The following is a 57671-nucleotide window of genomic DNA, read 5'->3' on the forward strand; positions in this document are numbered from 1 at the left end:
CCTTTCTTCGCTCTTTGGCCGAAGGGCATACGAGATTGACTTTTGAAACCAATTCAGCTGGCTGACTGTGGTGAATAATTCACTGTTAGTAAAATTTATTTAAATAGTTTTCAATGTATTTAAAATACATTCAATTAGGTGAAAATCAATTTATTGTCATAGGTTTGAATAATTATTAGATTAATTGACTCATGGTTAAAATTAAATCTGAGAATTACCTGCTACCATCCTGCTACGATTCATGCATAGCGGAGATTGTTTTTTGCGATCAATCGGAAATGATTCGCTCCACAACGATCCCATTTACGTCACTACATGAGATTAACAAGGAAAAGGAATGATGAATAGGTAATTGATATACAGATATATATGATCAGTCAATTAAATTAAATCATATTTAATATGCCATGACGAGGATGTTAGAGGCAACTTCCTTGGAAATAAACTGCCTACGTTTGTTATCTATTAGCAATTCCATAGAGCCGTCAAAATCTACCTTATCCAATACCAGTACTTTGACACCGATGAAAATACCGGCTTTGTCCAGGTACTTCAAAAAGCTACTGCTGTTGTCGTTTACACCTATGATTTTCCCACTTTGCTCAAACGACAGGTCCAATAGGGGTACTCTTGGATGATCGCTCATTTCGCCGAGCTCGTTGGGAATAGGATCTCCAAAAGGATCAAACTTGGGATAGCCCAGGTACTCGTCCAAACGTTGCATCAAAAGGGGAGAAGACACATGTTCCAATTCGTCGGAGAGCTCGGTGAGTTCATCCCATTGTAATCGTAGTTTTTCCACCAAAAACACCTCCCATAGCTTTCTTCTTCGGGTAATTTCCAAGGCCTTTTTTTTACCGGCAGTGGTGACACTCACGCCTTGGTATTTCACATAGCTGATCATCCCCTTTTTTGCCAATTTCTTCAGCATATCTGTAACGGACGCAGGTTTTGTTTGCAGGAGGGCCGCCAACTCATTCGTGGAAATATCACCATTGCGACCAACCCCAAGGGAGTAAATACCTTTTAAGTAATTTTCTTCAGCAGAAGTTAGATTCATAGGGGTGGTTTTTGTTTTAGACAAAGCTAAAAATAATTTTTAACACTACCTAAAATGCCTGTGGATAACTCCAAAATCGGTGTGGAAATTCAATTAGCCCTACCTAATATTTAATTTAGATATACCTAAAAATAAACATAAGTACTTATTTTACAGTATGTTAAATAGGTGTTTCCTCCTGTATCTATCAAAAAACAGGCATCTGGAAATAATCCAAAACGTGGCTTTACTGGTTTGGGAGAAGTTGTCGAATCACTTGTAGAAATCGGGCTTTTTCGGATTCCCAGGTGACTTCTGTTCCTGGTAGGATGGTATAAAATCGAGTAGTTGAAAGCTTGTCCATGCACTCCGGCAATTGATCCAACCGCTGAAAGTCTACAGATAGTCCGGCTTGGTAGCGGCTCAATGTAGTCTCCCAAAGTTCGTTTGGGGTGATTAATACGGGTATTCCGAGGGCAAGTGCCTCGTATAGCTTGGTGGGCATTTTGTCACAAATACTCGGGATGGGATGGTAGGGCATCAGCCAAACCTGTGCGGATTCCGTTGCTTCCCTAATCGCTTCGACTGGCAGCGGTGTGGAAGAAGTCCTAAGCTGAATTTGAGGACAAGAAGCTTGCAGTATCTGAAGCCTTTCTTGATAGGATTCTAGGGGGCAATGCCCGATCACGGTGAGTCGGTGTATTGGCTCGATTTGGGTAAGGGCCTGAAACCAACGCATGGCGGTTTCCACACCATATACTTCGGTTAGCGTACCCGATATCACAAAATGGATTCCTGCCGATCGGTCCAGGATCACGGATTCTTTTGCTTGTATGGTTCCCTGAAATTTGTTTTCCAATACGGTTCGATTGGTTGTGTTTTTATTCCCTTTCAAATAGCAGGATTCAGCCAACAGGTACCAATCTACACAGTGATCCCCTAAGCGCTCAATGGCTTTTATAATTTCTGCCAGCGGGCGTTGGAACAGCTTGGGTAGGGTTTGGTTGTACAGTATGTTCAGCGCATAGTCTTCTTGTATATCGTACACTGCTTTGAAAGGCTGTATCCATTTTGCAAGACAAAGTGCGGGCAGCAGTTCGTAGGTGGTGATTATTACCAGGGATGGTTTTTGCTTCAAAATGTGCCAAATCAATCGAGGCCCGGCCAAAAACCTTGAAAGGCTGATTCTTTTCCCGTTAAAAAGTGTTTCAAAGGTGATTTCTGGAAAAATTGAAGCTTTTTTTGCGGGGAATCCTAGGATGTATAGGCGGTATTTATTTGTTTCACGCAGTGAAAGGCCAAGCTTGTGCAATATGCGGGGCTCGTCCACGGGTTTGAGTACGGAAGCTAGGATGATCTTTTTGGATTCAGCCATTTTTACCAAGTGGGAGAACAAAAGCATCGGCGCATCAAGTAGGGTATTTTTCCCAAGCTGCTACGCGGATAGTAGTTAACAAACCAAACAAATGTATTTAAAAATTAACGATCAACATAAAAGGTTTATGGATTTGCAAAACATCATCGAAAATGCCTGGGACAATCGGCAATTATTGAACGAAAAAGATGTACAGATTGCCATCAAGACAGTGATTGCTGACTTGGACAACGGTTCTTTGCGGGTGGCACAACCGGAAGCGGATGGATCTTGGAAGGTAAACGATTGGGTTAAGAAGGCGGTTATTTTGTATTTCCCCATACAGAAGATGCATACCATTGAGGTGGGACCTTTTGAATTCCACGATAAGATGGCGCTTAAGACCAATTACGCCAAGCAAGGTGTTCGTGTGGTTCCCCACGCAGTGGCCAGATATGGCTCGTTTCTTGCTAAAGGTGTAGTGATGATGCCTTCTTATGTCAATATCGGAGCTTATGTAGACAGCGGCACCATGGTGGACACCTGGGCTACCGTTGGTTCCTGTGCTCAGATTGGCAAAGACGTTCACCTCAGCGGGGGCGTGGGCATAGGAGGAGTACTGGAGCCCATTCAGGCGGCACCGGTCATCGTAGAAGACGGAGCGTTTATCGGTTCTAGAGCGATCATTGTGGAAGGGGTGAGGATTGGAAAGGAAGCAGTTATCGGAGCGGGGGTAACGCTCACGGCCAGCTCTAAAATTATCGATGTTACGGGTAGCGAAGCCAAGGAATACCGTGGCTATGTGCCGGATCGATCGGTGGTCATTCCTGGATCTCTAACCAAGCACTTTGCTGCCGGCGATTACCAAGTTCCCTGCGCACTGATTATCGGGCAGCGGAAAGCTTCTACTGACCTCAAAACCTCCCTGAACGAAGCGCTCCGGGAAAATAATGTGGCAGTTTAATTTAACTTCGAATGATGCGTTTATCAAAAAGTCTAGTAGTAATTGGTATTTTATTTCTTTTTATGACAGCCTGTGGCGGAAACAGTTCCTCACAGGGAGACATCTATTTTCAAAATGAGCAGTACGAGGAAGCCATCCGGGCTTACGAAAAGTTTTTGGAAACCAAACCAAAAAATGTGAAAGCGCTGTATAATCGCGGACGGGCCTACGAGGAAGTCGGAGACTTGGAGCAGGCAGAGGCTAGTTTCAAGAGAGCGTTGGAGGTGGATACGAAAAACACCCAAATCATGCTTAGCCTTTCGAATTTGTACCACAAAAGGAAAAGCTATGAATTGTCACTCATGTACGCTGACAATGCAGTAGCCGTTTCGGGCGCTCCTTCTACAGCTTACTTCATGAAAGGAAGGGCCATGCATCAGTTGGGTAACGTAAATGAAGCGTTGCGTGAATACAATGCGGCGATTAAGATGAGTCCTGGAAACGGTCAATATTATTATTACCGAGGTATGTTGCACCAGGCCACCGATAAAAAACAGCAAGCCTGTAACGATTTACGAAAAGCCGTTCAATTAAATTTCGAAGGGGCCAACGAAGCCGTGGCCAATTACTGTCAGTAGACAAAATATCCTAAAAAAAGGGGATGGAACCATTTCCATCGCCTTTTTTTAGGTCCTTCCTAGGGGTGGGAGTGTAGGACCAATGTTTTGAACGATGTTCGAATATTTTGAAAATGAGTTAAATCCCCACTTTCTCGGTGATCACACAGCTGATCGGAAGTGATTTCGCCATCACCGTCACAGGTTTTGCAATCCCCAAATTCTACTTTGGACCCCTCACAGCGGGGACAGACAAGTCTACCGGTGGCGTTACAGCGTTCGCAATCGTAGTATTCCACAATGTTAAACACGTTCTTTTTGGTGACCACCCCTTTGCCCGCACAACGGCTGCAGCCCACCACTCCCGCTAAGCGGCACAGCGAGCAGTCCTGCTGCACTTCTTTACTTCCGTTGCAAGTACCACAGGTCTTAAGCCTGTACCCCATTCGGTCGCAGAAATTGCAGGCTTTTATTTCGGATAGAGGTACTTCCAGCTGGGTTTGTAGCTTTTTGGCCTCTTGGTAGTGCTCCCCCTTAAACCCGTTTAGGTCCAGGTATTTTTGCAGGAAATTGGCACTGTTACTGTATTGCTCCAACTCGAAAAGCGTCTTTGCAAAATAATAGGGCATTTCTGGGGGAATAGGTACACTGCTATCCAAAATTTGGCGAAACAGCTCATTGGCCGTTTGGAATTCTTCCCGCTCCATGGCCTGCACCGCTTGATTCATTAGTCTAGAGGTGGTACCCAGGTTTGGGCCTGTCTGCCCATGAAGTAGACTGACAGAGAAGAAGAAAATCAGGAAGCAAAAGGATGTATGTATCGGAATGCGTATGTTCATGGGGATGCGAATTGATGGGGAATTGGTCCCATTCACGGTTATCGAAAGTCGACTTAATGACCCTAAACTATCTACAATGTTAGGATATTACAACAAAGTTGGCTCAGATTTTTTATTTTTCCATGTTAATAGATCTTAACAGCCCGTTATTTGTATTTTTGGCAAATGCGTAGGATAGGAGTGATCGGAGGGGGTGCAGCTGGCTTTTTCGCAGCAATTCACGCCTCAGCGTCCGGAAACAGGGTAACCATTTTTGAAAAATCGACCAAACTGCTCTCCAAGGTGAAAGTGTCTGGGGGTGGTCGCTGCAATGTGACCAATGAGTGCAGGGAAATTTCAAAATTGGTCAGGTTTTATCCAAGAGGAGAGAAATTTCTCCGGAAGGTTTTCTGTAAGTTTTCCGTATCGGACACAATTTCCTGGTTCGAACTGCGCGGTGTACCCCTAAAAACTGAGCCGGACGGGCGTATTTTTCCCGTTTCTGACAGTTCACAATCCGTAATCGACACCCTGATGTTGGAAGCTCAACGCTTCGGTGTGGTAGTGAAAACCAAGACCGGTATAGAGGAAATCCGGCCACATGGTGAAGGCTTCTTCTTGATCTCCGGGTCCGGGCAGGACTACGTGGATCGGGTGATCATCACCAGTGGTGGGCATGCGAAGGCTGCTGCGTATGATTTTATTAAGTCATTGGGCCATAGCATTGTAGATCCGGTTCCTTCTCTGTTTACTTTCAATACTCCTAGAGACCCGGTCCGGTCCCTTATGGGTATTTCCATGCCTTGTGTGCATATCCGGTTGGAAGGCACAAAACTAGCGTATGAAGGCCCACTATTGATTACCCATTGGGGAGTTAGTGGTCCAGCTGTATTGAAATTGTCTGCCTATGGCGCAAAGTGGCTACACGATCAGGTGTATAAGGCCAAGGCTCATATCCGATGGGATGCAGGTTTTGAAGAAGATACGCTTCGATCCGACCTACAAAGCTATCGGGAACGGCATCCCAAGCGAAGAGTAGGGGCTCATTCCCTGTTTCAAATTCCGGCTAGGCTATGGCTTTTTCTCACGCAAAAAGCCGAAATTGACCCCGATCAGCATTGGTATCAAATTTCTAACAAGCAAATCAATAAATTATTGGAAAATCTATTTAGATTTACCATTGAAATTGACGGTAAAACCACTTTTAAAGAAGAATTTGTAACAGCGGGAGGTGTTTCCTTGGAAGAAATTTCCCCAGGTACCATGCAAAGTAAACTGGTTCCGGGAGTATTTTTTGCAGGAGAGGTAATCGATATCGATGGGATTACAGGCGGATTTAATTTTCAGGCCGCGTGGAGTACGGGATTCGTTGCCGGCACTTCTGTTAATCAATAAAATTATGGGACCGGTATTGCGGCATATTGATTATGAGAAGGTAGAAGATATGGTAGAGGGTGACGATGAATTTCGCACTCAGCTTTTTCAAGCCATTTTGGTAGCGGTAAAAGAGCTGCGAGATACCTATTCAAAGGGAATTATCCAAAAAGACCCAGATTTGATCCGGCAAGCCAGGCACAAAATCAAGCCTACGCTATTTCTGTTTGGCTTAGAGGCCATCAACCGGACCCTGAGTGAAGGAAAGCGGCTAATCGCAAGCGATGGATTAGATCAAGACCTCAGTGAACATTTGGATAAGTTCATGCAAAATACCCAGGATTTAATGGAGGAAGTAGAAAACAATCTTTAATGCCCCTAGTACCTTATTCCTCCTATAAAGGGCCACCGGCCTATTATCTCAACGGCCATTTTGAAACCATCATTCCGAGTTTATTTAGAAAGGTTGCTGGTCTTACCTATACCCGGGAACGCATAGATACGGCAGACGGAGATTTTTTAGACCTGGATTGGGCAGGGGTGGGTTCTGATAGGCTGCTCATCGTCTCCCATGGACTGGAAGGAGGGTCTGACCGGCATTACGCTAGGGGTTTGGCCAAGCTTTTTACGGGAGTAGGCCTGGATGTGCTTGTTTGGAATAACCGCTCTTGCAGTGGTGAAATGAATCGAAGACCGGTACTCTACCACCACGGATGTTCTGATGACCTTCGAACTGTAATTGAATACGTACTTTCGCTGAATAGGTATAATGATCTTTTTTTGAGCGGGATAAGCATGGGAGGTGCACAGACATTGAAGTACTTGGGCGAGCAAGGTGTGAATCTTCCACCTACAATCAAGGCAGCAGCTGTTTATTCCACCCCCTGTAATTTGCCAGCCAGTGCCGCGACACTCCGTTACCGGTCAAACCGTTTTTACAAAAATCGATTTTTGCATAAACTGAAGACAAAAGTGCGTCGCAAAGCCCAGCAATTTCCGGACTTGATCGATGTGGAGCTTCTTGACCGGGTCCATGACTTTGACACTTTTGACACCCATTTTACAGCAAAATTACATGGATTCAGTGATGCCGAAGACTTCTACCGTTCCGTCAGTGCCGACAGATGCATGGCTCAGATACAAGTCCCAACACTCATTCTCAATGCCCAAAATGACCCCTTGTTGGAGGGGCCTTGTTATCCAATAGACATAGCAGAACGCCACCCTTACCTGTACTTGGAAATGCCCAAAAGAGGCGGACATACGGGGTTTACCCTTGGTGGAGAGGAGTTTACCTGGGCCGAGCAACGGGTTTGGCAATTTATCGCACATCAAGGCGCTTCAGTGCCAAGTCACTGACCGTGTCACCGATGGAAAGGGAACTTGTGGCCGCTGGCGATGGTGCATTTAACACGTGGATGCTGCCGCTGTTTTCGGTGATCACAAAATCATCGATTAATCCACCCTCCCGATCGCAGGCTTGCGCTCGAACCCCCGCGCCACCTTCTACCAAATCGGAATCTTGTATGTCAGGGATAAGCTCTTGGAGAGCTTGTGTAAAGGCGTATTTCGAGAATGAACGCTTGTATTCCCCCAATCCGGTTTTCCAGTATTTTTTGGCTACTTTTTGGAGTCCAGGCCAGGTTACTGACTCCATAAATTCCTTAAAGTCAAAGTCAGATTTTTTATAGCCTTCCTTTTTAAAGGCAAGTACTGCGTTGGGCCCTGCTTCAACACCACCCTTGGCCATTCGGGTAAAATGTACACCCAAAAACGGGAAATTCGGGTCTGGAACGGGGTAGATAAGGTTTTTAACCAGGTATTCCCGCTCTTTTTTGATCTTGTAGTATTCTCCTCTGAATGGAATGATGCGTAGGTTCAGCGGTGTTTTCTGCTGCATTTCAGCGATTTTATCGGCGTATAGGCCTGCACAGTTGATTAGCAGCTTTGCCGAAAGTGTTCCATGATCGTGAATAATCTCTACCCCGGTAGGTGTTGTCAGTATGTCCTGAACGGCATGGCCCAGCAGCAATTCGCCGCCGAGTTCCTGAAATTTCCGCGCATAAACTTGGGCCACCTTCTTATAATCCACGATGCCGGTCTGTGGAATATGCAAGGCCGCGACCCCTTGGCAATAGGGCTCGTATTCTTTCAGTTCATCCAGAGTGATCGAGCGACTTCCTGTTAATCCGTTTTCCAGACCACGCTGAAGCAAATTGTTCAACAGGGGAATTTGCTCCTTCTTGGTAGCTACCACCACCTTTCCGGTTATCTCAAAAGGAATAGATTCTTCTTCACAAAAGCGGATTAGCTGATGGTACCCGTTGATACAGTTAGTTGCTTTTAAGCTGCCTGGCTTATAGTATAGCCCCGAATGGATCACTCCGCTGTTATTGCCGGTTTGGTGTTTGGCCACTTCTATCTCTTTTTCCAAAACAACCACCGAAACAGAGGGGTTTTTGAGTTTTATTTTTAGCCCGGTGGCTAGGCCGACGATACCGCCTCCAACAATCGCTATGTCGTTTTTCATGTTAACTACAATTTCCGGCTAAAGATAGCCACAAGTATTGAATCAATTTTTTGAACTTGAAAATTTCTTGGCGGGAATTGCTCACCAATCCTCCAAATCGCTGTCCTCCTCAGTTGGCCGCAGGTTGGTCAAGAGCTGATGCATCATGCTGGATAGAGCCACGGGGTATTTTAATTCTCCCATTCGCAGAAACCGGTGGGTTTGGATCAGATTCTCGTAGTTGCAGTCTGGAATGTGCTTTGGAATCTCGTATATTCTCGGATCAGACTTATCAAAAGGTGGTGGAACCTTTGCCCCATAGAAGAAAGGCATGAGGGTTTTGGAGATCGACACGGCAATTATATCTACCCGGTTTTTGGCCAAATACTCAGTCAGTTGCTCATTGATCTCGGTAAAAAACTGCAGGGATTCTGCCAGCCGTACCCGCGAACCTGCGCGGGATTTTCCTTTTGTCTTCAGGTGTTTGATTTGGCTTTTTCCCTGCTTTTTTCGCACCATATATGCCCGGAATACCTTGTGGTGTACCGTTTCATTGTCCTCAAAAAAACCCGTTGCCGCCAGCCCAGATTCGAGCAAGACCATCACGTAATTCAAAACCTGCCCGGAATGCATGGGAGGATTTATTGGGTAAGCTATCTGCAAGGGAAGGCGTAAAAAAAAAGCACTCCCGTTGGTAGCGTACCGAATTTGGTGTTTTTCTAGGTCGTATTCGCCAACAAACTCTTTGCTTTGAATCAGGTGGTACAGTCGGATGACATCTTCTTCAGGTATCAGATGGTGGATCACAGGGTAGTATTTATAGCGATTGGAGACCAAATATATAAAGAGACAGCGCAGGGATTTGAGATTCTTTTATTATTCGTTAACTTTAGATAAATCTAAGTCCAATAGTCAAATGCATAAACCCAAAACCCCATTTAGTCCCGAACAGATGCTGCAGTTTCAGCAGGACGGGTACTTGATTGTGAGAGATTTTTGTTCCAAGGCAGAAGTGGACCGTCTCTACGGCGTAGCCCTAGAGGATGACGCCATGCGCACCAACGCCATGGATTTGAATGATCAAACCGGCAAAAAGACACGTCTCTCCCTGTGGTTTACCCCCGGAAGAGATCCATTTGGTTACCTCGTGCGTACCGAAAAGATGGTACATCGGGTTCACCAATTGATGGGAGGAGACTCTCCCGTGTGCCATTTCCATTCCAAGCTTATGCAAAAGGAACCCAAGGTAGGCGGGGCTTGGGAATGGCATCAAGATTATGGTTACTGGTATAAGAATCAATTTATTTACCCGGATAGGATGATGAGTGTCATGATCGCACTCACCGAGGCCAATCAAGAAAACGGGTGTCTACAGGTGATTAAGGGATCACACCGCATGGGTCGCCTTAACCACGGTTTTACCGGTGAACAGGTGGGGGCTGATATGGTAATGGTTGACAATGCCCTGAAGACCATGGAGTTGGTTTATTGTGAATTACAACCAGGAGATGCTTTGTTTTTCCATAGCAATATGCTGCACCGGTCGGAGGCCAACCTCTCTGACCGCCCGAGGTGGTCTCTGATTGCCTGCTACAATACCCTGGATAATATCGCTTACAGTGAGAAATCTCCCGCATGGAGGATTCCCTTGGAGACAGTCCCTGACGAAGCCGTTACAGAGTGGGACTTTGAATCGCTTTCTAAGGCGGATTTCCTAACCAAAGACCGCGACCCAGCACTGAAAGAAACTGGCTGGGAATCGGATGTTAAGGTAAAATAATCCCGGAACCAGCCTTTTACCATCCGCTGATCTCCATCTGACCATTAAAAATCAATTATAGACACATGAAATCGAGCATGACGTAGCCGTCACACAGTGGGATGATTATTTCCCATGCGAGATTCCATCTGACCTTTGAAAAACAAAAAATAAACAGATGAAAATAGCCATGCTAGGTTCGGGTTTTATTGCCCGATTTTATGCCGATTCTCTGCACGCGCAGCGAAGGGTAGATCATATTCACCACGTTTATTCCCGTACTGACGCCAACGCGGAGCGCTTCGCCACAGACTATGGATTGGCCCATTTTACTGCTGACATGCGGACAGCCATTGAGCACCCCGATACGGATGTTGTGCTAATTGCGCTTCCAAACCACCAGCATCTAGAGGCTGTGTTGGCCTGTGCGGAGGCAAGGAAGCCGGTACTCTGTACCAAGCCCTTGGGCAGAAACGCAGTAGAGGCCAAGGAAATGCTGTTGGCGGTGGAGAAAGCGGGAATATTTGGCGGGTATTTGGAAGACCTGTGCTATACCCCCAAATTTTTGAAAGCACTGAAAAGTGTTCAGGAGGGAAGTCTGGGAAGGATTTTGTGGACCAAGTCTCGGGAGGCCCATCCCGGTCCGCACAGCGATTGGTTTTGGGACAAGGAGAAGTCAGGAGGTGGGGCCATCATCGATCTGGGTTGCCATTGCGTGGAAATAGGAAGGAATTTCATCGGCAAAGATATCAGACCGTTGGAGGTCATGTGCTGGGCCGATACCCAGGTTCATCCCATTGAGGCAGAGGATCATGCAATCGGCCTGGTAAAATATGCGAATGGTGCAATCGGCCAATTTGAAGTTAGCTGGACCTTTCGGGGTGGCATGGATCTCCGGGATGAGGTGATGGGTACTGAGGGAACAGTATGGTTGAATAGCTTCTTAAGAACGGGGTTTGAGATGTTCACTACGGGCAAGGGGAGTGGTTATGTGGCAGAAAAGGCAGAGTCGAATTCGGGCTGGTTATTTCCTGTGGGAGATGAAGCCCATGAGCTAGGGTACCCTCACATGTTTACCGATATGTTTGACGCATTGGAAAAGGGACGTGAACCGCTCGAAACCTTTTACGACGGGTATGTGGTCAATGCGATATTGGACGCAGCTTTTTTGTCGGCCCAATCAAGAAAATGGGAACCGGTAAAATTAGATATATGGCGCGGAGAGGATGGCAATAGGTTAGGTACATCGTACGCAGAACACGACGAAAACCATTACCTGATCAAACGGGAAATTCTTCCAAACGGTGATCAAAAGTTGATTCTCAAGCACAAGTCCACCGGAGAGATCAGCCAAACCGTAACACGAAGTTAATTTCCGTTCAAAACTGATTTTTACAGAAAATAAAATACGCAGCAGCATCATGGCCATAATTTGTCATTTTGCGCCTTCTTTACAGGCATTGGTAGTGCAGGACGCTGTGGTTAACAGCTTTTTTCCTACTTAGGCCTGCATGCTACGTGTAAAATCATTAAACTTGCGCTCCTTTTTATCCAAGGGGATATTCGTATGAACATTATCTGGCGTTTTTGCGCATTAATACTTATCGGAATGCTGACCCTTTTTGCCCAACAGGTCATGGGGCAAAAGATCAACGCCAAGTACCAACTGCCTATAAAAAAATCCTCGTCACCCATTATCGTGGATGGTGTGATGGACGAGCAGGGTTGGGCCGACGCTGAAGTAGCTACCGATTTTTTTATGATCTTGCCGATGGATACCAGCTTTTCACAGGTTAGGACAGACGTGCGTATGACCTACGATGACCAAAACCTGTACATCTTGGTGATTAACTTTCACGCGGTTCCGGGACCTTACTATGTAGAGTCTCTGCGCAGGGACTTTTCTTTTGGGAAGAATGACAATTTTCTCCTTTTTATGGATCCCTTTGATGACCAAACCAACGGTTTCAGTTTTGGGGCAAATGCTGCTGGGGCCCAGTGGGATGGAATTATGTATGAAGGAGGAAAGGTGGACTTAAGCTGGGACAATAAATGGGTTTCCAAAGTCCAAAATTACGACGACAAGTGGATCTGGGAGGCCTCGATACCTTTTAAGTCCATCCGGTACAAAAAAGGCATTACCGAATGGGGGATTAATTTCTCCAGACTAGACTTAAAGACTACGGAAAAATCAAGTTGGGCACCGGTCCCTAGGCAGTTTCCGTCCGCATCTTTGGCTTATACAGGTTCCCTAATGTGGGATCAAGCTCCTCCGGAAGCCGGGGCTAATATATCGGTGATCCCGTATGCCATGGGCGGGTCGATCAATGATTTTGAAAACAATGCGGATCCCAGGTATCAAAACAGGGTAGGTGTGGATGCGAAAATCGCTGTGAGTTCGTCTCTTAATCTCGACTTGACGGTCAATCCCGACTTCTCACAGGTTGAAGTAGACCGTCAGCTGACCAACTTGGACCGGTTTGAACTATTCTTTCCTGAACGAAGGCAGTTTTTTCTTGAGAACGGAGATTTATTTGCCAATTTTGGTTATGAAAACATCCGCCCGTTTTTTTCACGACGGATAGGCTTGGATGCCCCCATACAGTTTGGTGCCAGATTGAGTGGGAAGATCAACAAGGATTGGCGTATCGGTGCCATGAACATGCAAACCGGTGCCGTGGAGGAAACCGGCCTGCCTGCGCAAAATTTCAGCGTAGTATCCCTACAGCGCAGAGTGGCTCAGCGATCCAACATAGGCGTAATCCTGATCAATAAAACGGCATTTGACGTGGCATCTACCACCGAGCCTGTGCAAGCAGATTACACGGACTTTAATCGAAATCTAGGACTAGAATATAACCTGGCTACCTCCAACAACCTGTGGACTGGTAAAGCGATGGTGTTAAAGTCGTTTAGTCCGGGAAACCAGGGTGACGGAATGGTACATGCCGCCAATCTAAGGTATTCCTCCGGTTCCCTTACTGCGGAGTGGCGCCACGAATACGTATCAACGGATTATACCGCAGAAGTAGGCTTTGTACCCCGTGTCGGGTATTACCGAATCAATCCCAATTTGGCGTATTTGTTTTTCCCAAAAAGTAAAAAAATCCTGCGGCACGGACCGGTAGCCAATACGTCCCTATACTATGACATGGACTTGAACCAGACGGATAACATCACCCGGTTCGGGTATACCACGCGTTTTCGAACGCAGGCGGATTTTACCGTTTTTGGGGAATACAATCGGATTTTGTTACAAGCACCGTTTGATCCAACCAATTTTAGCGGAAATACCCTCGATGCCTTTACCGACCACAGCTGGTATAATTTCGGTGCGGAGTTTATCTCCAAACCGCAAAGCTTATTTACCTATGCAGCATCCAGCCAGTATGGAGGTTACTATGCCGAAGGCCAACGCTACAACTTTATGGGCGAAATAGGGTACCGATTTCAACCCTATGTTGGCCTATCACTTTCAGCGAATTACAATAATATACTACTGCCGGAACCTTGGGCAAGAACCTCCTTTTGGCTAGTGGGACCGAGGGCTGATATTACGTTTACCAACACGGTATTTCTCACGGCTTTTGTCCAGTACAACGAGCAAATCAACAACGTCAATCTCAACACGCGGTTCCAATGGAGGTTTAAGCCGGCATCTGACATCTTTTTGGTGTTTACCGATAATTACCTTCCTGCCCCTTTTTACGTAAAAAACAGGTCTGTAGCGCTTAAGTTTACCTACTGGTGGACCATGTAACAGGGTTACCACGGGTCGACCCCCAGTAGTTTTCGTCCCAGTTCTGTTAATTCTGCCTGTGGGTAACGGTTTTTCTCCCAGTTTCTGGGATCTCCGGGAAAAGCATACCCTTCTGGAGTCAGCCGTTCCTGCCAGGATCGGATGCGCCATTCCCTCAGTGCATTGTTGTGGTTTTCGGCAGGCATCATAGAGACATATTGGGCCATACGTACCTTATCTTCGCTGAGGTTAGGTCGTATGCCATGAGGTAGCGTGCTGTTGAAAATCAATAGGTCTCCCGCTTTTAACAAGACTTTGGTGATCTCAAACCCGGCAACATCCGGCATAAAGCGGTCTCTGTCCGCAGGCTGGGTTTCTTTCCAGGAATCGTAGGTTCGATAGAGTTCCGGGATGCATTGAAAGCCACCCACATTTTCGTCCGTTTGATCGTTTAAGGCCACCAGACCCTGCACATTTTGGGGTTTGGTTTCTGGGTCATAGTCCCAGTGAATAAACCCCGGAAAGTCAAATCCCGGCCGCGCTGGCAGGTTTAAATTTGCGCGATCGATGGTAACCCAGAGTTCATCTGTGCCCCAGATATCGCAAAAAGTATCGTAGACTTTTGGATACTGACGGATATCCCACAAAAACTGGTGGTTGTAGATTTCAACCATGCCGCTATTTTTCAGCTCCTTCATTTTCATCTCGGCCCTACTGGGGGCGTACCAGGTATCGGGATTTTCCGGATCTTTTTCTTCAAATTCCCACAGAAGCTTGGCCGTACGTTGGATAAATTCCAAGGGAACTGCATTTCTAAGTACTAGGTATCCGTTGGCAACCCAAAAGTCCCAGTCATCTTCAGTAAGAATTTTAAGCGGCCTGCCGTTGCTGCGGTCACTTAATGTGAATTTACTCGAAGTTGCGGTTGAGGGGTTACCGGGGATGTCCTTGTGATAGTGATTTGCTGCCATGGTTATTGGGTTTGCCTTAAACTATACTACGATAATCTGAAAAATAAGATAGGGCATTTCCGTGAAAAAACCCAATAACCTCTGCATGCTTCGGTGCGTTATTATCGGGTATTATTTCCGTTGATATAAATTAATTATAAATTTACCCTCACATCCCGTAGTTTGACCAGCTAAACCAACGCCAATGAAACTGAAAAATTACCTTATCCAAAGCATCTATTTTTCTGTTTTTTATGTCTTTGTTTCCAATACGGTCATTGCTCAGACTTCCTCAGAGCTATACCATGATCTGCTGAAGTTGAAAGAAACCAAACGGGTACTCTATGTAGCGGCACATCCAGATGACGAAAATACCCGCTTGATCGCTTATATGGCCAACCGGGAGCACGCGGAAATTGCGTATCTATCGCTTACCAGAGGTGACGGTGGTCAAAACCTTATTGGCAAGGAACTGGGTATAGAACTGGGAATGATCCGGACTCAAGAGCTTATTCGGGCCAGAGAAACGGACGGGGGCCGGCAGTTTTTTAGCCGGGCCATAGATTTTGGCTTCAGCAAGCATCCGGACGAAACCTTAAACAATTGGGACCGGGAAACCCTGCTTTCCGATGTAGTTTGGATCATCCGGAAATTTCAGCCTGACATCGTAATCAACCGGTTTAATGACACGCCAGGCACTACCCACGGGCACCATACTACCTCCGCTATTTTGTCTCTGGAAGCGTTTGAAAAGGCAGGAGACCCCAGTGTATTTCCAGACCAGTTGAAATGGGTTCAGCCTTGGCAACCAAAAAGAGTCTTTTGGAATGCCTACAGTTGGGGCGGCCAGTATGAGCCCCAGCAGGGAAAATTATTCCACCGCTTTGAGGTAGGAGAGGTAAACCCACTGTTGGGAACAAGTTATTCTCAAGTCGCGGCAGACAGTAGGACCATGCATAAATCCCAAGGTTTTGGATCCACAGCCCAAGTGGGTGTCAGTGACGATTTCATGGAGCTGGTAATAGGAGAATCCTTTCAAACCAGCCCTTTTGAAGGAGTTAAGAACCGATGGGAGACCGTATCGGGAGGTGCAGCCATAGAGCAGGCATTGGATGCACTAGTGGGAAATTTTGATTTCAGGTACCCTTCGAATAATGTGAAAGCCCTTTTGGCTATAAAAGACAAATTGTCTGCATTGCCATCCGGTGAAATATGGATAGTAGAAAAACAGGAAGCCGTAGATCAGTTGATTTTGGGTTGTCTGGGGTTTAAGGCAGAGTTTTTGGCCAATAAGGAACTCTCATTCCCTACGGACGATGTGGGAGCCAGGTTGGTGGTAAATAATCCTTCGGACCTGAAGCTACAGGTGGAGTCCTTTGAGGCATTGGACCAAAAAATATCATTATCCAAGCCTCTTTCAGCCAACCTCCCCTTGGAAACAACCCTTCCCCTAAAAATTCCAGCGGATTTTCCCATTTCGCAGCCCTATTGGTTGAATGACTTACCAAAGAACAACCTGTTTACCATTCCGGAGCGCACCGAGATCGGTAAGCCCTTCAATGACCCGGCTATTTCTGGTGTGCTGGAAATGAGTCTGGAGGGCCGGAAGATCAACGTACACGTTCCGCTTATTTACAAGTACAACGACCAAGTGGACGGGGAAATCAAGCAACCCTTTACCCTAGTTCCGCAGGCTTCTCTGGATATTTCGAAAGATAACCTTTTCCTTCTCAACGGAGAATCCGACGAACTAAGCGTAGAAGTATCCTTTCAAAAGGAGATATTATCCGGTAAACTGGGTTTTGAGGGATTGAGCGAATCTGAATTTGAGGTGGTGGGAGAAAAAGTAGACGAAGAGAAACGAAGAATAACCTATCAAGTTAGGCTGATGAGCCACGAGGGCCCAGAAAAAAGCACGATTGGAGTGTATTATAGCACCTCTGACGGGCAGGTCTTTCGGCAGGGAAAGAAGCGAATAAGCTACAAGCATATTCCAAACCTCACGTATTTTCCGCCCGCTCAGTTTAATCTGATCCGATTGACTTTAAACATGACCCCTCAGCGAATTGGTTATATACCGGGCGCTGGAGACGACGTACCTGGGGTATTGACCAACCTGGGATATCAAGTGGATTTGCTGGAAAATGGTGGACTTTCTCTGGACAGATTGCGCGCTTACTCCACTATAATTGTCGGTATCCGAGCCTTCAACGTGAATCAGGCTCTGGCAGACAATGTCAGCAATCTTATGGATTATGTGGATCAGGGAGGCAATTTGATTGTCCAATACAACACTTCATCGCCGTTACTGACGCGGAGCTTGGGGCCTTATTCCATCACCCTTTCCAGGGACCGGGTAGCGGTCGAGGATTCTCCAGTCAAGCCGGATTTTCAAGCGCATCGGGTAATGCATCTTCCCAACGCGATTGAGATGAAGGATTTTGAGGGCTGGGTACAGGAGCGAGGTCTGTATTTTGCAGGTGACTGGGACAGCCGTTATGTGACTCCCCTAGAGCTACAGGATCCCGGAGAATCCCCCTCCAAGGGTTCTTTGTTATTGGCTGATTTTGGAGAAGGAACCTTCGCCTATTCCGGGATTTCTTGGTTCCGCCTATTACCTGCGGGCGTGCCCGGGGCCATCAAACTATTTGTCAACCTAATCGAACAAGGCGGTGAAAAATAAAAGCGAGCGAAAACTTTGGACCAGCATATACGCCGGTCAAATGTTGGTTTTGGCAGTCCTGGTTTGGCTGTTTTACCTCCTAACCATCAGCTTTTCATGAGCGCGTTAGACTGGAGCATTTTATTCGGCACGCTGACATTGATAGTCGGTTACGGTGTGTATAAGACCTATGGCCCCTCAACCATGGAACGGTACCTAAAAGGGGGAAATGAAATGAATTGGTGGACCATTGGTCTTTCTATCATGGCAACGCAGGCGTCTGCGATCACCTTTTTAAGTACACCGGGTCAAGCGTATTCAGACGGGATGAGGTTTATCCAATTTTATTTGGGGCTTCCTGCGGCGATGATCATTCTGTCTATCTTCTTTATCCCCGTGTACTATCGGCTAAAGGTTTATACAGCCTACGAATTTTTGGAATCTAGATTTGATCTCAAAACTCGGACTTTAGCCGCTTCCTTATTTTTGATTCAACGGGGGCTTGCAGCCGGCATTACCATTTATGCCCCGGCCATTATCTTATCGACGTTATTGAACTGGAACCTTACCTTCACAAATATATTCATCGGAGTATTGGTAATAGTATATACCGCCTCAGGGGGTACCAAGGCTGTTTCCATTACCCAAAAACAGCAAATGACTGTAATGATGGGAGGGATGATTTTGGCGGGGATTTTGGTGATCTATATGCTGCCAGTCAAATTTACAGATGCGCTGCATGTTGCGGGAAAAATGGACAAACTGAATATCGTAAATTTTGAATTCAATTTGTCCGACCGCTACAATTTTTGGTCTGGCATGACCGGTGCGCTGTTTTTATTTCTTTCGTATTTCGGGACAGACCAGTCTCAGGTACAACGGTATCTAACGGGCAGCACCCTAAAGGAAAGCCGTATGGGATTGATGATGAATGGTTTTCTCAAAGTACCCATGCAGTTCGTAATCCTGTTTATTGGCGTGATGGTTTTTGTGTTCTACCAGTTCTATCAGCCCCCTGTTTTCTTCAACCAAGTGCAGGTAGATAAATTGCAACAGAGCGAGTACTGGGCAGACTACCAGGAACTGGAAAAAAAATACCAAGCTACTTTTGAGCAAAAGAATACTCAAATATTTGAGATGCTGGATGCCGTGAAGGAGGAAGATCCCGGTCAGACGGACTTGCTAAGGAGCCGAATCGCGGAAAACTCGAAAGAACAGGAGGCCATTAGGGGACAGGTAAAGGAATTGATTCTAAAAAATGATCCCTTGGGCGAGACAAACGATACCGATTATGTCTTTATGCGTTTTGTGATGGACTACCTCCCCAAAGGAATCATAGGGTTGCTGTTCGCGGTCATTTTCAGCGCGGCCATGTCGTCTACAGCCTCTGAATTGAATGCATTGGCATCCACCACCACAGTAGATATTTACAAGCGGTCCATGAATAAGCACAGGGCATCGGGACACTATGTGAAATCGTCCAAGTGGTTTACAGTGCTTTGGGGAGTATTTGCGATTACTTTTGCCACCTATGCCACGCTTTTTGAAAACCTGATCCAAGCGGTCAATCTACTAGGTTCGCTGTTTTACGGTACCATTCTTGGCATATTCCTAGTCGCCTTTTTTATGAAATGGGTGAGGGGTCACGCGGTATTTTTGGCAGCCCTTATCACGGAGGGAATCATCTTGCTTATTCATTTTAACAACGGCGGTGTATTGCTGGGTATTCCCATAAACATCGGTTACCTGTGGTACAACGCCATCGGAAGTATCCTGATGTTGGTGATTGCTGCGTTTCTTCAGCTATTTATGCCTCGAAAGCATAGTAAAAAAACAAGGCTTCCCTGAACGAGACAGGGAAGCCAAAGGGATGTAAAAAGAGGCTGTTTCAAATCCTGAATCAGCCTCTTTGTGATTATTTGATGGATTTGATCAACCGCTCGTTAAGTCCTACATAATCGGGATTATTTTCTTTTCTGGCCATATCCATGCTGGTTTGGGCGGATTTCAATGCAGCCTCATTCAGTCCCAGTTTCTGCTCTATCTTGGCTTTTAGATGAATAGTCCAGTATTTGGGATCGGCTTCAACTGACTTGGTAACCCATTCCAGCGCTTTTTGGAGGTCTTTGTTGGTATTAAAGTAATAGGTTGCGGCCTGAAAATACACCCCGGGATTACTTGGTGTGTTATTAATCACCTGCTCTTCGATCTGTTTCATTACAATGGGATCCACTTCGGTTTCGATGCGGAACGCAGCACCGGATTTTTCCCATCGTAGGCTGACAGTGCTACCTGAGTCCGTAATGTCCCCAAATTCCACTTGAAAGGTTTCTACACTTTTCTTAGACTTCAAAGCCGGAACTTGCACTCTGAAGACATCGTCTTTTGAGTCATAGCCAATCGCACCCCACAACGAAGTGTTTTTATAAAAAATCAGCGTCCAAGTTGATTTACCCGGGATGCTATATAGTGCGTATTTGCCTGCGGGGAGAGGCTTACCTTCTATCGTCACATCCGTCGAAAACTCAAAGGTAGTCGCTGCATTTGCCCCGGTACGCCAAACTTCACCGTAGGGCACCAACTCGCCAAAGATCTTTCGTCCGCGAACACTTGGCCTGCTATATTCCAAAGATATTTGGGTAAGACCCACCAATTGACTAACTTTTGCCGGTGGACTAGCCTGAGGCATTTGTATTTGGGCATTTGCACCAAATGCAGTCATGATAAAAGCTGCTGCCAGTAAAATAAAATATTTTGTATTCATATGGTATATTAATTATATTGGTTTCGACTTAATCCCTTGGTCCTCGTTTTCATGTACGAACGCCTTGCTGTATTACACCTGTAAAGCGACAAATTTATATAAAAAGAAAGCAGGAACCATTAAAATCAATTGAGAAGTTCGGTATAACTTTGGGGGGGAGATTTTTGGGATAACCAGCTTTTGGATTTGTTCGAATTTTGACAACGATTAAACATTGATTCTTTAAATGAGCATAGCGATAATTGCGCCATACAAAAAAGACATACCGGTTTGGAAAGACACCTTCCATAAATTAGCGCCCACCATTCCGTTGGAAGTGTATCCGGAAATTGAAAATCCAGAGGAGGTAGAAACAGTGGTGGTTTGGCAGCATCCACATGGAATTTTGAGGGATTATCCTAACCTAAAGCTGATTTGCTCGATGGGGTCAGGGGTAGATCACATAGTGGCAGATCCAAAGCTGCCTTCCGGTGTGCCTGTAACACGAATTGTAGACCCTCGACTCACGTATAGCATGACCAACTACGTGATCATGGGCATTCTGAATTACCATAGACAGTTCACCCGATACCAACGGGATAAGCTCGATAAAACATGGGATATGAGCAGTCCGGAGATTGATATAGCGGTAGGAGTGTTGGGAACCGGTCAGTTGGGAGGAGATGTGCTCGACAAGCTGGCAGCAATCGGTATACCAGCCTACGGTTACGGCAATAGCCCAAAAGAAGGATTTAGGCATCCCTACTACCACGGAGATGCCTTGGATAAGTTTTTAGAAAAAGTAAACGTCGTTGTATGTCTATTGCCACTTACTGAAAAAACTGAAGGGTTTCTCAACAAAGAGCTTTTCGCCCGGTTTAAACCAGGCACTTACCTGATAAATGTAGCTAGGGGCAAACACTTGATCGAAGAAGACCTTGTCCTTGCCCTATCAAAAGGTTGGATTTCCGGTGCGCTATTGGATGTTTTTGTCCAGGAGCCATTGCCGAAAGAACATCCCTTTTGGGACCACCCTCAGATCATGATTACACCACATATTGCCTGTATTACCATGTACGAAGCGGCAGTGCCCCAAATTTTGGAAAACCACCGCAGGCAACTGGCGAATGAACCCCTTTCCAACGAAATTGACCTATCACAAGGATATTAAACAAACCTTGCTTAAACCTATGAGACCTTTTACCATTCTTTGCCCTACCGATTTTTCTGAATGCTCCCTAAACGCCATCGAATATGCTTCCCGGTTGGGTGAGCACTACCAGGCGGTATTGGTCCTTTTTCATGTCCCTAACCGTGAGGATTATAAAAAATTGACCAGCCCGGGAGAGTCGGCCGATATGCATCGATTTGCCACCACTAAACTTAACAGCCTGTCTGAAACTGTGAAAGCAGAAAGTCTCAAAAATGGACTCAAAGACTGTCAAACGGTAATCGTAGAAGGAAAAACGGTCCAAACGATATTAGAATTCGCAGATACCCATGCTGTGGATCTAATCGTGATGGGAACTGAAGGCGTAAATGACTTCAAACAAAATTATATAGGCACCAAAACCAGTAAAGTGGTAGAACAGGCGGGACAGGACGTGTTCATTATTCCCAGAAAGGTATATTTCAAGCATCCGCGTAAACTGGTATTTGCCACCGATTACATGGAAGAGGACAAATTGGCCATTCAAAAAGTGGTTGAAATGGCCCGTTTTTTTGATAGTGAAGTGGATATCGTACACGTGGGGACCAAAATCCGAACGATAGATAAGGCTTTACACCAGACCATGATCAATGAAATTAGCCCTTTTATCAAATATGAAAAGACCAACTTTATTTTGAAAGCCTACAGGGATGATCCGGGGTTGGGCTTAGAGAGCTATTTGATCTCCGCTAAAGGCGATGTACTCTTTACATTGAGTAAGAAGAAATCTTGGTTTGAATCGTTGTTTACCAAGAACCTTTCCCGCAAAATGTCTTATTTCATCAACAAGCCTTTATATGTCATCAAGACCGTTTAAGTCCGTTTTTGAGAAAATGCCAAAATTCCCGGCGGGCCGCTGATTGAGATAGAAGCGCCTTGATCGTATCCCAAATGTATCCCCCGGTCAAGGATCTAGATATGCGTACATCGTCGGTTTTCTCCGGCGCAGTAATGGGGATTTCTCGGCTACCGGTTTTGTCTTCGCGCTGTTGGGATTGGGGTTGCTTTGGTTTGTATCCGATCAATTCATCCGCTTTTTCAAAGCTCTTTTTTGATCGGGATTTGTAACCCAGCCTTTCCTCGACCATACCTTTGTTATTCAATGATATAGCGTCCTCTGGGTCAAGCTCCAGGGCTATTTCATAGTCCGCCAAAGCACCGTGAAGATCACCGATTCTGTCTTTGAGAAAAGCTCTACTAGCGTAGCGGTAGGGATTTTTGGGTTCAAGATTCTGTGCCCTGTCTAGCTCTGAAATAGCTTCTTCGTTGCGGCTCATCAGGTGAAGTACGACTGCCCTGTCACTGATAAGGTCGCAGTCAAACGGGTCACTGGTCAGCAACCTGTCAAAATCAGCAAGCGAATCCTGAAACCTACCCATTCGGGAATACACCCGAGCACGGTAGATCAGTCCGGCAGCATCGTCGGGATTGGACACCAAATGCAGTTCAAAAACCCGCAGAGCTTCTTCAAATTTTCCTTCCTTATAATGGGCTATTCCCTGTTCTATCATGCTCACGTTGCTACTGTGTTAATGGATATGTACGTTATAGATACAAATTTCGATCAAGATTTGTTCATGTGCGGATAAGGACTTGCAAAATATCAACCAATCGCCAATTTTAGCTATCTTTGACGGTAGATAACCTCATTCATGGCTAGTACTCCGGAAACTGTTTTAAAGGATCTAAAAAATGGCAAATTTTCTCCTGTGTATTTTATTCAAGGAGAGGAGCCCTACTTCATAGACAAGATCACCCATTATATTGAGAATCACGCAATACCGCCACAGGACCGTGGGTTTAATCAGGTGGTTATGTATGGGAAAGACGTGACGATGAGCACGGTAATCAACCATGCTAAGCGCTTCCCCATGATGGCCGAGAGGCAGGCAGTGATCGTAAAAGAAGCGCAGCACATCGATGGTTTGGGAAGAGAAGAAGGGGACAATCTTCTCATCAGTTACCTAAAGAACCCGCTCCCCAGCACGATATTGGTTTTTGCACACAAGCATAAGACAGTGGATGGGCGAAAAGCTCTTGGAAAGGAACTGGACAAACATGCGGTGCTCGTAAAGTCAAGTAAGATTGCCGAATACAAGATTTCTCCCTATATCGAGGCTTACATCAAAGAGAAAAATTTCAGCATCGACCCCAAAGCATTGCAGGTCTTGGCGGAATCTATCGGTAGTAATCTGGAGGTATTGACAAATGAGATCGACAAAATGTTGATAAATTTTTCGGAACCGGTGAAGATCACCAATGACCATATTCAAAAATACATAGGGATCAGTAAAGAATACAACATATTTGAATTAACCAATGCGCTCAGTTTTAGAAATGTGGTCAAGGCAAATTCCATTATTTATTACTTCAGCCAAAACCCTAAATCAAACCCTCTGATTCCGATTATTACGGTACTGTATACCCATTTTAACCGCATATTACTTGTTTATGGCAACAAGAGTCTCGGCGAAAAGGAATTGGCCGGCATCTTGAAAGTAAACCCCTATTTTATAAAAGAATACCTTACTGCAGCAAAAAATTATTCATTAGGCAAGATTATTGATATCATCGCATATTTGAAAGAAGCGGATTTACGTTCAAAGGGTGTTGATAGCAACAACCTAGATCATTCCCAAATTTTAAAAGAATTGGTATTCAAAATTCTGCACTAGGCGCAACAGCATTTATGAAGATTAGATTGATCGTTTTTTTTGTCGTGATCTTCCATTGGAAGGGAACGGCACAGTCCACCCTATACCAAAGGAGCACGGAAAAACTATTCCACGATGCCTTGGAATTGTATCAAAAGGATCAATTCGCTGCATCAAAGATTGCCTTCACCAGGCTCTTGGCGATGGACCTGTCGGAATCCAAACAAGTAGCTTCTAGCTATTATTTGGCCTCTTCCGCTCTCAAATCCGAGAACCCCGATGGTCCCTCCATGTTGGAGACCTTTATCGTAAACCATCCCAACGAGCCACTGGGAAATGAAGCGGCGATAGAGTTAGGAAATCACTTTTTTCTGGCGAGGAATTACCCAAAGGCTATCGAAGCCTATCGCCGGATCGACGCTGATTTTCTCTACGGAGAAAAAAAAGCAGAGGTGCTGTTTAAGACAGGGTATGCTTTTTTTATGTTGAAAAACTACCGGGAATCCATTCAATATCTAGAGGAAGCCAAGCGATACCGGAGTGATTATTTAGCGGACGCCTACTATTATGCTGGATATGCATACATGGAACAAAAGCAGGATGAGCAGGCAATTCGGGATTTTAAAGAAGCTGAGAAAGCCCGTGCGTATTCCGGAAAGGTACCGTACATGCTGGCATCTATTTATTACAAGAGACAACAGTATGATGAGTTGATAGCCTACGCGCCGGGTATCTTGGACCGGCAGGGATTGGAAAAGAAGGAGGGCATTCAGTTATTACTGGCAGAGGCCTATTTTGAAAGGAGAAACCACGAGCAAGCAGCCCAAAACTACGCGGCTTTCACCGCGGCAAACAAGGGACGATTAACCCGGGAGCAGCAATACAAAGCCGGCGTTTCCCATTACCATGTCGGGAGGTATGCGGAGGCAAGCAATTATTTCAAAGAAGTGGCATTGGGCAATGACAGGCTAGGGCAGGTCTCCAGCTATTACCTGGGCCACGCTTATATCAAGCTAAATAATCCCCAATTTGCGTCCAATAGCTTTAGTGCGGCCTTCAAAGCGGATTTTGATCCTCAGATCAAAGAAGAGGCGCTTTTTAATTACGCCAAAGTAAACCTGGAGCGTGGAAGCTTTCAGGATGCCGTAAATGCACTGGATACCTATTTGGAGCAATACCGAAACGGACCACATGCTCGGGAGGCGGAAAACTTGCTTAGCGATGCGCTGATTAATACCAACAATTACCTCCGGGCAATCGAGCACATGGATAAGATGCCCAATAAGTCTGAAAGAATCAAAGCGGCTTACCAAAAAGTGGCCTTTTACCAAGCTATGGTGTATTACAGGGATGGAAAGTATGGCAGCGCACTACAGATGCTGAACAAATCCCAAACCTATCCAATCGATAAAAACCTGGCTGTTCAAACCCAGTTTTGGAAAGGAGAGACACATGCCGCCAATAACAAGCTTGACGAAGCAATCAAAGCCTACGAAGCAGTGATTTCCATGCGGCCCAACGCCCGAGATCCCAGTCTCATCAAAACCCATTACGGATTGGGTTATGCCTATTTCAATACCCAGCGCTATTCCCAAGCAGAAGGTCAATTCAAAGCCTACACAGACAAACTGAGAAACAGCCGAGACCGAGAAAACTACGATGACGCCCTGATCCGATTGGGCGATGTATACTATGTGCAGAAGAAGTTTCGGGATGCCTTGGATACCTTCAATCGTGCAATTCGCGAAAATAATCCCTACACCGATTATGCTTACTTCCGTGTAGGTGTGATTCACAACTTTGAAAACCGAAATAATGAAGCCATCGAACAATTAAATCGGGTAATCAGCGGTTTTCCTACGAGCCGTTATTTCGAAGATGCTTTGTTTCAGCGCGCTCAGATAAACATGGAGATGACCCGGTACGAAGATGCTCGGGCCGGTTTTTCTGAATTAATTAGCAATCGGGCAAACAGCCCTTTTATTCCCTATGCCCTCGAAGGTCGGGCGGTGGCCAATTACTCCATCCGAGACTACGAAGGGGCGATCAGAGATTATAAAGCCATCTTGGATAACCACCCAAATGCAGCAAATGTCGAATCCGCTTTGGTGGGATTGCAGGAAAGCCTTACGCTTCAGGGAAGGGCCGGTGAGTTTTCCACTTACCTGGCAAATTACAAGCGAACCAACCCTGGCAGTAGCTCCTTACAAACCTTGGAATTTGAAACTGCCAAAAATCTGTTTTTCAATCAGTCCTACAGCGAAGCTATCCGTTCGTTTGAGAACTTTATCCGGAGTTATCCAAATGTGACACAGGTACCTGAAGCGCAGTTTTTTATCGGTGATTCCTATTTTAGGCTAGGAGACAAAAACAAGGCATTGGAATATTTTTACCTCGTTGAAAAGACACAAGAAGTGTCGCTCAAAAATAGGGCGATACAACGGATAGGGACCCTGGAGTTTGAGAAGGGAAACTACACCGAAGCAATTCGTTTTCTGCGAGTTAGTGTTCGAAATGCCCGTACTAAGTTAGATGAATATGAATCCTTGAACAGCCTGATGGATGCTTTCTACCGGACCAAGCAGTACGATTCGGCAACCGTATACGCCAACCGGATCATTGGGCTAGGAGATATCACCATCGATGCCACCCCAAAAGCCCTGCTGGTAAAGGGAAAATCACAGTTGGAGAAGGGGCAGGTAAACGATGCCAGAAACACCTTCAAAGAGCTGTATTCCACCTTTAAAACGGTGCAGGGAGCGGAAGCTTTGTATTTAATGGCACTTTCATTCCACGATGCAAATATGTTCGCCGCTTCAAACGATTTGATTTTTGATGAATCACAACCATTCGGTCCGTACGACTTTTGGTATGGCAAGCAGTTTATTCTGCTCGCGAAAAACTACTTGAAGTTAAACGAAACCTTTCAAGCGAAAGCGACTTTGGAGTCTATCGTGGAAAATTCGCCCAACGATCAGGTTAAAGAAGAGGCACGCCAATTATTAAGAACGATCAACTGATTATGAACCGACCAATAAAAACTCTTTTTATCGTAGCGATCGCCTTTGCTTCCCCATGGTACGTGGGCGCACAGGAAACTGGCCGGGGTTCCGAGAGGGGCGAGATACGCGATACGGAATTTATCATCCGTAAGGATAGAGTATTGACATTGCCGACTCAAAACCGTGTAAACGAGCGTCCGCCTTCTTTGCCTTCCGTGAGTAGTCAGGGAAACTATACCTACGCGGTGAAAGATTTCTTCTTAGATATGACACCGGTAGCATTGGACATCCAACCCTTTGCACGGAATTTTCCAAAGCCCTCAGTTGAGTCATACCATAGTTTTACCAGGCTGGGCTATGGAAATTACCGGTCGCCATTGGCAGAGATTCATATCAATAACCTGTCTAACGAGGAGCGTAACTATGGTATCAAACTAAAGCATCAGGGTTTTTACCGAGGTCCTGTAGATGGTTCCTTCTCTGCGGAAGATCATACCGAAGTGAAGGTGAATGGGTCTCTTTTTCGTGACGATATGGAAATTTTCGGAGATTTTGGCTATGACCGAGACAAATACCATTTTTACGGATACACAGAAGGCGCCATTTGGAGTGCTGCCCCATTTGATTTAGGCCAAGTCCTGCATACGGCCTACGGAAGCGTGGGTGTAAAAAAAATCGAGCAACTGGACGTATTCAATTACCATGCTACGCTAAATCTACGGCTATTTAACGACAATTACCTGGCACGCGAACACGAAGCCAATGTGCAGGCGTTGATAGGCTTTCGGGCCAACGAAAACTTACACGGCGGCATAAATACCCAGTTGTTTTTCACCTCTCCATCCGACGAAGGATATACCGATATCAACCGAAACTACTTTAAATTGCAACCTTTTGCAGTGTACCAAAACGCAGGTGTAAAGATCAAGGTAGGAGCCAATGTGATCCACGAAAACGACATCGTTCCCAATAAGACAAAGGATTTTCATGTATATCCTTTGGCCAATGTGTCCTATCATCCGGTTCCAATGTTTGGAGTATATGCCTCTTACGAGGGGGATGTATTGCGGAAAACTTACTATGATTTTGTCCAAGAAAACCCTTTTTTGGGTCCCAGCGCCCAGTTAAGGAACACCATCCAAAATTACGAGGTAGACCTGGGAGTCTCCGGAAATGTATTGGGAGAATTGCATTACAAGGCTGGTGTTAAATACGGAAATTTCTCCAACATGCATTTTTTTGGGAACAATGCCAGTGACAGTACGCGCTTTCAATTGATCTACGACGACATCAGTAGGGTGCTGAATTATCACATAGGAGCCAATTGGAATTACGAAGGAATCTATCAAGTAGATGGTGAAATCAATTATTACCAATATACCCTAACAGATATCAGCAGTCCGTGGCATCGCCCGGAATGGGAGGTGAAAATACACAATACCCTCCAACCGGATTCCAAATGGACAATACAGTTAAATGCCCACCTAATGGGTGGTATATCGGCCATAAACCTAGCATCCGATCTAAATACCACCTTGAAGCCGATTTTGGATCTACAGGCAAAGATAGACTACCGCGTTACTCCCCGGTTTTCGGTATTTGCTATTGGCAACAACCTGTTAAATCAGTCGAATCAACGGTTCTGGAACTATCCTGTTCGGGGAATCCAAGGAATAGGTGGTGTAACGATGAAATTCTAATGTTATTCGAAGGGAACGTTGTTGGGATAATTTAGGGTCATAATTGGCTATTTGACCGATTTACCTTAGTTTAGTATATTCAAACAGCTTACTATTTTTGATATGTCTGATAAAGAGCCTTCTAATAACAAAAACACCTCGCCCGAAGACGATGATTTCGGTTTGCCAGAGGGAAGTTTTTCACCGCTGGCAGAGGATGACATCACTAAGAATGAGGAGGAAAACGAAGTTGTTGCCCCCATTCCTGTGCCTATGGGTGATTCACCGGAGGAAGCTTCGGTAGAGACCTCGGTTCAAGAGCCACAAAATGAAAAATCCTCCAGTTCGGGATGGGTAGTGATCTTGCTGTTGTTATTGCTGGTGACTGCATCGGGTATTGGGTTTTATTTGGGTTGGTTTGCGCCGTCCGATGGAGGTCAGGTAGCGCAGGATCAGGGAAAAACAGACGAGAGTACCGAGCAACCGGCGATTTCGGAAGCACCATCGGAAGTACCTGAATTACCGTCTGAATCCGAAATACCGACAGAAGAATTAAAGTTGACAGAAATTACATCGAAAGGCGACTCTCCACGTTATTTTGTGGTGGTGGGTAGTTTTATTGACGACGACCTCGCCAAAGATTATTCCAAAAAATTAAACACAGACGGATTTAAAACCTATTTGATACACCCTTATGGAGATATTGACTTTTACCGGTTAGCGGTGGATGAACACCCCGGCGTAGCGGAAGCCTTGACGGTCATGGAACGGATACAGGCGGATTTTGAAGAAAATTTATGGGTTTTGAAATATTAATATGACATTCTTGCAAACACTCTCTACCGACAACCAACTGGTGGTCGATACACTTACACAACTTGATAATACCAGCTCTAACATAGGACTGATTGATCTAATGATCAAAGGGGGATACATGATGATTCCTCTCTACCTGCTGTTCGTATTGGCAGTCTACATTTTCGTGGAGAGGGTGATTACCCTGAAAAAAGCCTCGAAAACTCCGAAAGGTCTGATGGACCAGGTAAAGATGATGGTTCAAAGCGGGAACGTACAGCAGGCAAAAATGATTTGCCAAGGAGAGAGCACTCCAGTGGCCCAGATGATTATCAAGGGCTTGGAACGTATCGGCAGCCCGCTAAAGAATATCGAAGTGGCGATTGAAAATGTAGGAAAGATTGAAATCTATAAGCTGGAAAAGAATCTGGGGCTACTGGCCACTGTTTCCGGAGCGGCTCCCATGATCGGGTTTTTGGGCACGGTAGCCGGTATGATCCGGGCGTTTATCGGTGTGGCACAGGAAGAGGGGATGGTATCGCCAAAGTTGCTCTCCACGGGTATCTATGAAGCGATGATCACCACTGCCACCGGGCTGGTAGTTGGGATTTTGGCGTATTTGGGATATAACTACTTAGTATCACAGGTGTCCAAGCTGATCCATAATATGGAATATTCCAGCATTGAGTTTATTGACATGCTTCAGGAAAAGAAATAAGCGCCATGGCATTACAATCCAAGAACAAGATCGAATCAGCGTTTAGTATGTCCTCTATGACGGACATTATCTTCTTGCTGTTGATTTTCTTTATGCTCACTTCTTCCTTTATCACTCCTTCCGGTTTGCCGGTTAATTTGCCTTCCAGTGAGACCTCCGACATCGTGATGCAGGAAGTCACCGTTAGTGTGACAAAGGACCTTCGTTTTTCAGTAAACGATAAAAGGGTTACCCGGGAAGAAATTAAACGAGAGCTTGAAGCGTTATTGAGAGAGAAAAAGGGGCACGTTGTGCTCCACATAGATAAGGAAGTTCCTGTAGAATATCTGGTTGAAATCGGAGGAATTGCGGCCACCCTGGAGGCAAATGTCTCTATAGCTACAAAACCATTTAAATAATTGATGAACGCTTGGGAAACAGATCGGGAAGATGCGAATAACCGCAGAAAGGCTATGATCATCACGTTCATAGTTAATTTGTTGGTGATTACCGCATTGTATTTCATCGTCGTTTGGCGCCAGCCCGTGCCACCGATTCCTCAATTCGGATTGGAATTGAATTTGGGTTTTACGGATACCGGGTCTGGTAACGTGCAAACTACTGCACCGCCTGCCGAAACGAGGGAACAGGTGACTGAGGCACCGGCACCGGGCGAACAGGCACAGCAGGTGACCCAGGCCGCCGTTCCGAAGGCTGCTCCCGAAACCTCGGTAGCCAGACCGGCACCTGCTCAATCCCAACGGCAGGTGGAAACCCAATCAAGGGTAGAAAGCCCCTTAAAGGGTGCAGAAACTACTGCCGAAGCGGTAAAGGAAAGCGCAAAGCCGACTCAGACTCCTCCAGCTACTGCCCCATCCACCGCGGAAGCTCCCAAAACCGAGACCAAGGCAGCCGAAAAACCGACGGTAGACCCACGTGCAATTTTTGGAGCGGGAGGTACCACTGGCACCGGCAATCAGCCCAGTTCCGGTAGCAGCCAAGGAAGCTCAAACCGCCCTGGTGACGAGGGGAATCCCCAAGGCACCGTAGATGGACGGTCTATCCTACAATCTGGCAGAGGAAATGCTGGCGACGGGGCAGGGTACAACTTGGACCTGGCTGGATGGGATTTCGCATCGAAGCCAAACATTCAAGACCGGGTTTCCACCAGAAATGGCCGAATTGTTTTCAGAATCACCGTGGATCAAGATGGCAGAATACAGCAAGCTATCCCGCTGGAATACAACGTTTCTAACGAGGTGTTGAGTTATTACAGGACTGTAGTTAATCAACTTTCTTTCAAACGGCAAAGTGGAAACCCAACCGCTGATTTTTCTACCGGTAGAATCACCTTTATCATCAAAGTCGACTAAAACAAGTGCATGAATTATCAGGAGACTTTGGACTACCTGTTCAATGCTTTGCCCATGTTTCAACGCATTGGTGCGGCAGCCTTTAAAAAAGATCTTGGACCGACGATTGCCTTGTGCGAATATCTGGGTAATCCTCAACATGCATTCAAAAGTATCCATGTAGCCGGCACCAACGGCAAAGGCAGTACCTCTCATGCATTGGCATCGATACTCCAGGAACAGGGATACAAGGTAGGCTTATACACCTCACCTCATTTGAAATCCTTTACAGAACGTATCAGGGTAAACGGTCAGCCCATTGCTGAGCATGCCGTGGTTCACTTTGTCGCCCAAAACAAGGATTTTATAGATCGGATAAAACCAAGTTTTTTTGAGATGACGGTAGCGCTTGCTTTTGACTACTTCGCACGTGAAAAGGTTGATGTAGCGGTGGTTGAAGTGGGTATGGGTGGTAGGCTGGATAGTACCAACGTGCTGATGCCCATGCTTTGCATTATCACCAATATAGGTATGGACCACATGCAGTTTCTGGGAAATACGCTGCCGGAAATTGCAGCAGAAAAAGCAGGGATCATCAAGCCCGGCATACCTGTGATTGTAGGTACTACACAAGTTGAAACGGAGCCGGTCTTTCGGAAGAAAGCGTCGGAAGCGCATGCCCCGATTTATTTTGCCGATCAGGAAATAAAGGTTTACCCAGGAGTGCTATCCCCAGAGGGAAATCAAAGGTCTTACACGGTGGAGTTACCTTCCGAACGATTTGAAATTCAATTTGGGCTAGCGGGGGACTATCAAGTGTGGAATTTACCGGCCATTCTGTTGGCCAGTAAGGTATTACCCCAGTTGGGACTACCGGTTTCATCCAAAGCGCTTCATCAGGGCCTTATTCACCTAGTGGTAAATACGGGGTTGAAAGGTCGCTGGCAGCGTCTGTCTATGAAACCTTTAACCATTTGTGATACAGGACATAATGAAGATGCTTTTAAAGCGATTGTTCAGCAATTAAAGCAAATTCCGCACCGACATCTTTGGATGGTTCTAGGTGTGGTGAAGGACAAAGACGTTGGATCGGTGCTCGCTCTATTACCAACGGATGCAAGCTACATCTTTTGTCAGGCTGCCATTCCTAGGGCCATGCCGGCACAGGACTTGGCCGATCAGGCAGGCAAGATCGGATTGGAGGGCGTGGTGGTGGAGGATGTCAACGAAGCGTTGAATTACACACGTCAGCAGGCGAGCGAAGAAGATTTGATTTTTGTGGGAGGCAGTACCTTTGTGGTTGCTGAAATAGTCAATTTATAGTTATGGGAAGAAATAAGTTAGAGCGGTTTCGCCAAAATGAAGAAAATACAAACGTGGTACAACCCGGAAAAGCGATCTATGAAAAGATCAAAGGAGGTTGGCAGGCATTTTTTGGGAACGAACAACCTATAACCGTAGAACTTGCTTGTGGCAGGGGAGAGTTTACAGTTGGGCTGGGAAGAAGTTATAAAGCGAGAAATTTTATCGGGGTGGATATCAAAGGCTCCCGAATATGGAAAGGCAGTACCATGGCGATAGCGGAAAACCTCCCAAACGTTGCATTTCTGCGGGCACAAATTGAGCAGCTAAATCAATTTTTTTCAGAGGGAGAAATCGCCGAGCTTTGGATAACCTTTCCCGACCCCCGACCAAAGGACCGGGATGAAAAACGTCGGCTTACTTCGCCCAGGTTTTTGGATATGTATGAACCTCTGCTGGAAAAAGGCGGTTTGGTCCATTTTAAGACAGACAATACCGGTCTTTATCAATACACCAAGGAAATCCTTGCGGCACGACCGAATGTGAAGATCCTGAAAGATACCGATGATTTCTATTCGTCCACCTGGAGAGACGAGCACTTGGGCATCCAAACCCGGTATGAGAAAATGTTCTCAGAAAAAGGCGAAACCATCAAGTACATTTGCTTCAAGTGCTTATAGCTCAAAATCCGTGAATTTGGCTACTCCATTTCCAGCACTTCTAAAATATCCGCCAATTCATCAAAGTCTTTCAGACCAGGTTTGATTTCATCGCCCCCGCGCAGCGAAATCCCTGTTACCTTCGTTTGCTGCACTACCCGCTCCACATTGGTTTTATCGAGGCCAAAACCCAAGATCAACGCACAGTTTGTCGCCAACTCGGAGATTAGGTTTAGATCTTCATCTGTCAAGCTGATTGACTGGTCGCTCTCCAGTAGAAGTTGTATCTCGTGTTCCGACAGTTGATGGGACAAGCCTACTAATGCCTGTAGGTCTGAGGCACTGGAAATATTTTTCTTTAAGATCAGTTGGTAGCCGCTGTTTTGTAGCATGGGCAGGAATACCTCTTGGGTTACCTGGATAAAAGAGAAGCCAGGGTAATCAGACAGCGTTTGCAACACCTTTTCTGGGTGGTAGGAGTCAAACTCTGCAACATACGCTGGTCCAGAAAGCCAGTTTGTAATCTCCGTGTACTGTCCAGGGCTCACAAAATCAGCCTGATGGGCCTCTAGACAAAAGCCCATTAAGTCTACGTACATACCTGCGCAATACCTTGCGTCACTCAAATTGTTTACCGTGCTTATCTTTACAAAAGTTTTTAGCGCCATTTTAAGATATATTGTGTAACTTTTCTCAATTTGTCAAAGATAGTTGAATTGACTAACAAATCATTTAATGTATCTCCAAGAAATGACCCTAGAAGCATACCCTAGCGATGTTGTGCGTAACACAAGGTGTACTGGCGTTCAGATTGGGAACAGCGATGCGAGCAAGTAAACTTAGAAGAAGCAGATGAATACGTGGACGAAATGGACTTTTTTATTGGGCATTGCTTTTTATTTGGCATCCTGTGATTGGGTAGACCGTGAACAACCCGCGTCTGTTCTTCCCAGATATTCCCCGCTGCAAGTGGGCAGGTTTTGGGTGTATGAGGTGGATGAACGCGTTTATTTTGGTGAAAATGATTTTGAAGATACCCGTTATTATTACCGGGACCAAATCACAGAAGAATTCCTCAACGAGCAGGGCCAAGTTGCTTTCAGAGTGATACGGCAAAAGTCCCTGGATCGTCAGGTTTGGGAAAATGAACAGGCCTACGGACTTCGGCTAGCAGAAAATCGGCTAATACGCCTTATGGACAATATACAGGAAATCAGGTTGGTGTACCCTATTCAACTGCTGAAAGAGTGGGATTCAAATGCATTTAATACCCGGTCGACCGAAATTTTCACCATTGAACGGGTTGGTAGCTACGCACTGGGAGAGCGGGTTTTTCCTGCTGCGGTCGTAGTCCGGCACATGGAAGACGATGATTTAATCACTTTTCGGGACAACCGCTATGAGGTGTATGCGGAAAACCTGGGAATGGTAGAGAAGTATTCAGAGGTTTTTTCTTATTGCTCACGCAGCGACTGCCTGGGACAACAAATTATTCAAAGTGGCCGTTTTATACATTTGAAACTAATGACCCATGGGATTCTCTAGCAACGCATTTTTTTTTCTATTAGGCACTCTTTTTCTACTTCAGGAAGTGGAAGCACAGGACCGGTACGCGATCCATTTCAAGTACAAACCGACGGAAATCCATAGCTTGGAGCGGCCATTCGAGCTGATGACAGCAGAGGCGCTTGCTCGCAGGGAGCGGGAGGCAATCTCTGTTGACAGTACTGATCTTCCGGTTTCTCCAAAGTACATAGCTGATATTGAGCTTTTTGTGCGTAAAATCCTCTATCATACACATTGGTTAAATGCCTCGGTAGTAGTGGCGGAAGAGGCCTCTATTGCGGAGATCCGCTCATTGCCATTTGTCTCCGAAGTGGTATTAGTTGGGAGAGGTTCTGGTCCGAAAACTGCTGAAAGCGGAAAGAAGGCGGCGTCCGATCCCTTTCGGCTGCGCATCCAAAAGAAACAATCACAGCCCTACGATTTTCAGAACGAACTCTTGGGGATACCTCAGATGCATTTGGAAGGATATACCGGTACCGGGGTAAGGATAGCCGTATTTGATGCTGGGTTCCAAAATGTGGATGTCATTCCGGCATTTAAACATTTGTTTGATGAGGGGAAAATCATAGGCACCAGAGACTTTGTCATTCCGGGGTCGTCGGAGGTATTTAAAGATGATACCCATGGTACAGGAGCACTTTCACTCATTGCATCTAATCACGAACGGTTACTAGCAGGGGCATACGACGCGTCGTTTATTTTATGTATCACGGAGGATGTTGCTTCCGAATTCAGGATAGAAGAGTATAATTGGGTCAAAGCAGCGGAATATGCCGATAGTTTGGGGGTGGATATTATCAATAGTTCCTTAGGATACAATCAGTTTGACGATGTGGACATGAATTACGGGAAGGATGATATGGATGGTAATACCGCCACCATTAGTATAGGCGCTTCTATAGCTGCCCAAAAGGGGATCCTGGTGGTAACCAGTAACGGAAACGAGGGAAACCTTAGCTGGCGTACCATTACAGCTCCAGCCGATGCAGCAGATGTACTGGCAGTTGGCGCGATATCAAATAGTTTGGAAAAAGCGAGCTTCAGTTCTGTAGGTCCTACCGCAGATGGAAGGGTTAAGCCTGATTTGGTCGCCTATGGCACAGGGGTAAGCCTTTGGCGCTACGTCTCTGGGCCCAGCTTTTCCAGCGGGACTTCCTTTTCGGCACCCCAGATCGCTGCATTGGCTGCCGGGCTTTGGCAGGCAAATCCTACGCTGCGTATGGTGGAGATTAAAGAAAAACTGCTTCTAAGCGGGCACCTTTCGGACGATCCCAATATGGAATTGGGGTATGGTATTCCAAATTTCGAACGGGCCATGTACGGAATAGAACTAGAAAATGAAGAGATTTTAGCCAAGCGAAAGATCAGCCTGTACCCCAACCCCTTGGACGGAGACCGACTTTTTGCCAAAAACGTTCCTACCAGTACCTGTTGCGTGCGCCTGATGTCGAGCTCAGGAAATCTCGTCAATCAATGGATCTTGGCATCAAACGAAGCCCAGCGACCTATGGAGTTTGATATTGGAAATGTGATGCCCGGCTTTTACATAGTTGAATTTCAGTCAACTAACTGGTCTGAGCGATTTAAGTTGCTGAAAAGGTAAGGATTTGGCCGGCAATTTCACGTTTTTTGCTCTATGATGCATGTGCATCTTTCGTTAAAAACATAAAACTGTCTTTGCCTAAACCCCAAAAGCTATGAGACCTTTTATTGCTCCCTCTGTATTGGCATCCGACTTTGCGAATCTACAGCAAGAAATAGAGATGATCAATAAATCCGATGCTTCCTATATTCACGTGGATGTGATGGACGGTGTCTTTGTACCGAATATTTCATTGGGCCTTCCCGTAGTGGAAGCCATAAAACGGCATGCTGAGAAGCCGTTGGATGTCCATTTGATGATCATCGACCCAGATAAATATTTAAAGCGGTTCAAAGAAGCTGGTGCATCCCACATCACGGTTCACTACGAAGCCTGCAATCACCTACACCGTACATTGCATGAGATTCGAAGCCTCGATTGCAAAGCCGGTGTGGCACTTAATCCCCATACACCGGTTGAGTTGCTCAAAGATATCATTCACGACGTGGATTTGGTATGCCTGATGTCAGTGAATCCAGGGTTTGGAGGGCAAACATTTATCGAACATACCTACACCAAAATAGAGAATCTGAAAAAGCTTATTGTTCAGACGGGTTCTAAGGCACAGATTGAGATAGACGGGGGGGTAAGTATGGCGAATGCAGCCGCGTTAGTGGAAGCAGGTGCCGATATCTTGGTAGCCGGGAATTTTATATTCACTTCTAAAAATCCAATCGAAACCGTTAATAAACTAAAAAATATTAAGTAAATTCAATATGGAGGATTAAAAATCAACTTTTGGCGTATTTCTTGATGTTTAATTTGTGATAGTAACGGAAAAATCCGAAATTAGTAATCACGTTTAATTAAAAAGGATAGATATATGAAAAAATTACGGTTCTTAGCCCTCCTGTTCGTAGGTTTCATGAGTTTCAGTGCTTTCGCCCAAGACGAGGCGGAGGAAATAACGGAAGAAGAATTGATGAGATTTGCCGTGATGGAAGACTCTGTGATGGCATTTTTCGAGCAGAAAAACGACGAGTTGATTGATCTCATCCGTAACAACGATGTAATTGACGGTGCCGGGAGGTACAATGAGATCAAAGCAGCCTGGGATGATGAGGACAAATTAGCGGAAATTGAAATCACTGACGAAGAGAAAACCGCTTATGAGGAGATTTTGGCGTTTATGAGCTCGGTACAGGATGAGGTTCGTGAGTTTAAGATATACCTGATCAAAAACGACGAGGTGTTGGGTGTAGCTACCTTCAATAAGGTAAATAAAGCCATGAAAGAAAATCCCGAGATAAAAGAAAAAGTAGATACACTTCAGGCTGAACTCAAAGAAAAACGATCTAGTGAGGAAGACGGCGTAAGTGCCGATAGTTGAGATATAGGTATTCAAAAAAGAAACAAAAAAACCCTCTTTTGCAGAGGGTTTTTTTGTTTATATTCGTTACCTAAATAGAAGCTTAAAGCAATCAATTCAGGCTGGGTGAGATATACCTGAAACAGGGAGTTCGTATGGGAAGAAGGAAGAGCAATATTCAATGGATTGTAGTATTTCTGGCAATATGGTTTGTGCTGCCGGTTGCTGCACAAGATGATGATATTTTCGGTATCGAACGAAAGCTTAAAAGTAGAACCAGAAAAAGTGAAAGTGAATTGGGCAACGTCTTTCGAAATGTTATAGGAGGCGTTTCTTTTGAGATTGGCGGGGGTGCTGGCTATCATTCCAATACGATGCGGTTTGGCAGTGAAGAACCGAGCGCTTATCCCATTACCTCAGTAATTACCGAATCTGTCACGGATATCAATCCGGAAGATACATTGGGATTTCGGGGCGGTAATTTCGCTTTCCCCTTTCAGTTGGGCGTCAAGCTAAATTTGTTTGACTTGTTGGAAATCGGTGGGGGATATGGGCGTGAATGGGGAAATATGGATGCATTGCGTCTACAGGACTATCGATTCAATTTTGAAAGCAACACGTATACGTTTGACAAGCTATACGGTTCCGTTGGATTGATACTCTACGATGCGGGAAAACGGCGTTCTTTTTTGAATTACCGTTACCGTAAATACTCTGGATCTAACCATTACATGCAATCTGAGCGCCGCTTGCGTATGCAGCAGGATTATCCATGGCGATTCTTGGTGGATGCAGAATTTGGACAGCTTTTTATAAGGCAGCCCTACGACAGCAGACTGAGTATAGACAAGCCCTTTTATTCAATAGGTTTTAGAATTGAGAAGGAGTTTTCCGAGTACACGAAAATGTTCTTTCGTCCGGCAATCACATTTCGGGAGTTTAGCTATGATCAAGGGTTGGAAAACCTCGAGTTACAGCAGATCAATCAACAATTATTTACCATTCAGGCCGGTGTGGCATTGCGTTTGCCTGCTACCAAACGTTGCAAGGTTCCCGGATGCGGTGTGGTCATGAAGCACCTGCACAACGGTGTGGAATACCGGGGCAGCTCCATATGGAATATGCAGCACCGCAAAGTGGGCCAATGGTAGCGGTTCAGGTTGTATGACCTAGCGGTTTCTTAAAAAGAAACTAATTTAACTGTATGAATATAAATTAAATACCATGGTTTTTTCTTTTAGGTAAAATTATATTTTTCAAAAACCGTCAGTTTTACGTATATTGCCATTTATTATTGAGAATAATTTTGAACATGGCTCAAGGAGAAAACGAGAACATCATACCAATCAATATTGAGGAGGAAATGCGCGGAGCGTACATCGATTATTCGATGTCGGTCATTGTTTCCCGAGCCCTCCCAGATGTCCGAGATGGCTTAAAACCAGTACATAGGCGGATACTTTTTGGAATGCAGGAACTGGGAGTTTCCCACAACAAGCCCTACAAAAAATCCGCTAGAATTGTCGGGGAAGTCCTAGGTAAGTATCACCCACATGGTGACTCGGCTGTGTACGAAACGCTCGTACGGATGGCGCAACCATGGTCCCTCAGGTACCCATTGGTAGACCCTCAGGGTAACTTTGGCTCGATAGACGGGGACAATGCAGCGGCGATGAGGTATACTGAAGCCCGCTTACGCCGTATCGCGGAAGAGCTGCTCATTGATATCAACAAAGAAACCGTAGACTTTCAGCTAAACTTTGACGATAGTTTAAAGGAACCGGTGGTACTCCCGGCCAAAATTCCCGCATTGCTGCTAAATGGAGCTTCTGGAATTGCAGTAGGTATGGCGACCAATATGGCACCCCATAACCTCACCGAGGTGATAAACGGGATCATCGCTTACGTGGATAATCGGGATATTACGGTCGCAGAACTAATGCAGCACATCACGGCCCCTGACTTCCCTACCGGTGGCATCATCTATGGATACAACGGTGTGAAGGCAGCGTTCGAAACCGGCAGAGGACGGATTATCGTAAGGGGTAAAGCCAATGTAGAACAGAAGGACAACGGCAAGGAGATGATCATCATTACCGAGATCCCCTACATGGTCAATAAAGCTGGGATGGTTGAAAAAACTGCCCAACTAATCAATGAGAAAAAATTAGACGGTATTTCGGCCATTCGGGATGAATCGGATAGGCAAGGAATGCGGATTGTATATGAACTGAAAAAGGATGCAGTACCCAATGTGGTATTGAACAACCTGTACAAGCATACCCAACTTCAGACTTCCTTCAGTGTAAACAATGTAGCGCTAGTGAAAGGCAGGCCCTACACGCTCAACCTGAAGGATCTCATAGTGCACTATGTAAACCACCGGCACGAGGTGGTCATTAGGCGTACGGAGTATGAGTTGAAGGAAGCCGAGAAACGGGCGCATATTCTGGAAGGATATCTGATCGCGTTAGACCATTTGGATGAGGTGATTACCCTAATTCGGAATTCCAGAGATCCTGAAACAGCCCGAAACGGATTGATGGAGCGGTTTTCTCTCTCCGAAATACAGGCAAGGGCGATATTGGACATGCGTCTTCACCGACTTACCGGCATGGAGCGGGAGAAAATCCAGAAGGAATACGATGAGCTGATCATGCTTATTGAGGACCTGAAAGATATCCTAGCCAACGAGGATCGAAGAATGGAGATCATCAAAACTGAGTTGGCAGAAATGAGGGACCGGTATGGGGACGAGCGTAGAACTGCCATCGAACACAACGCTGAGGACTTCAACTACGAGGACATGATACCCAATGAAGAGGTGGTCATCACGGTAAGCCATCAGGGGTATATCAAACGCACTGTACTGACAGAATACAAAACGCAAAGTAGGGGAGGGGTAGGTTCTAAAGGAGTATCCACAAAAGAGGATGACTTCACCGAATACCTATTTACAGCAATGACCCACAACTACCTGCTGATCTTTACCGATATGGGTAAGTTGTTCTGGCTGAAGACGTATGGGATTCCCGAAGGAGGAAAAACCTCCAAAGGAAGGCCTATTCAAAACCTTATAAATATAGAAAGTGATGATAAAATCCGCTCTATCATCCAGGTCTCTGACTTGAATGATGCAGATTATATCAACAATAACTATATTGTGATGATAACCAAAAACGGAATCATCAAAAAAACGACCTTGGAGCAATACTCCAGGCCACGGACCAACGGCATCATCGCACTGAACATCCGGGAAGAAGATCAACTGGTGAATGTAGAGCTTACGACCGGAGATTCACACATCGTGATTGCGTCCAGTTCGGGGCGGGCGGTACACTTTCACGAGTCTAATGTGCGACCCATGGGACGAACAGCTACTGGGGTAAAAGCAATCAATTTAGAGGGAGGAAACTACCAGGTAATTGGCATGGTTTGTGTATCCAGAGAGGATGCGACGCTACTTGTTGTTTCCGAAAAGGGATATGGTAAACGCTCCTTCCTATCGGAATATAGAATCACCAACCGAGGAGGAAAAGGTGTGAAGGCGATGAATGTGACCGATAAGACAGGTGGGTTGGTTGCCATCAAGGAAGTGATGGACACCGATGATCTGATGATTATCAACAAGTCGGGCATTGCGATCCGCACCCCGGTTTCCGGTGTACGAGTGATGGGCCGGGCAACCCAGGGAGTGAGGTTGATTCGCTTGAACGACAATGATGAGATTTCATCTATCGAAAAGATCGAAAACATAATGGCAAATCAGCAGGACGGGGATGTGGAACCAGAAAATCCACCCACCGGTGAGGCCTCCCCAGAAGCTACCGAATAAATGAATCAATATCCTTTAAATAGTTAGTTAACCTTAAGAACCAATCGAATTAGATTAAAAACTGCAAACATGAAAAAGTTAATTTTATCATTAGCTTTGGTTGGAATAGCCACTACGCTAGCATTTGGCCAAAAGAAAGTCGTCAAATCCGCTGAAAGAAACATGAAGCGGGGCAACCTGGAGGATGCTTACACGGAAGTCCAATCAGCGCTACAGGATCCCGAAACCGGTGATCTGTCAACCACTTACCTGTTGAAAGGTAAGATTGAGACGATGTTATTTGAAGCGGATTCTTCGAATACTATGCAGACCTTGGACTATGGTCAATCTGCAAAAGAGAGCTTCATGACTACCTTTGAAAAAGAAGGGATGGATTCCACGTCCAAAGTATCGAAGGACTTGTTTAAAGAAGTACTTCCGGATATGCCGGAAAACTTCCAAGGGCAAGGGATCTACAGGCTGAAAAATGCGTCTTTCAACAAGGCAATTGATCGGTACGAGGATGACGATATGGAGATGGCGTTCGAGTTTTTCGCACTTGCGGCAGATTTGGATCCAAAAGACACGTCCATTGTATTTAACGCGGGATACACCGGTAACATGGTGGGAGAGGCCCAACGAGCGAAAAAATACTTTACGTCGTTGCTGGATATTAAGGATTATAACAAGCTAAATGCGTACTACTTCCTTATTCAAATTGCATCTGCCGAAGACAATGATCCTCAAGAGGCATACCGATTGGTATCGCAGGCAAGAGAGACTTATCCAGATGACAAAGGACTGGCAGAATTCGAAATTCAATTACTGCTTCAATTGGATAAGATGGACGAAGCGATGACTTCAATCGAATCTGCCTTGAAGAATGACCCGGAAAACACAGCGATCCTCTTAAGATACGGGTACCTGAAAGAGAAGTCCGGAGATATCGACGGCGCTTTGACTGAGTATAAAAAGACGGTAGCTGTTGATCCTGAGTTCTTTGAAGGAAACTATTATGCCGGTGCCCTATACTTGGAGAAAGCCAGAAACATCATCACGGAAGTAAACAACCTTTCTGACGATGAGTGGGAAGAGAAATCTCCCATCATGGTAAAAGAAGCGGATGATCTTTATGCAGATGCACTCCCTTACTTTACCCGCGCTTCGGAGATGAGACCGGACAACACGGATATCATGGAAATTCTATATCAGATCCATACCCGGTTGAGAAACGAGGCGAAAATTGAAGAGTATAATAAGAAGTTGAGCGATCTGCTCGGTCCTGATTGGATGGAGAGATAAATGCGAATTGCACTCAGATAAAGAAAGGCCCTTGGGAAATTGTTCTCAAGGGCCTTTTTGTTGTAACTCCTCATGTTCTGACGAAAAGGTGCCAACTCGCCGAGGCGCAAGTGTTCTAACGCAATTCTAACGGAAAGCTATCAAGATCTATATCCCATGCCATGGGAAGAAAATATAGGATCAGTAGAAGAATTACAGCAATGGAGACCAAGTTCATCCAAAAACCGGTGCGAATCATGGCTGGTATGGTTAGATATCCCGATCCAAAAACTACTGCATTCGGGGGCGTGGCCACCGGAAGCATAAATGCACAGCTTGCAGCTAAGGTAGCTCCAACCATGAGACCATACGGGTGCACGTTCATGGCTAATGCCACTGCAGATAGAATGGGCAGCAACATGGAAGCTGTCGCCACATTGGAAGTGATTTCCGTCAGGAAGTTGACTGCAGCAACTATTAGTAGTAGGAACAACCAAAAACTTACATCCTGTAGCAAGACAAACTGTTTTCCTATCCACTGTGCCAATCCGGTCTGCTGAAAACCGATGGCTAGTGCCAATCCACCACCAAAAAGGATCAGTATGCCCCAAGGGATCTTTTCTGCTACCTTCCAATTCAACAATCGCTGATCCTTTGGGCCACCCGACGGTAGTACGAAAAGCAACAGAACACCGATAAGAGCTATCAGGGTATCATCCAAAACTGGAATTAGCTTCTGCAACAAAAAAGATCGACTGATCCAGGCCACAGAAACGGCCATGAAAACGTATAAAACACGCTTTTCCTCGCGGGTGATGCTACCCAGTGCCTTTAGCTGCTGTAAGATTTCCTCTTTGCCACCGGTGGTGTGTCGGGCTAGAGAAAGATCAAATGCCACGTTGACCAAAAAATACCAGCAAACGATAAGTAGGACGATGGCTACGGGTAGTCCGACCATCATCCACTCACTGAACCCTATTTCGACACCATAGGTTTGCTTAATCACTCCGACCAGGATGATGTTGGTAGGTGTTCCGATGATTGTTGCCATTCCCCCTATACTGGCCGAATAAGCAATCCCCAGCATCAAGGCGCGGCCAACAGTTGTCTCCGTATAGTTGGGGTCCATCAATTGGCTTCCCATTTGGGTAATGACGGCTATGGCTATGGGCAGCATCATGAGTGAGGTAGCTGTATTTGAAATCCACATGGAAAGAAATCCTGTTGCCAGCATAAAACCAAAAATGATGCGCTTCATATCTGTGCCCATAAAGGCGATAATAGTAAGTGCTATCCGTTTGTGCAGATTCCAACGCTCTATGGTCACTGCGATCATAAAGCCACCCATGTATAAGAGTACCATCGGATCCGAATAGGCTACCGAGGTCTCTTTAATACCTAGAATTCCGGTCACCGGAAATAACACGAGGGGCAGTAGGGCAGTAGCAGCGATGGGAATGGCTTCGGTGATCCACCAAACAGCAATCCAGGCAGTTACGGCGATCAGTGAGACTCCCTCGGCAGAAAGATCGGTTGGTTTTACAAACAATAGAATTGCAAAGAAAAGGAGAGGCCCTACTAAAAGCCCGATTTGAGATATTTTCATGATGGTTTAAAAAATAAGGTTAATTACTTTTATTGAAAAATCAAAGACAAAGGTTACGGAACTTTTCAGTGCCAACCACATAATTTGCTTTGGAAAAGACTGGATTTTATTCTACTATTGACATTGATCTAACCAGTAACAGCTAATTTCAGGTAAGTACAGGATAGTATTACCCTGAAAATGTCGCTAATTGAGAAGATTAATTTTAGGCGGACAAAATAGCGTCTAACTACTTACCGTCGAATTATAATAAGTTAATTATCTAACACCGCAACACACCAACAGATGAAATCGAGCTTGACGTAGCCGTCACACACTGGGATGCCCCGATAGCTATCGGGGCAACCATGCGACCTGCCTGCCGCAGGCAGAGATTCCATCTGACCAATAAAAAACAATTAAAAACACATGAAAACACGAAATAACCTGGCCAGGGGATTGGCTTTTCTGCTCCTCGCTGCCTTGATGTTCAGTTGTGGTCCGGAAGAGGAAACCTTGGATCTCAGAAAGGGTCAGCACATTATGTTGATCGGTAACAACTTGGGATCCAGAATGATGGACTATGGGCTTTTTGAAACCGAAATGCATGTGCGCTATCCTGACTCACTTTTGTATATCCGAAATATGTGCGATCCTGGAGACACACCTGGATTTAGAGCTCACTCGGGTAGAAATACACCATGGGCATTTCCCGGGGCTGAAAAATTTCAGACTGAGCTAGCGACACCTTCCGGGAGTGAAGGCCACTTGGAATATCCCGACGAATGGCTGACAAACCACAAAGCGGATGTGATAGTGGGCTTCTTTGGCTATAACGAGAGCTTTGGTGGCTTGGATGCGCTGGAAATGTGGAAGGAAGAATTACAGGCATTTATCGATCATACCAAAGGGCAGAGTTATAACGGAAGCCTTCCTCCTCAGTTGGCCTTGGTCTCTCCGATCGCTTTTGAAGATCTGTCAGCCATGTACGACCTGCCAAACGGTGTAACGGAAAACGCGAATATAAAGCTGTATACGGATGCCATGAAAGAAGTGGCAGAGAGAAATCAGGTATTCTTTGTAGATGCCTTCGAGCCCTCCAAGAAATGGTATGACTCCAGCAAAGAGCCGTTGACGATAGACGGGTTTCAATTGAATGAGGAAGGCTATAAAAAGTTTTCTGTTTTCTTAGCAGATAAGCTTTTTGGTAAAAATAAAGCGAGGGCAGAGAAGCACCGGGCAGCCATACACCAGGCCGTGATGGAAAAAAACTGGATGTGGCATAACGACTACAAAATACCCAACGGGGTACACGTCTTTGGTCGTAGATACAATCCATTTGGTCCAGATAACTATCCCTACGAGTTGGAGAAGATTCGGCAGATGACGGCCAACAGGGACCAAGCCATTTGGTCTGCGAATAAAGGTGAAAAGTTTGATCTAGTGGCCGCAGACGCCGGCACCCGCGAATTGCCTGAAATTGAAACCAATTATAATCCCGAGCGCAACGGTAACCTGGAATACCTGTATGGTCAGGATGCCCTAGATCAAATCCACGTGCCCGAAGGGTACAAGTTGGAGTTGTTCGCTTCCGAGGTGGAATTTCCCGATCTGGCAAACCCCGTTCAGATGACCTTTGACAACAAAGGTAGACTTTGGGTAGCCGTCATGCCCAGCTATCCCCATTACAAGCCCGGAGATCCAAAGCCAAACGATAAGATTCTAATCTTGGAAGATACGAACGGAGATGGGAAAGCAGACAAACAAACGGTTTTTGCCGACGGCCTACACCTTCCCATTGGGCTGGAAATCGCTCCTGAGGGAGTCTATGTGTCTCAAGGAATCAACCTGATTATTCTGAAGGACCTCGACGGCGATGACCGTGCCGACACCAAGGAAATTTTACTGAGCGGTTTTGACGACCACGATACCCACCACAACATCAGCGCCTTTGTAGCAGACCCCTCTGGGGCGATCTACATGGGTGAGGGGGTGTTTTTGCATACCAATGTGGAAACGGCCTATGGCCCTGTACGTGCTACGAATGGAGGCTTTTACCGCTATAACCCAGCCAGAAAGCATTTGGAGCGCACAGCTCAATTGCCTATACCAAATCCCTGGGGGATTGCATTTGATGATTGGGGCCAAAATTTCTTTGCCGAAACCTCCGGTCCGGATGTGCGTTGGATGATGCCGGGTTCGGTAAAACCACGCTATGGGGTGGCCACCCACAAAGGGTTTAACCTGATCGAAGATGCCCATCGGGTAAGGCCTACCTCAGGACTTGAATTTGTATCCAGCCGTCATTTTCCAGATGAGCATCAGGGAGATTTGCTAATCAATAACACCATTGGTTTCTTGGGAATGAAACAACATGCTATCGAAGACGACGGTACCGGCTACCACAGCCGTCACCGATTGGATTTGGTAAAAAGCGATGATCGTAATTTCCGGCCAGTAGATATGGAATTCGCACCAGATGGATCATTGTATTTCATCGACTGGCACAATATCCTTGTGGGCCACATGCAGCACAACGCAAGGGATCCACTAAGGGACCACGTGCACGGGAGGGTTTACCGCATTACGTACCCATCCCGTCCATTGGTAACACCTCCCAAAATCCACGGGGCCTCCATAGATGAATTGCTGGAAAACCTAAAATTACCTGAATTTAGGGCGCGCTATCGCACGAGGTCCGAACTAAGGGGCCGAAATGCCAATGAGGTAACCGCCAAGATAAAGACATGGGTTAGCAACCTGGACAAAAACGATCCGAAGTACGACCATTATGTATTGGAGGCGCTTTGGGTATCCTGGGGGCTCAACAAGGTGGATCAAGATCTACTCAAGCAAATGCTAAACTCGAAGGACTTCCGAGCACGTGCAGCTGCCGCCAGAATCCTAAGGTACACCGGACACCAAGTACCGGATCAAATCGAGCTATTAAAGCAGGCAGCGGCAGACGAACATGGAAGAGTTCGTTTGGAAGCAATCGTGGCTGCTTCTTGGTTAGATAAAGACAGCGGCCTGGAGATCCTGCAGGTAGCTAACGAACACCCAAAAGACGACTGGATGATCAAAGCATTTGAGACATCGTTGGCGCATTTAAACGGGTTCTCGGTCAGTGAGGTGACTATTAGTGCCAGTGGCAGCATAGAATTTAAGAGTAAGACACCGGACACGCCGGCCGAAGCACCCAAAGCAGTAAACAATCTTTCGGGAGCAGAAATGGCACTATACGAAAAAGGAAAAGTGATTTATGGTAAAGAGGGCTTTTGCATCACCTGCCATCAAGAAGATGGCAAAGGACTGGCAGCTTCCGGATTTCCTCCGCTGGCAGGTACGCGTTGGGTGACCGGCAGTGAAGAGCGTCTGATAAAAATCATCCTAAACGGTTTGATGGGACCCATAGAGGTATTGGGCAAATCCTACCCGGGTCAGGTACCTATGACGCCGTATGGTGGCATGTTGAACGACGAAGACATCGCATCGGTAGCCACCTATGTGAGGAACTCGTTTGGAAACAATGCTACGCCCATTTCCCCCGCCAAAGTGAAAGAGGTCCGTGAAGCGACCAAAGGAAAATCGGGCTTCTATTCGCCCACAGAGTTGCTGCAACAGCATCCTTTGGAGAACAAAAACACCCAAACGGCCAGTCGTTAGAAGGGTTTAGATTTACTAAAAAATGCAAAGAGCTGCTTCATGGATGAGGCAGCTCTTTGTGGTTTATACTATCTGAGTGATCTATCGGCTTGCTTCCGGGTACTCGTCAATCACTTTACCTTGCTCATTAATCATTAGGAAATGCTGGTGTGGGCCGTGCAGGGTGACAATAATCGCAGAATTCTCTTGTGCTGACTTCTGGAGGTACCAAACCTCTTCCGGTGTTTTGGGATTTCGTTTGGAAACACCCCAAGAACCGTCACCAATATATACGATGCCATTCGGATCCACCTGGTCACCACGGATTGGGAAGGTTCGCTTATAGGTATGGTCATCATTTTCTAGGGCAACCCGAACCCCATACTGCTCGAATAGGGGGACCCAATTGCGTAGCACTTCTTCCGACCAAAATTGGTTTCGCTTGCCTCCCGGCTGTACCCTCGACGAGGGGTAGGCAGGTTTGTGGTACACGGGTAGGAGATGGGGGACATGTGTTCTATTGGCCAATACCTGCTTTAGCCAAGCGGTCTGTGTACCGCTGATCAGATTGCTGTGCGAACTGTCCAGGATAATCAAGGAAAGGTAATTGCCAAAGTCCAACACGCCATAGCCTGGCTGTCCGGGAAAGGCAAACAACCGGTAAAAAAAGGGGCCTTTGGCCAAGCGCGACTCGTCGGTAGCTTCCTCCATGAGACCTTGCCTAACCTTGGCAATGAATCCGGGCATGCCAGATTCTTTGTTGTCAATCTGAGACTCCGATCCGGGGTAGTGATGGTCTAGCACATCGTGGTTGCCGATTCCTACCAAAATGGGAACCACCCGGCCTTCCGAGCTTATTAGGTCCGTTTTGACACGGTCAAACCACCTGTGCCACAGCTCCACATTTTCCGCGAGTCCGTTTGCATAGGCCAAATCCCCACCCCAGACAATAAAATCCAAGTCATAGCGTATGACAGCCTGGTTCATTTGCCGAAACATATCTCCGTGGGAGGTATCGCCTCCCGCCGCAAACCGAACCGGCTGGAAATTATGCAATGGCAAGGTGCGGAAGGAGTATATGCGATCGTAACCCTTGAACCTAAATTCATAGGTGGAGTAGGGGGTCAATTGATCCAGTTCGACCCTATGGATGGTACGGTCGCTATGTGGGAATGGAAACTGCATACCAGTGGCGTCCTCCCACTCACCTCCGAGCGGTCTGACCTGAAGCAGGGATTCGCTTGGTTCAGAAGGGTCGGTATGCCAGTCAATCGTGATGGTCGTACAGGGATCTTGCTGCCAGGTCAGGAAAATCCCCTTGGGCTCGTTCTGAGCTGCAGAAACCAGGAAAAGAAGGAACAGCAGTAGATGGGTAAGCAAAAGGCGTCTATAAACCATTTGGAAGGAAGCTATCATAAGGGAAAAGAATTGGTCTTACAAGTATACCCAATAATCGCCGGAATGGCCTATTTGGGGGAATAATTAGATGTGAGATGTTAGACGTTAGATGTTAGACATAAGACGTTAGACATAAGACATAAGACGTTAGACATAAGATTTAAGATTAACGGTATTAACGATTCCACATCCTTTCCAAAACCATGAATCCGATTCGATCCTACCATGATAAACGCAACCCAATATATCGCCGAAGGCATATATCACGAAGTATATATCGCGAAGCATATATCCTTTAAATATCGCCGAAGGCATATTTAAAGAAGTGTATATCGAGAAGCATTCGCCCCCCCATATAATACAAAGGGTAGAGGTGCGATTATACTACGCTGCTTTTTGCGGGATGGGTGGGAATATCCTTTCCATCAAGACCACGTAAGGAACCGACAAAAGTACGGAAATCATGAAATAGGGGAGGTTGAAAGTTGGCCAGTTTAGATTTAAAATCAGGTAAAAGATGGTAAAGAACAATAGAAAACCTAAAAACAACTTCAGCGAAAAACGGGTGGTTGTGCCCATTTGAATAAATGGGTAACATATCGACACGACTAGAGGAGTCGCAAAAAGGATAAGTTTATCTCCGAGTAGACTGGTTAAATCCGAGTGGAATGTAATAACGGCAGCAATTAATATAAAATTTAGGCCTAGTTTACAAAATAGGTTTTTTTTCATAATCTAATATTTTTAGTCGAGAAGCCTATATTTTGTCAATATAAGCTCGCTCGACAACACTCTATTTATTAATCAGCGACTATTTGACGCTGGACCATTACCTTTTGATAGGTGTCCTCTACCTGGCGATCTACCGAATTTAGGAAACCTGCATACACTCTCCCAAACCATTTCCAAACCGAGCCTCCGCCATATATCTTTACGCATTCGATCTTACTTAGCTCCTTCATATCTAACTTCGTTAAAACCTGTATTGAAATCATTTTTTACTGAGGTCCATCCTTCTGTGATTAATTCAACTGCAGCAGTTGACGCTAAGGTTATCGTAATCCATTTAGTACCAGCCCATATAATAGGCCAAACTCCGCCAACAATCTCCTGCATTTCCTCAGAGTTTAATTCTCTAAATTTGTCCATAATATAATTAATTTTTCCTGTTTTCCCAACCTTTGCCGGGCATTGGGTTTTCCCAATCTCAATCATTCCAATCTCGTTGGCTATCATAGAGAATTGCTGACCGATCATGGTTTAAAATAACCGTTTTTCCGTCTAAAAAATTAGACGCTCGCAACAATTTTCCACCTTTCCGGCAAATATTTTTCTCGATTCTTCCAACCCTAATATATGAATGGAAACGCCAATCGAAATGCCATCACAATTCTCAAAAACAAACGAATTGATCCGCTTAGAATACCGGATTTTTGCACCTTCATCTTTTAGTTCGTCCAGCATTAAATACAACTTGGCACGACTTACCCCAAGTCTACTCGCCAATTCATCTGGACTTCCGGTGCGCTCTTCTTTAATTAGCTTGCTTAGTAGCTGAAATCGCTCGATTTGTTTGATAAATTCCATAGTTTTTGGTTATTATTGGTTTACAGGTCTATGATAGATAATATAGCTATTCTATGGAAAAAACTTTATCAATGAAGAACAAACTGTTTTCGAACCATATCATGGTACTTTCCTCCTTTTGCGAGTAACTCGGAATGCGTACCTTCTTCGATGAGTTTACCCTTATCCAGGACATAAAGCCTGTCAAAATCCTGCACTGTGGCTAAACGGTGGGTTATGAAAATCACCGTCTTACCCTCTTTTGCTAACACTCGGACGGTTTGCTGAACAAATTGCTCGGAACTTGGATCCAATGAGGCGGTTGCTTCGTCGAGAATCAGGACTTCAGGATCCCGATATAGCGCCCTAGCAATGGCAATCCGCTGCTTTTGACCTCCCGAAAGTGAAGCCCCGTTTTCGCCCAGATAGGTGCCAAAGCCATTAGGAAGATTTTCAATAAAATCCATCATGCCGAGTTTATTACAGATGTGAACAATCTTTTGTATGTCAGGTTGGTAATCCCCTAAGGCAATGTTTTCCAGTACATTGCCGGCAAATAGGTCAATACGCTGTGGCACGACAGAGACGATTTGTCTTAAACTGGCGTTAGCGATAAACTTGATATCGTATTCACCGATGTAAATATTGCCTGATTGCAAGGGATAGAGATTTTGCAGAAGTGATACCAGCGTGCTTTTCCCTGAGCCACTTTCACCTATCACTCCAGACACCTTTCCTTTCGGGAAAACCAAATCCAAATCCTCAAAGACGTTGGCTCTCGAGCCATATCGAAAATTCACACCCTTGAAGCGAATGTCTCCTACTTGTTCTTTTTTGATTGGGAAGGTATCTTCCCCAGTTTCAACGTCCAAGTCCATGATTTCAAATAGTCTATCCGCAGCTATTAAAGCGTTTTGGATAGTTTTGTTCATTCCTATTAAGCCGGAAACAGGTCCAGTCAAATAGCCCGTAAGTGCATAAAACGACATTAACTCCCCGGGCGTGATTTCGTTTTTTAATACATACCCTGCACCAACCCATAGTAAAACAATCGTAAACACTCTTGAAATGGTTTCTGAGGAAGTCCCAGAAAAGATGTTATTCAGTCCTGATTGATATACCGTTTTGAGTAGGGAAACAAATCGTATTTCTGTCTTTATATTGGCATGGTCTTCAGCCCCAAAACGCTTTATAGTTCCCGCTGCAGTGATAGATTCAACAAGTTGGGACTCCAGCTCGGCAGATTCTTCCATCAATCTGCGCTCTATTTTCTTATTTAATCTGTTTGTGATCAAATATAGGACGGCATAAAAGGGTATGACCAGCAACATGACCAAGGCCAATTTCCAATAGAATGTAAACATCAACGCGAATGAGAAAACGACAATGAACAGGTTGACCAAGAATCCTATAGAGACATCGTTGATGAACGCCCTGATTTTTACGGCATCGTTAATTCGGGAAATAATTTCCCCCACGCGCATGGTATCAAAAAATCTCTGGGGAAGGCTGAGCAAGTGTTTATAGTAACCTAAGATCAAGCGAGCATCTATTCGCTGGCCTACTTTGATGACAAACAGCGTTTGAAAGACCCCAATAACAATCTGGATTATAAGCAAAACAATCATTGTGACCGAAAGGAGATTAAGCAAATTCACATTTCTTCCTATAAAAACATGGTCGATGATCTTTTGTACGTAAATAGAAGTGGATAGACCTAAAACAGTATAAATAATGGCTCCAATGAGTGACTGAAACATTACCCGTCGATGGGGACTTACCAAAAACCAAAACCTATTCCAAGTGCTCACTTTTTGGTTGATAGCTCTGAATTCATCGTTGGGCATCAGTAAAACCAAAACACCCGTCCACATTTCCTTGAAGGAATCGGAGCTCACTTTGTGTAGTTGGCCATCTCCAGGATCCATGTATTCGACTGTCCTGTCAGACACCTTATACAATACCACGTAATGATGCAAAACCTTATTTACAATCACGTGTGCTATCACCGGCATAGGAACTTGAATGAGTGCATCAAAGTCGCCCCTTACACCCTTAGCGGAAAAGCCCATTTTAGTTGCCGCTTCGATCAAGCCAAGGATGTTTGTTCCCTTTTGGTCTGTGGAAGCCATTTGCCTTATTCTTGCGACCGGCATCTCCAGTTTGAAATGCGCAGCAACCGAGGCCAAACACGCTGCACCGCAATCGGTTATATCTCTTTGCTTTATCTTGATTCCCATGATGAAAAGAGTTTAGATGGCAATTGAACTTGCGGATTTATCCAATTATTGACTTTGTCATAAAGTAGCTGAAATAGGGACCTTCTTGCGATGACAAACCGAGCGTTGAAAGTCATTCCTTTTTTTATGTATCCTGATTGGCCACTGGGAAGCGTTAAGTAAGGGGCGTCCAGTAAACAAGTGACCAAATACCCAGCTTCTCGTTCATTTAAAACGGTGAGGTCGTCCGCGATATCAATTACTTTCCCTTTCGCAACTCCCCATTGGTTATAGTTGTAGGCATCTATTTGAAAACTGACTTCCTGTTCCGTATCAATAAAAGCAATGTCGATGGGTGAAATATATGTGACAGCAATAATCGTTGTGTCAGGAGAGATCTCAGCTAATTTTTGCTGGGGATGAACAAAATCACCTTCGTTTAAATTTTGGACATTGATGAGTGTTCCATTGGTACCCGCTATGATTTTAAACTGATCCATCTGTTCGGTTAACACTTCCAGTTGACTTTTTAGGCGGATACTCTCGTTCTGGTAATTGACTAAGTCCTGCCCCCATAAATTTACCTGGTGCTTTTCAAGCATTGCGAGTTGTGTCAATGCCTGTTTGTATTGCACCTCTACATTGTCAAATTCAGCAAAAGCAACAGACTCACTCTCGAACAAGATCTTCGCACGCTCATAATCACGAGTTAATTTCTCCAGCGTTGCTGTCTGATTGGAAACTTTGGCTTCAAATTCTAGAAAGGATGCTTGATAGAATTTGGATTTTAGGTCTAGTAGGGGAGTGCTGGTCTCATTTTTATGTGAAAGTAAAAGACTACGCAAATCGGACATAAAATCGTCGATCAGATTTAACCTTTCCTTAATACCTTTGATTTCGAGTTGTACCTGTTCACTTCTCACAACCGCGAGGATATCACCTTTACGGACCTTTTGGTTTTCATAAACATTCCATTTCTCCAATCGTCCGGCAACAGAACTGGTCAAGGTGTTTCGTTGAAGCGCTGATTGAAGGGTACCTCTCGACAGTACTGCAACATCCACAAAAATAAATGGCAACGCTACCATCATCGATATAAATGTGCCTAAAAGGATTAAATAGATAATATTAGACTTGACGCTAATTCTAGATTCGTATACCTCGATAGAATGGTTAACGACTGTTGCGGGAAAAATCTTTTGATAGCTCATAGGTTAGCTGCTTTATAAAACCTAACTAAGACATCGCATCAAAGTATTATTCTGTAAAATTATCCCTCCCCACTGAAAAAAAATTTCAGTGGGCGAAAAATATGCTTATTTTGAATCGGAGTTGGGTCTGATTTTTACGAGGAGTGAGATTCGTCAGAGTAGGCTGTGGCTGATCCATACTTTAATTGGTAAGCATGGAATGGCTCCTCATTTCTTTGCTTTACATCGCCTTCAAAGATTATCCAGGCTCCCAGTAGGTAGTATAGAATGTCTCCGATATCAAAGGTTCCGATTATTTCTGGGTAGAACAAAGAAAGAATTTCCTGGACCACGAAAATGGTAATAGCTCCCTTAGCATTTTGTAACGCTTCGGTTTTTCCCTTAAATGGTGGGGTCACAAGGGTGTATACTAACCATATTGAAAAGCTGCTACCTTTATGGATATTCCGGTGATGCTGACCCCCCAATCCAGCCATACTGACCCCCTCTGGATTTGAGGTTTTTGGAACTTAGTAGCCTGACAAAGTTACATATTTTTTCTTCTTCTGCTTTCTCCCCTCAATTCTATCCGGTGGGAGGTGTGAATCAACCTGTCAAGGATGGCATCGGCAATGGTTTCTTCCCCGATTACCTCATACCAACTTGCCACGGGAAGCTGACTGGCGATCACCGTCGATTTTCTCCCATGGCGGTCTTCTATCAACTCCAGCAGATCGAGCCGGTGTTGTTGTTCCATGTGGGTCAGTCCAAAGTCATCCAGGATCAACAGGTCTGTTTTGCCTAATTTGTCCAACAGTTTGATGATCGAACCGTCGGCCCGGCTCATTTTCGTTTTCAGCAGCAGCTTTTGGAGGTTGTAATAGGCTACGCTGTATCCCTGCCCGCAGGCCTGGTTTCCAAGTGCCGATACCAAAAAGCTTTTGCCGCATCCCGTAGCCCCGGTGACCAGTACCGATTCTCCCTCACGGATGTAATTGCCCCGTGCAAGTTGCGTGATCACCGTCTTGTCCATACCCCGGCTGCTCTCGGTCTGCAGTTCCTCGACGGAGGCTTGGTACCGGAATCCGGCACCTTTCCGCAGGCGTTCAAAACGGCGGTGGGTACGCTCCTCCTGCTCAGACTGCAGCAGCATCTCCAATCCTTCGGATAGGTTCAGCTCCAGGTGCTTTCTGGTCTCTGTTAGGGTCTGCCAGCATTGGTCCATGCCATGCAGGCGCAATTGGCCGAGTTGTGTTTTGATGTCCATAGTTTATGGTTTAAAGTTGATGTTGAGTTGTTTTTCGTAGTAATCCTTACCCCTGACGTTGCCATGCCCGGGAAGCGGTTTTTGTGGATCCGCGGATTGCTGGTCCACCATGTTGTTGTCCAGGACGTTGCGGACGAAACGGTAGGAATAGTATTTGTATTCCAGGGCTATTTTGCATGCTTTGTCGGCTTTCTCAGCACCTATTTTGCGGTAGATGTCCAGTAACCCGTCACAGTTGCCGTAGAGCTGCTCCGGGTGGCGGTCCCGGGTAAACAGCTTACCGATAAGTTCATGCAGGATGGGAGAGACTCCTTTGGCTTTGTCGAGGTAATATCCGGGGCTGCGTTTCAGGTAATGTTGGTGATGTGAGCACAGGTGGTTGGCCACGGTGGTATAACCGCCCTCCCGGCTGTCCCTGGCATGTGCGCCTATCTGGTTACCCTGATGGTAGATCCGTACCATCGAGCGGGAGTAGATAACTTTGACTGTTTCCCCGATATACCGGTAGGGGACGCTGTAGTAGTGGCTGTCCTCGGAGAGCTTTATATGGTTGTTTTGCCGTACTTTATATTCCTTATAAAACTTGATCTCAAAGCTTTCCTTGGGCAGTGGGGCCAACAGGGGCTTTTCGTCGGCAAGAAAGCGTTCTTCCCTACTGAAGGGTTTTTCCTGCATCCGGGTCTGGTTGTGCCGGAGCATCTTTTCGGCAACCGCCTCATTGAGTGCGTGCAGGCTGAAAAACTGCTGGTTGCGCAACCGGGCATAGACGCGGGAGTAGATGATTTTTACCTGGTTTTCGACCAGTGCCTTGTCCTTTGGCCTTGCCACGCGGGCGGGCAACACGTTGGTGCCGTAGTGGTTGGCAAGATCCTCCAGTGCCTGGTTAATACTTGGCTCATAACGGTCGGTTTTGACTATTGCCGACTTGAGATTGTCCGGTACGAGCAGGGCGGGAACTCCCCCCAGAAACTCAAGACAGCAGATCAGCGCATGGATAAAATCGGCTATCTTCTGCGACGGCACGGCCAACGCGAAGCCGTAATCCGAATAGGGCAGGCAGGCGACGAATACCTGGCACCCGATCACTTCCCCGCTGCTCCTGTCGATGTAGGAGAGCGTCTTGCCCGCATAATCGATGAACAGCTTGTCGGCGGGTTCGTGATGCAGGACCATCGATGGCTTTCCGGCACGGATATGCTGGTAAAGGTGGTGGCAGAACTGGCTCCGTCCGTATCCGTTGGGCTGTTCCTTATGGTATTCTTCCCAAAGCAGCTGTTTGGTGACGCCGGTTTTGTCCAGCTCCCGGGCATAGTAGTCCAGTTTGTCCTTGAG

48 protein-coding genes (1 of these 48 running past the window's edge) are annotated in these 57671 nt (G+C 45.7%); 29 read left to right on the forward strand and 19 right to left on the reverse strand.

Going from position 1 to position 57671, the window contains the following annotated elements; translation table 11 throughout:
• Positions 1-397 precede the first annotated feature (397 nt).
• Both JJU34_RS05120 and JJU34_RS05125 read right to left on the reverse strand, forming a co-directional pair.
• Positions 398-1060: a metal-dependent transcriptional regulator gene (locus tag JJU34_RS05120; protein ID WP_228691255.1), complete on the reverse strand. Its 663-nt coding sequence runs from the start codon at positions 1058-1060 to the stop codon at positions 398-400.
• A 226-nt stretch (positions 1061-1286) separates the two neighbouring features.
• Positions 1287-2414, reverse strand: a complete 1128-nt coding sequence (locus JJU34_RS05125; RefSeq protein ID WP_228691256.1) for a glycosyltransferase — start codon at positions 2412-2414, stop codon at positions 1287-1289.
• 127 nt (positions 2415-2541) lie between these two features.
• On the opposite strand from JJU34_RS05125, the gene JJU34_RS05130 reads away from it, so the two are divergent.
• Together JJU34_RS05130 and JJU34_RS05135 are read left to right on the forward strand one after the other, a co-directional pair.
• Entirely contained in the window at positions 2542-3357 is an 816-nt protein-coding gene (locus tag JJU34_RS05130; protein WP_228691257.1) for a 2,3,4,5-tetrahydropyridine-2,6-dicarboxylate N-succinyltransferase, read from the forward strand.
• 11 nt (positions 3358-3368) lie between these two features.
• Positions 3369-3974, forward strand: a complete 606-nt coding sequence (locus JJU34_RS05135) for a tetratricopeptide repeat protein (protein ID WP_366512674.1) — start codon at positions 3369-3371, stop codon at positions 3972-3974.
• Positions 3975-4033: 59 nt separating this feature from the next.
• Here JJU34_RS05135 and JJU34_RS05140 read toward each other — a convergent pair whose 3' ends face one another.
• Positions 4034-4792, reverse strand: coding sequence for a molecular chaperone DnaJ (locus JJU34_RS05140; protein WP_228691258.1), 759 nt, complete (start codon positions 4790-4792; stop codon positions 4034-4036).
• A 165-nt stretch (positions 4793-4957) separates the two neighbouring features.
• On the opposite strand from JJU34_RS05140, the gene JJU34_RS05145 reads away from it, so the two are divergent.
• From JJU34_RS05145 to JJU34_RS05155, 3 genes are read left to right on the forward strand one after another with little or no spacing between them, the layout of a single operon-like run.
• Positions 4958-6166 (forward strand): NAD(P)/FAD-dependent oxidoreductase, encoded by a 1209-nt coding sequence (locus JJU34_RS05145; RefSeq protein WP_228691259.1) that lies wholly within the window; start codon positions 4958-4960, stop codon positions 6164-6166.
• Positions 6167-6170: 4 nt separating this feature from the next.
• Positions 6171-6518, forward strand: a complete 348-nt coding sequence (locus JJU34_RS05150) for a hypothetical protein (protein ID WP_228691260.1) — start codon at positions 6171-6173, stop codon at positions 6516-6518.
• Complete coding sequence (locus JJU34_RS05155) at positions 6518-7504, forward strand: alpha/beta hydrolase (RefSeq protein WP_228691261.1); 987 nt, start codon at positions 6518-6520, stop codon at positions 7502-7504. Before JJU34_RS05150 ends, JJU34_RS05155 begins: the two co-directional genes overlap by 1 nt.
• Here the strand turns inward: JJU34_RS05155 and lhgO are convergent.
• Both lhgO and JJU34_RS05165 read right to left on the reverse strand, forming a co-directional pair.
• Positions 7467-8675, reverse strand: a complete 1209-nt coding sequence (gene lhgO, locus JJU34_RS05160) for an L-2-hydroxyglutarate oxidase (RefSeq protein WP_228691262.1) — start codon at positions 8673-8675, stop codon at positions 7467-7469. The two genes, JJU34_RS05155 and lhgO, sit on opposite strands and share 38 nt — an antisense overlap.
• A gap of 81 nt (positions 8676-8756) precedes the next feature.
• Positions 8757-9461 (reverse strand): hypothetical protein, encoded by a 705-nt coding sequence (locus tag JJU34_RS05165; RefSeq protein ID WP_228691263.1) that lies wholly within the window; start codon positions 9459-9461, stop codon positions 8757-8759.
• Between the two features lie 109 nt (positions 9462-9570).
• Here JJU34_RS05165 and JJU34_RS05170 point away from each other — a divergent pair, with 109 nt between their 5' ends.
• The 3 genes from JJU34_RS05170 to JJU34_RS05180 all read left to right on the forward strand — a co-directional run bounded on the left by JJU34_RS05170 (position 9571) and on the right by JJU34_RS05180 (position 14173).
• Positions 9571-10434 carry a phytanoyl-CoA dioxygenase family protein gene (locus JJU34_RS05170; RefSeq protein ID WP_228691264.1) on the forward strand — a complete coding sequence of 288 codons (864 nt, stop codon included), beginning with the start codon at positions 9571-9573 and terminating at the stop codon, positions 10432-10434.
• A 157-nt stretch (positions 10435-10591) separates the two neighbouring features.
• On the forward strand, positions 10592-11785 hold the full coding sequence (locus JJU34_RS05175; RefSeq protein WP_228691265.1) for a Gfo/Idh/MocA family oxidoreductase: 1194 nt from the start codon (positions 10592-10594) through the stop codon (positions 11783-11785).
• Between the two features lie 195 nt (positions 11786-11980).
• Positions 11981-14173: a DUF5916 domain-containing protein gene (locus tag JJU34_RS05180; protein WP_228691266.1), complete on the forward strand. Its 2193-nt coding sequence runs from the start codon at positions 11981-11983 to the stop codon at positions 14171-14173.
• A gap of 5 nt (positions 14174-14178) precedes the next feature.
• On the opposite strand, the gene JJU34_RS05185 is transcribed toward JJU34_RS05180, so the two are convergent.
• Entirely contained in the window at positions 14179-15123 is a 945-nt protein-coding gene (locus JJU34_RS05185; protein WP_228691267.1) for a phytanoyl-CoA dioxygenase family protein, read from the reverse strand.
• A gap of 184 nt (positions 15124-15307) precedes the next feature.
• Here JJU34_RS05185 and JJU34_RS05190 point away from each other — a divergent pair, with 184 nt between their 5' ends.
• A complete protein-coding gene (locus tag JJU34_RS05190) occupies positions 15308-17785 on the forward strand; it encodes a PIG-L family deacetylase (RefSeq protein WP_228691268.1) in 2478 nt (825 codons plus the stop codon).
• A 96-nt stretch (positions 17786-17881) separates the two neighbouring features.
• The gene (locus tag JJU34_RS05195) at positions 17882-19612 is read left to right on the forward strand and encodes a sodium:solute symporter (protein WP_228691269.1); all 1731 of its coding nucleotides are present in this window, start codon (positions 17882-17884) and stop codon (positions 19610-19612) included.
• A 67-nt stretch (positions 19613-19679) separates the two neighbouring features.
• On the opposite strand, the gene JJU34_RS05200 is transcribed toward JJU34_RS05195, so the two are convergent.
• Positions 19680-20528: a DUF2911 domain-containing protein gene (locus JJU34_RS05200; protein WP_228691270.1), complete on the reverse strand. Its 849-nt coding sequence runs from the start codon at positions 20526-20528 to the stop codon at positions 19680-19682.
• A gap of 226 nt (positions 20529-20754) precedes the next feature.
• On the opposite strand from JJU34_RS05200, the gene JJU34_RS05205 reads away from it, so the two are divergent.
• Both JJU34_RS05205 and JJU34_RS05210 read left to right on the forward strand, forming a co-directional pair.
• Entirely contained in the window at positions 20755-21678 is a 924-nt protein-coding gene (locus JJU34_RS05205) for a glyoxylate/hydroxypyruvate reductase A (RefSeq protein WP_228691271.1), read from the forward strand.
• A 19-nt stretch (positions 21679-21697) separates the two neighbouring features.
• On the forward strand, positions 21698-22534 hold the full coding sequence (locus JJU34_RS05210; protein WP_228691272.1) for a universal stress protein: 837 nt from the start codon (positions 21698-21700) through the stop codon (positions 22532-22534).
• Here JJU34_RS05210 and JJU34_RS05215 read toward each other — a convergent pair.
• Entirely contained in the window at positions 22521-23228 is a 708-nt protein-coding gene (locus JJU34_RS05215) for a tetratricopeptide repeat protein (RefSeq protein ID WP_228691302.1), read from the reverse strand. The two genes, JJU34_RS05210 and JJU34_RS05215, sit on opposite strands and share 14 nt — an antisense overlap.
• A 141-nt stretch (positions 23229-23369) precedes the next feature.
• On the opposite strand from JJU34_RS05215, the gene holA reads away from it, so the two are divergent.
• The 9 genes from holA (at position 23370) to trmB (ending at position 33878) form a co-directional block, all read left to right on the forward strand.
• Positions 23370-24392, forward strand: coding sequence for a DNA polymerase III subunit delta (gene holA, locus JJU34_RS05220; protein WP_228691273.1), 1023 nt, complete (start codon positions 23370-23372; stop codon positions 24390-24392).
• Between the two features lie 14 nt (positions 24393-24406).
• The gene (locus JJU34_RS05225; RefSeq protein WP_228691274.1) at positions 24407-27391 is read left to right on the forward strand and encodes a tetratricopeptide repeat protein; all 2985 of its coding nucleotides are present in this window, start codon (positions 24407-24409) and stop codon (positions 27389-27391) included.
• A 2-nt stretch (positions 27392-27393) separates the two neighbouring features.
• Positions 27394-29073 carry a TonB-dependent receptor gene (locus JJU34_RS05230; protein ID WP_228691275.1) on the forward strand — a complete coding sequence of 560 codons (1680 nt, stop codon included), beginning with the start codon at positions 27394-27396 and terminating at the stop codon, positions 29071-29073.
• Positions 29074-29175: 102 nt separating this feature from the next.
• Positions 29176-29868, forward strand: a complete 693-nt coding sequence (locus JJU34_RS05235) for an SPOR domain-containing protein (RefSeq protein WP_228691276.1) — start codon at positions 29176-29178, stop codon at positions 29866-29868.
• 1 nt (position 29869) lies between these two features.
• Positions 29870-30565 carry a MotA/TolQ/ExbB proton channel family protein gene (locus JJU34_RS05240; protein WP_228691277.1) on the forward strand — a complete coding sequence of 232 codons (696 nt, stop codon included), beginning with the start codon at positions 29870-29872 and terminating at the stop codon, positions 30563-30565.
• 5 nt (positions 30566-30570) lie between these two features.
• Positions 30571-30963 (forward strand): biopolymer transporter ExbD, encoded by a 393-nt coding sequence (locus JJU34_RS05245; protein WP_228691278.1) that lies wholly within the window; start codon positions 30571-30573, stop codon positions 30961-30963.
• A 3-nt stretch (positions 30964-30966) separates the two neighbouring features.
• Positions 30967-31917 (forward strand): energy transducer TonB, encoded by a 951-nt coding sequence (locus JJU34_RS05250; protein WP_228691279.1) that lies wholly within the window; start codon positions 30967-30969, stop codon positions 31915-31917.
• Between the two features lie 9 nt (positions 31918-31926).
• Entirely contained in the window at positions 31927-33219 is a 1293-nt protein-coding gene (locus JJU34_RS05255) for a folylpolyglutamate synthase/dihydrofolate synthase family protein (protein WP_228691280.1), read from the forward strand.
• Between the two features lie 2 nt (positions 33220-33221).
• Positions 33222-33878, forward strand: a complete 657-nt coding sequence (gene trmB, locus JJU34_RS05260; protein ID WP_228691281.1) for a tRNA (guanosine(46)-N7)-methyltransferase TrmB — start codon at positions 33222-33224, stop codon at positions 33876-33878.
• A gap of 20 nt (positions 33879-33898) precedes the next feature.
• Here the strand turns inward: trmB and JJU34_RS05265 are convergent, their stop codons facing one another.
• A complete protein-coding gene (locus JJU34_RS05265) occupies positions 33899-34525 on the reverse strand; it encodes a phosphoribosylanthranilate isomerase (protein ID WP_228691282.1) in 627 nt (208 codons plus the stop codon).
• A 184-nt stretch (positions 34526-34709) separates the two neighbouring features.
• Here JJU34_RS05265 and JJU34_RS05270 point away from each other — a divergent pair, with 184 nt between their 5' ends.
• From JJU34_RS05270 to JJU34_RS05300, 7 genes are all read left to right on the forward strand, one after another.
• Complete coding sequence (locus tag JJU34_RS05270; protein WP_228691283.1) at positions 34710-35402, forward strand: hypothetical protein; 693 nt, start codon at positions 34710-34712, stop codon at positions 35400-35402.
• Entirely contained in the window at positions 35389-37026 is a 1638-nt protein-coding gene (locus JJU34_RS05275; protein WP_228691284.1) for a S8 family serine peptidase, read from the forward strand. The genes JJU34_RS05270 and JJU34_RS05275 overlap by 14 nt, the downstream gene beginning before the upstream one ends.
• A gap of 94 nt (positions 37027-37120) precedes the next feature.
• Positions 37121-37774 carry a ribulose-phosphate 3-epimerase gene (gene rpe / locus JJU34_RS05280; RefSeq protein WP_228691285.1) on the forward strand — a complete coding sequence of 218 codons (654 nt, stop codon included), beginning with the start codon at positions 37121-37123 and terminating at the stop codon, positions 37772-37774.
• Between the two features lie 114 nt (positions 37775-37888).
• The gene (locus JJU34_RS05285; protein ID WP_228691286.1) at positions 37889-38395 is read left to right on the forward strand and encodes a hypothetical protein; all 507 of its coding nucleotides are present in this window, start codon (positions 37889-37891) and stop codon (positions 38393-38395) included.
• A gap of 134 nt (positions 38396-38529) precedes the next feature.
• Positions 38530-39525, forward strand: coding sequence for a hypothetical protein (locus tag JJU34_RS05290; protein WP_228691287.1), 996 nt, complete (start codon positions 38530-38532; stop codon positions 39523-39525).
• A 161-nt stretch (positions 39526-39686) separates the two neighbouring features.
• The gene (gene gyrA / locus JJU34_RS05295; RefSeq protein WP_228691288.1) at positions 39687-42209 is read left to right on the forward strand and encodes a DNA gyrase subunit A; all 2523 of its coding nucleotides are present in this window, start codon (positions 39687-39689) and stop codon (positions 42207-42209) included.
• A 69-nt stretch (positions 42210-42278) separates the two neighbouring features.
• Positions 42279-43490 (forward strand): tetratricopeptide repeat protein, encoded by a 1212-nt coding sequence (locus JJU34_RS05300; RefSeq protein WP_228691289.1) that lies wholly within the window; start codon positions 42279-42281, stop codon positions 43488-43490.
• Positions 43491-43605: 115 nt separating this feature from the next.
• Here JJU34_RS05300 and JJU34_RS05305 read toward each other — a convergent pair whose 3' ends face one another.
• Positions 43606-45075, reverse strand: a complete 1470-nt coding sequence (locus tag JJU34_RS05305) for an SLC13 family permease (RefSeq protein ID WP_228691290.1) — start codon at positions 45073-45075, stop codon at positions 43606-43608.
• A gap of 465 nt (positions 45076-45540) precedes the next feature.
• On the opposite strand from JJU34_RS05305, the gene JJU34_RS05310 reads away from it, so the two are divergent.
• Positions 45541-48720, forward strand: coding sequence for a PVC-type heme-binding CxxCH protein (locus JJU34_RS05310; protein ID WP_228691303.1), 3180 nt, complete (start codon positions 45541-45543; stop codon positions 48718-48720).
• Between the two features lie 81 nt (positions 48721-48801).
• Here the strand turns inward: JJU34_RS05310 and JJU34_RS05315 are convergent, their stop codons facing one another.
• The 9 genes from JJU34_RS05315 to istA form a co-directional block, all read right to left on the reverse strand.
• The gene (locus JJU34_RS05315) at positions 48802-50115 is read right to left on the reverse strand and encodes a metallophosphoesterase family protein (RefSeq protein WP_228691291.1); all 1314 of its coding nucleotides are present in this window, start codon (positions 50113-50115) and stop codon (positions 48802-48804) included.
• Positions 50116-50897: 782 nt separating this feature from the next.
• Positions 50898-51059 carry a hypothetical protein gene (locus JJU34_RS05320; RefSeq protein ID WP_228691292.1) on the reverse strand — a complete coding sequence of 54 codons (162 nt, stop codon included), beginning with the start codon at positions 51057-51059 and terminating at the stop codon, positions 50898-50900.
• Positions 51043-51354, reverse strand: coding sequence for a class IIb bacteriocin, lactobin A/cerein 7B family (locus JJU34_RS05325; RefSeq protein ID WP_228691293.1), 312 nt, complete (start codon positions 51352-51354; stop codon positions 51043-51045). Before JJU34_RS05325 ends, JJU34_RS05320 begins: the two co-directional genes overlap by 17 nt.
• A gap of 24 nt (positions 51355-51378) precedes the next feature.
• Positions 51379-51684 carry an HTH domain-containing protein gene (locus tag JJU34_RS05330; protein WP_228691294.1) on the reverse strand — a complete coding sequence of 102 codons (306 nt, stop codon included), beginning with the start codon at positions 51682-51684 and terminating at the stop codon, positions 51379-51381.
• Positions 51685-51752: 68 nt separating this feature from the next.
• Positions 51753-53903 carry a peptidase domain-containing ABC transporter gene (locus JJU34_RS05335; RefSeq protein WP_228691295.1) on the reverse strand — a complete coding sequence of 717 codons (2151 nt, stop codon included), beginning with the start codon at positions 53901-53903 and terminating at the stop codon, positions 51753-51755.
• Complete coding sequence (locus JJU34_RS05340) at positions 53888-55093, reverse strand: HlyD family efflux transporter periplasmic adaptor subunit (RefSeq protein ID WP_228691296.1); 1206 nt, start codon at positions 55091-55093, stop codon at positions 53888-53890. Before JJU34_RS05340 ends, JJU34_RS05335 begins: the two co-directional genes overlap by 16 nt.
• Before the next feature lie 134 nt (positions 55094-55227).
• Positions 55228-55569 (reverse strand): hypothetical protein, encoded by a 342-nt coding sequence (locus JJU34_RS05345; protein ID WP_228691297.1) that lies wholly within the window; start codon positions 55567-55569, stop codon positions 55228-55230.
• 50 nt (positions 55570-55619) lie between these two features.
• Positions 55620-56339 carry an IS21-like element helper ATPase IstB gene (gene istB, locus JJU34_RS05350; RefSeq protein ID WP_228691298.1) on the reverse strand — a complete coding sequence of 240 codons (720 nt, stop codon included), beginning with the start codon at positions 56337-56339 and terminating at the stop codon, positions 55620-55622.
• A 3-nt stretch (positions 56340-56342) separates the two neighbouring features.
• A protein-coding gene (gene istA / locus JJU34_RS05355) for an IS21 family transposase (protein WP_301005328.1) crosses the window boundary here: on the reverse strand, positions 56343-57671 show its 3' portion. Its footprint extends 222 nt past the window's final position; 1329 of the gene's 1551 nt are visible here — the last part of the coding sequence; its start codon lies off the right edge, out of view; its stop codon occupies positions 56343-56345.

It is taken from the genome of Lunatimonas sp. (assembly GCF_020832325.1).
Lineage (GTDB): Bacteria > Bacteroidota > Bacteroidia > Cytophagales > Cyclobacteriaceae > Lunatimonas.

What these genes read in the sequence shown, in the direction of transcription:
- JJU34_RS05125 (WP_228691256.1), bottom strand. Translation starts at nt 2,414, where the DNA reads ATGGCTGAATCCAAAAAGATCATCCTAGCTTCCGTACTCAAACCCGTG.
- lhgO (WP_228691262.1), bottom strand. Translation starts at nt 8,675, where the DNA reads ATGAAAAACGACATAGCGATTGTTGGAGGCGGTATCGTCGGCCTAGCC.
- JJU34_RS05285 (WP_228691286.1), top strand. Translation starts at nt 37,889, where the DNA reads ATGAAAAAATTACGGTTCTTAGCCCTCCTGTTCGTAGGTTTCATGAGT.
- JJU34_RS05225 (WP_228691274.1), top strand. Translation starts at nt 24,407, where the DNA reads ATGAAGATTAGATTGATCGTTTTTTTTGTCGTGATCTTCCATTGGAAG.
- JJU34_RS05140 (WP_228691258.1), bottom strand. Translation starts at nt 4,792, where the DNA reads ATGAACATACGCATTCCGATACATACATCCTTTTGCTTCCTGATTTTC.
- JJU34_RS05270 (WP_228691283.1), top strand. Translation starts at nt 34,710, where the DNA reads ATGAATACGTGGACGAAATGGACTTTTTTATTGGGCATTGCTTTTTAT.
- istB (WP_228691298.1), bottom strand. Translation starts at nt 56,339, where the DNA reads ATGGACATCAAAACACAACTCGGCCAATTGCGCCTGCATGGCATGGAC.
- JJU34_RS05230 (WP_228691275.1), top strand. Translation starts at nt 27,394, where the DNA reads ATGAACCGACCAATAAAAACTCTTTTTATCGTAGCGATCGCCTTTGCT.
- JJU34_RS05345 (WP_228691297.1), bottom strand. Translation starts at nt 55,569, where the DNA reads ATGGCTGGATTGGGGGGTCAGCATCACCGGAATATCCATAAAGGTAGC.
- JJU34_RS05135 (WP_366512674.1), top strand. Translation starts at nt 3,369, where the DNA reads ATGATGCGTTTATCAAAAAGTCTAGTAGTAATTGGTATTTTATTTCTT.
- rpe (WP_228691285.1), top strand. Translation starts at nt 37,121, where the DNA reads ATGAGACCTTTTATTGCTCCCTCTGTATTGGCATCCGACTTTGCGAAT.
- JJU34_RS05170 (WP_228691264.1), top strand. Translation starts at nt 9,571, where the DNA reads ATGCATAAACCCAAAACCCCATTTAGTCCCGAACAGATGCTGCAGTTT.
- JJU34_RS05325 (WP_228691293.1), bottom strand. Translation starts at nt 51,354, where the DNA reads ATGATCGGTCAGCAATTCTCTATGATAGCCAACGAGATTGGAATGATT.
- JJU34_RS05330 (WP_228691294.1), bottom strand. Translation starts at nt 51,684, where the DNA reads ATGGAATTTATCAAACAAATCGAGCGATTTCAGCTACTAAGCAAGCTA.
- JJU34_RS05300 (WP_228691289.1), top strand. Translation starts at nt 42,279, where the DNA reads ATGAAAAAGTTAATTTTATCATTAGCTTTGGTTGGAATAGCCACTACG.
- JJU34_RS05290 (WP_228691287.1), top strand. Translation starts at nt 38,530, where the DNA reads ATGGGAAGAAGGAAGAGCAATATTCAATGGATTGTAGTATTTCTGGCA.
- JJU34_RS05340 (WP_228691296.1), bottom strand. Translation starts at nt 55,093, where the DNA reads ATGAGCTATCAAAAGATTTTTCCCGCAACAGTCGTTAACCATTCTATC.
- JJU34_RS05215 (WP_228691302.1), bottom strand. Translation starts at nt 23,228, where the DNA reads ATGATAGAACAGGGAATAGCCCATTATAAGGAAGGAAAATTTGAAGAA.
- JJU34_RS05155 (WP_228691261.1), top strand. Translation starts at nt 6,518, where the DNA reads ATGCCCCTAGTACCTTATTCCTCCTATAAAGGGCCACCGGCCTATTAT.
- JJU34_RS05150 (WP_228691260.1), top strand. Translation starts at nt 6,171, where the DNA reads ATGGGACCGGTATTGCGGCATATTGATTATGAGAAGGTAGAAGATATG.
- holA (WP_228691273.1), top strand. Translation starts at nt 23,370, where the DNA reads ATGGCTAGTACTCCGGAAACTGTTTTAAAGGATCTAAAAAATGGCAAA.
- JJU34_RS05190 (WP_228691268.1), top strand. Translation starts at nt 15,308, where the DNA reads ATGAAACTGAAAAATTACCTTATCCAAAGCATCTATTTTTCTGTTTTT.
- JJU34_RS05275 (WP_228691284.1), top strand. Translation starts at nt 35,389, where the DNA reads ATGGGATTCTCTAGCAACGCATTTTTTTTTCTATTAGGCACTCTTTTT.
- JJU34_RS05175 (WP_228691265.1), top strand. Translation starts at nt 10,592, where the DNA reads ATGAAAATAGCCATGCTAGGTTCGGGTTTTATTGCCCGATTTTATGCC.
- gyrA (WP_228691288.1), top strand. Translation starts at nt 39,687, where the DNA reads ATGGCTCAAGGAGAAAACGAGAACATCATACCAATCAATATTGAGGAG.
- JJU34_RS05245 (WP_228691278.1), top strand. Translation starts at nt 30,571, where the DNA reads ATGGCATTACAATCCAAGAACAAGATCGAATCAGCGTTTAGTATGTCC.
- JJU34_RS05180 (WP_228691266.1), top strand. Translation starts at nt 11,981, where the DNA reads ATGAACATTATCTGGCGTTTTTGCGCATTAATACTTATCGGAATGCTG.
- trmB (WP_228691281.1), top strand. Translation starts at nt 33,222, where the DNA reads ATGGGAAGAAATAAGTTAGAGCGGTTTCGCCAAAATGAAGAAAATACA.
- JJU34_RS05335 (WP_228691295.1), bottom strand. Translation starts at nt 53,903, where the DNA reads ATGGGAATCAAGATAAAGCAAAGAGATATAACCGATTGCGGTGCAGCG.
- JJU34_RS05210 (WP_228691272.1), top strand. Translation starts at nt 21,698, where the DNA reads ATGAGACCTTTTACCATTCTTTGCCCTACCGATTTTTCTGAATGCTCC.
- JJU34_RS05130 (WP_228691257.1), top strand. Translation starts at nt 2,542, where the DNA reads ATGGATTTGCAAAACATCATCGAAAATGCCTGGGACAATCGGCAATTA.
- JJU34_RS05145 (WP_228691259.1), top strand. Translation starts at nt 4,958, where the DNA reads ATGCGTAGGATAGGAGTGATCGGAGGGGGTGCAGCTGGCTTTTTCGCA.
- JJU34_RS05250 (WP_228691279.1), top strand. Translation starts at nt 30,967, where the DNA reads ATGAACGCTTGGGAAACAGATCGGGAAGATGCGAATAACCGCAGAAAG.
- JJU34_RS05205 (WP_228691271.1), top strand. Translation starts at nt 20,755, where the DNA reads ATGAGCATAGCGATAATTGCGCCATACAAAAAAGACATACCGGTTTGG.
- JJU34_RS05305 (WP_228691290.1), bottom strand. Translation starts at nt 45,075, where the DNA reads ATGAAAATATCTCAAATCGGGCTTTTAGTAGGGCCTCTCCTTTTCTTT.
- JJU34_RS05320 (WP_228691292.1), bottom strand. Translation starts at nt 51,059, where the DNA reads ATGAAGGAGCTAAGTAAGATCGAATGCGTAAAGATATATGGCGGAGGC.
- JJU34_RS05235 (WP_228691276.1), top strand. Translation starts at nt 29,176, where the DNA reads ATGTCTGATAAAGAGCCTTCTAATAACAAAAACACCTCGCCCGAAGAC.
- JJU34_RS05185 (WP_228691267.1), bottom strand. Translation starts at nt 15,123, where the DNA reads ATGGCAGCAAATCACTATCACAAGGACATCCCCGGTAACCCCTCAACC.
- JJU34_RS05120 (WP_228691255.1), bottom strand. Translation starts at nt 1,060, where the DNA reads ATGAATCTAACTTCTGCTGAAGAAAATTACTTAAAAGGTATTTACTCC.
- JJU34_RS05310 (WP_228691303.1), top strand. Translation starts at nt 45,541, where the DNA reads ATGTTCAGTTGTGGTCCGGAAGAGGAAACCTTGGATCTCAGAAAGGGT.
- JJU34_RS05265 (WP_228691282.1), bottom strand. Translation starts at nt 34,525, where the DNA reads ATGGCGCTAAAAACTTTTGTAAAGATAAGCACGGTAAACAATTTGAGT.
- JJU34_RS05195 (WP_228691269.1), top strand. Translation starts at nt 17,882, where the DNA reads ATGAGCGCGTTAGACTGGAGCATTTTATTCGGCACGCTGACATTGATA.
- JJU34_RS05240 (WP_228691277.1), top strand. Translation starts at nt 29,870, where the DNA reads ATGACATTCTTGCAAACACTCTCTACCGACAACCAACTGGTGGTCGAT.
- JJU34_RS05255 (WP_228691280.1), top strand. Translation starts at nt 31,927, where the DNA reads ATGAATTATCAGGAGACTTTGGACTACCTGTTCAATGCTTTGCCCATG.
- JJU34_RS05315 (WP_228691291.1), bottom strand. Translation starts at nt 50,115, where the DNA reads ATGATAGCTTCCTTCCAAATGGTTTATAGACGCCTTTTGCTTACCCAT.
- JJU34_RS05200 (WP_228691270.1), bottom strand. Translation starts at nt 20,528, where the DNA reads ATGAATACAAAATATTTTATTTTACTGGCAGCAGCTTTTATCATGACT.